Here is a 57,671-nt window from a genome sequence, read left to right as displayed (position 1 = left end):
CGATAAAGGTACGTGAATCGGGGCGGTGTCGGCTGGCCGTGAGCAATGTAGCAGGCTCTGCACCGGCAGAACGTACGAGTTCTAAAAACTCACCCGGGTCTTCGCGTGCTTGTTCATCCTGAAAATCAACGTGAACAAGCACTGCCGTTTCGCCGGCTTCAGGGCGTTCAAAAAACAATCAATACCTCATGGACTGTTTTGCTGATCTCACCGTGTTACTCATCTTCGTCCGGAGCGGCCGGATCTTGTGCAGGCAACCGCACATTTCGCGATGGTACGACGGTTGAGATCGCATGTTTATAAACCATCTGGCTGACGGTATTGCGCAACAAGATGACAAACTGGTCAAACGATTCAATCTGGCCCTGCAGCTTAATGCCGTTGACCAGGAAGATAGAGACCGGAATACGCTCCTTGCGCAAAATATTCAGGTACGGGTCTTGAAGGGACTGCCCTTTGGACATGTTGCTCTCCCTAAAACTGTCGTTGGGGGTTAATTATGGATGGCGTGCCCAACTGGTGCTACGCCGATATCTTGTTGGCCAAAGGCCTGCTCGCTCGGCCACTCGAAATCATGACTTACGAACCTCATATCTTACGCTAAGCACCGCTTCCGCGCACGATTTTCAGCACCTTGTCCAATGAGTTAGGCTGCAAAGTATCGATCCAATGCAGTGACGGCCAACGCCTCAGCCAAGTAATCTGCCGCTTGGCGAGCTGTCGAGTGGCGATAATACCGCGCTCGCGCAGCATTGCATCATCATAACGGCCTTCCAGATATTCCCAAACCTGCCGGTATCCAACGCTTTTAATCGCGGGCAAATCACCATGCAGGTCATAACGTTGTTTGAGGGCGGCGACCTCATCTATCAAGCCCTCTGCCAACATCATTTCAAACCGTTGCGCGATGCGCTGGTGCAATATCGCCCGATCTGCTGGCAATAGCCCTATCGACAACACCCGCCATGGAAAGGTTTCCGGTTGCTGTTCAGCCCACAATGCGCTCATCGGACGCCCACTTGCGTAATACACTTCCAGAGCGCGCATGAGGCGCTGCGGATCGTTGGGATGGATACGCTGCGCCGAAGGCGGGTCAACCTGCGCCAATGTTTGATGCAGGGCTGAAAGCCCTTCTGCCTGCCACCTCGCCCCTAGTTCTTTTCGAATGGAAGCATCTGCCGGGGGCAGATTGGCGACACCTTCGAGCAAGTGCTTGTAGTAAAGCATGGTACCGCCTACCAGCAACGGCACCTGGCCCGCCGCGCTGATTTGTCGCATCTCATCAAGCGCATCGCAGCGAAAATCGGCGGCTGAATAAGGCTCGGCCGGGTCACGAATATCGATTAATCGGTGAGGCGCGCGAGCAAGCTCATCCGCACTGGGCTTGGCACTGCCGATATCGAGGCCACGATACACCATCGCCGAATCAACACTGATCAACTGATGACCCAGCCGCTCATGCAACGCGATTGCCGTATCCGTTTTTCCGGCGGCGGTCGGACCCATTAAAAAAATTGCCCAAGGGCGTGTATCAGCCATTCGCTGGTAAAACTCCGCTGACCCTACCTGATTCCAACATAACCGTTACTGACCGCGCATGAATAGCCTATCGAGGGCTTTCATATCCATTTGCGTCCAGGTCGGGCGACCATGATTGCACTGGTCGCTGCGCTCGGTGCGTTCCATATCGCGCAACAGTGCATTCATTTCATCCAGCGTCAGACGCCGATTGGCGCGTACGCTCCCATGGCATGCCATGGTCGATAACAGTTCGTGTATGCGCGCTTCGACCTGGTGCGTGCGCCCGAAGCGAGCCAGTTCTTCCAGCATTTCACGAACCAGTGTCTCGGGATCTGCCTGCGCAAGCATGGCCGGAAGCTGGCGTACCAGCAGGGTTTCAGGACCCGCCACATCCAGCTCTACGCCCAGTTTAACGATCGCATCACGTTCACTTTCCACGGTAGCCACTTCGCTGCGGCTGGCGGCCAGTGACACGGGCACGAGTAATGGCTGCGTGTCGACCCCCTGTGACGCCGCCAACTGATTTTTCATTCGCTCGTAGACGATGCGCTCGTGAGCGGCATGCATGTCCACCAACACCAGGCCATGGACATTCTGGGCCAGAATATAAACCCCATGAAGCTGACCCAGAGCAAACCCCAGCGGCGGTGCGCTGGTGGGGTCACTCTGCGGCATCACCAGCGGCGCTTCGCGCACGTCGCCCTGCGTCTCGCCAAATGGGCCTTCATGGGCAGTCGACTGGGGCGTCAGCAGTGTCTCTTCATGGTCGGGGTGCAATGCCTGATAACCCTGCATGAAACGGCGCACTCGTTCGCCACCCGGGTGACGATCAGCTGACGGTGCGGCTGAAGGTGAAAGCGCCATACCCTGCTGTTGCCAGCGGGCAGGCTCGCCCGGGGTCTCCACAGGGGCCGTGGGCTGTGACGGCGACACAGCATTGACATCCTCGGCGTTGGGCCGGGCATCTGCCAGGCTGTGATGCAGGCTTGAATAAAGAAAGTCGTGCACCATGCGACCATCGCGAAAACGTACCTCGTGCTTGGTAGGATGCACATTGACATCCACCACATCTGGATCAAGCGTCAAGTAAAGGACGAAGACCGGATGGCGCCCATTGTAAAGAACATCGCGGTAGGCTTGGCGAACGGCATGGGCGACCAACCGGTCGCGCACCACACGGCCGTTAACAAAAAAGTATTGTTGATCTGCCTGGGCGCGTGAATGGGTGGGCAAGCCCACCCAACCACTCAGACGAAGCGCACCGGCTTCGCGCTCAATGTAACGCGCATGCTCAATAAAATTATTGCCGAGCAGCGAGGCAATACGCCGCTCACGGGCCGCTTCCGTATCGCCTGGTGGTAGTTGATGGACCACTTTTTGATTATGCCGCAGGGTCCAGGCAATGTCGTAGCGCGATAAAGCCTGGCGGCGGAAGGCTTCCTCAACGTGAGCAAATTCGGTTTTTTCGGTACGCAGAAATTTACGCCGCGCGGGGGTATTAAAAAACAGGTCGCGCACCGACACGCTAGTGCCTCGAGGATGAGGCGCTGGCGTCACGCGTGTTTCCATGCCGCGCCCCTCAGCCACCACGCGCCACCCCTGTCGCGGGTCGTCCAGCGCATTGGACACCAGTTCCAGGCGCGATACCGAACTGATTGACGCCAGTGCTTCACCGCGAAAACCCAGTGAGCTGACGCCTTCCAGATCTTCCAGACTATCGATCTTGCTGGTGGCATGGCGGGCGAGCGCCAGCGGCAAATCCTGCTCACCAATGCCAATACCGTCGTCGCGGATCTTGATAAGCCGCGCACCGCCCGCTTCAATATCGACTTCGATACGCTGGCTGCCTGCGTCGATGGCATTTTCGATCAGTTCCTTGGTCACCGAAGCCGGTCGCTCGACCACTTCCCCCGCGGCAATCTGGTTCGCCAACCGCGGGTCCAGTACGTGTATACGTGGCATAGCGGACGTCGTTTCAGTCAATACAACACCTCATGAACTGGGAATACGCAATACTTGGCCCACCCGGATAACATCTCCGTTGAGGTCGTTCGCCTGCTTTAACTGGTTCACGGGCACACCGTGGCGCACTGCAATCGCCGACAGCGTATCGCCGGACTGAATACGGTATTCATCGCCACCAGGGCGGCGTTGATTATCCCGCTGCCAAGCCAGCAGGCTGGCGGGCGGTGGATAACGCTCAAAATGGCTCTTCAGGCCGCCAAAAATAGCCTCGGCAACCCCCTGCTGGTGTACAGGATCGCGTAAGCGTCGCTCTTCTTCCGGGTTGGATATAAAGCCCGTTTCAATCAGCAATGACGGTATATCGGGCGACTTGAGCACCATGAAGCCAGCCTGCTCAACCCGGGACTTATGCAACCGGTTCACCCGGCCCAGTTGGTCAAGCACCTGACCGCCGACTGACAGGGAATCGTTGAGCGTCGCTGTCATGGTTAAATCCAGCAATACGCCCCGCAACACCTGATCTTTATCGCGTAGAGACAGGTTGCCATCCACCCCACCAATCAGGTCGGAGCGGTTTTCGCTGTCGGCCAGCCACTGCGCCGTTTCTGATGTTGCCCCGCGCTGGGAAAGCGCATATACCGAGCTTCCCTGTGGGCGTGGGCTGGTGAAGGCATCGGCGTGAATCGAGACAAAAAAGTCGGCTTTCTGTTCACGGGCAAGCTGGGTTCGCTGGCGCAGCCCAAGGTAATAGTCGCCGTCGCGAATCAACACCGCTTTAAAACCTTCAGTCGCATTGATGATATTGGCCAAGCGTTGACTAATATCGAGTACGACGTCTTTTTCACGGGTACCTGATGGACCGATTGCCCCTGGGTCTTCACCGCCATGGCCTGCATCCACGGCGATAATAATATCGCGCCTCGGGTGAGGCTTGGCCTGCTCGGACGAACGCGATGTCGGCTCAGTTGCCTGCTGATCACTGCCTGCTCGCACCTGGACACCCGCTCGTTGCGCTTGAATCTCCTGCTCGCGAATCATTGCCTCGATAGGGTCGATAGGGTTTTCCACGGCACTTTCGCCAGGATATTCCAGATCGACCACAAGCCGGTGCCCGTACTGGTCGTTGGGTGTCAGGGTAAAGTGGCGCGGCTCGACTTCACGATTGAGCTCAAGGACGACGCGTAATCCATTACCTTCTCGCGTACCGGTGCGCAACGCGCTGATGGCGCTGTCTTCAAGCGACAGGCTATCAGGGTCGGCTTCTAGCTGGCTGTTTTCCAGATCAATCACCAGACGTGCAGGGTCATCCAGAGAAAATACGTCAGCCGATGTTGCGCCCGAAAGGTCAAAAACCAGGCGCGCATGATCGGGCGCCGCCCAGAGCCTCATGCCCTCGACGGTGGCCGCCTGAAGCGACGTCCATAGACCCGCCGATATGACCGCTACAATACTCAGCGCCAACTGGCGCAATGCCAATACTTTCATCACCTTTGCATGGATACCCATCGCGCTTATGACCATTGAAATACACCGCCCTGCTGGGGACAGACAGACAAACGATCACCTAACTTGGCCAACACCTTTTCGCCGAAGTCGCTACCGGCACTTAGCCGGGCTCTACGCCCAGGCTCGTCAACTGCCAACTGCAGGCAAATATCCGCCGCTGGCAGCCAGCCCTCGCCACGGCTCGGCCATTCAATCAAGCACAGCGCGTCATCTGCCAATACGTCACGTCCGCCGATAAATTCGAGTTCCTCAGGGTCGGACAAGCGATATAGATCCAGATGATAAAGCCGCATGCTGGCCAATTCATAAGGTTCGATTAGCGTGTATGTAGGGCTTTTAACCGCCCCCTGATAGCCGTAAGCCCGCAATACACCGCGGGTCAGTGTCGTTTTCCCCGCTCCCAAGTCGCCTTCCAGATAAATACGCCCGCGTCCTTGCAATACGCTACCCAGGGCTTCACCGAAGGCTACCTGAGCTTGTTCATTATCCAGTTGCACCTGCATTTGGGCTGCCTTCACGGGTTAATTAATTCTCGCGCATAGGATGCCAGATCGCTCGCCAGCAAGCCACGCTCGCCGAACGCTGCCGCCGCTCGATCTGCCGCCAAGGCATGCACCAGGGTACCTAGCCAGGCACTGGTTTCGACATCGCCCCGCTGGGCAATTAGCGCGCCGAGCATCCCACTGAGCGCATCGCCCATGCCGCCACTGGCCATGCCAGGATTGCCGTAGGGACATACCATCAAGCCACCAGGGCCTGCCACCAGACTGCCCGCGCCTTTGAGTATCACCACGCCCCCCCGCGCACGCTGAAGCGCCTGAGCGGCGGCGGGCCGGTCAGCCTGAACGTCCTCCACCGAGCAGCCCAGTAAACGGGCTGCCTCACCCGGATGGGGGGTGAGCACCCAATCATCACGGCGTAAATCAGGCCAGTGACTGGCCAGCAAGGTTAACCCATCGGCATCCACGACCAGCGGCACAGTTGCCTGCAAGGCACTTTGCAGGATGGCCTGCCCCCATGCGGCCTGGCCAAGCCCGGGCCCAACCACCACGGCATCCGCCTGCTGAGGCAGCTCAATGGCCTCGGCACCACCCCGTACCGCATGTGCCATGACTTCCGGGCAGCGCACCAAACTGGCGGTAATATGCTCAGCAGCCGTTGCCAGACTGACTTTGCCTGCCCCCAGACGCGCCGCGGCCTGGGACGCCAGCAACGCGGCACCGCCAAAGCCAGGCGCGCCCCCCATGACCAATACATGACCCATACGACCTTTGTGACTGGTCCGCGAGCGCGGTCTGAACGCTTCGCTGAGCATGTCGTCGTCAAGGCGCCAGGCGGTGGGGGGAATATCAAAAAATGCCTGGGCCTTGACACTCAGCGGACGGAAGTCGATTTCGCCCGTGTAAGCAGGGGCTTCACCGGTGTGCAGGCCGATCTTGTCGCCGATAAATGTTACGGTGCAAGCGGCTTCCACCGCCACACCAAGTACCGCACCCGTATCGGCTGCCAGCCCTGACGGAATATCAATCGATAACACCGGCTGGGAGGCCGCGTTGATCAGCTCGATAGCTCGCTGATAGCGACCCGACACCTCGCCGTTCAAACCAGTCCCCAGCAGCGCATCGACAATCACTTCACCCGACAACACCGTCGCGGGGTGCCACTCCTCGCAACTCACTCCGGCTTGACTGGCGAGTTGCGCGGCACGAAAGGCATCGTCCTTCAGCTCATTCAACGGCTTCAGCGAAATGCGTTGGACCTTAAGCCCCGACTGCATCGCCAGGGCCGCCAGCACGTGGCCATCACCGCCATTATTACCGCTGCCACATAGCACCGTGACGCTACGTGCCTGGGGCCAACGGGAGCGGAAACTGTGCCAAGCACTCGATGCCGCGCGCTGCATCAAGGCAAACCCATCGATTCCTCCGGCAATGGTACGCCGATCCAGCTCGCGTACTTGAGCGGCTTTATAAAGAGGGCGTAACGTAGACGTTGTTAAGCGAGACACGATCTCTCCTTTCACATGTTGTGACGGCCAGCAATGCGTTAGCATAGCGCGGCTGACGCCTGACCGTTGAGTATCAACGCCCAATTTTCTCTGGCTTTTCTTTTTTTTGCGACGAAGCGGCGTTCCCCATGCTTTCAGACGATACCCTTGCCGATCTTGCAGAACTCATCAAAACCTGGGGGCGTGAGCTCGGCTTCCAGCAGGTAGGCATTACCGACACCCACCTGGAGGCCCATGAAGCGCACCTCAACACCTGGCTGGACAAAGGGTACCACGGTGAAATGGGCTTCATGGCCAAGCACGGCACTAAACGCACCCGCCCGGCGGAGCTAGAGCCCGGCACGCAGCGGGTCATCAGCGTGCGCATGGATTACCTGCCTGCCGAGGTAGAAAGCACCAAGGTCCTCGGCCAACCCCGTCGTGCCTATGTGTCGCGCTATGCCCTAGGCCGGGACTATCACAAACTGATGCGTAAGCGCCTGGCACAGTTAGCGAAGCAGATTGAGCACAAGGTCGGTGCGTTTGGCTACCGGGCCTTTGTCGATTCTGCACCGGTCATGGAACGGGCGCTGGCTCAGAAAGCCGGCCTGGGCTGGTTCGGCAAGAACGCCATGCTGCTCAACCCCAAGGCCGGCTCGCTGTTTTTCCTGGGCGAGCTGTACACTGACCTGCCACTACCTGTCGACGCCCCCTTTGAAGAAGAACACTGCGGCAGTTGCAACGCCTGTCGCACCGCCTGCCCAACAGGGGCCATCGTCGATGATAAAGTCGTCGATTCACGCAAGTGCATTTCGTATCTGACCATTGAACTCCACGGCGCCATTCCGGTGGAATATCGCCGCGCCATGGGCAACCGCATTTATGGCTGCGACGACTGCCAACTGGTATGCCCCTTCACACGCTTTACCCGCGCGACCCAGGAAGACGATTTCGCACCGCGCCATGATCTTGACCGCGCGTCGCTTGTTCGCCTTTTCACCTGGGGGGAAGAAGAATTTCTCGCCAAGACAGCCGGCAGTCCCATTCGGCGCATTGGCTACGAGCGCTGGCTACGCAATATCGCCGTGGGCCTGGGCAACGCGCCCTGGAGCGAAGCCGTCGAGGCCGCACTTTGGGCACGCAGAGCCTTTCCAAGCGAACTGGTACGTGAACACGTTGCCTGGGCACTCGAGGAGCAGCGTTTCAAGCGCGAAACGCGCATTGCCACCGCCGCTTCTTAGTTGTTACGTATATCTATTCCTCTTCGTCGCTCTGGGTCTCAAGACGCAAAAACGTGTTGCGATAATGGGAAAGTTCGGCAATCGACTCTTTAATATCGTCCATTGCCAGGTGGACATTTTGCTTCTTGAACCCGACAAGTGCGCCAGGGTTCCAGCGTTTGGCGAGCTCCTTCACGGTGGATACATCCAGGTTGCGGTAGTGGAAAAACGCCCATAGCGCGGGCATTTCACGCTCCAGAAAACGCCGGTCCTGGTGGATGCTGTTGCCGCACATGGGCGAGGAACCCGGGGTAACGTACTTGCTCAGGAAGTCCAGAGTCTGCTGCTCGGCGTCAGCCGTTTCCACCGTGCTGGCTTTCACGCGAGCGACCAACCCCGAATCACCGTGGGTCTTTTGATTCCAGTCATCCATCTGCGCCAGCAGGCTATCGGGCTGCTTGACGGCGATCACCGGCCCTTCCGCCACGACGTTCAAGTAGGCATCTGTCACCAGGGTGGCCACTTCGATAATGCGCTCCTTGTCAGGGTCCAGACCGGTCATCTCCAGATCAATCCAGACCAGCCGGTCATCACGCGGTGCATTATGTTCGCTCATCGTGCTCTCCAAAATGGTGGGTCATTCAAGTTACCCTGCGCCAGTTAACAGGTACAATAAACCCATTGTACCGAGCATCGGGTGGTCATGAACAAACGTAAATTAAGCCGTCAACAGCGTTGGCGGGTCGAGAAGGTTCAGGCAGAGCGTGCCCAGCGCGCTGAAAAACGCGATACACAGGATGCCGAGAAGCTTGCCGCTGGCGAATACGGTGCCGAACAGCCGGGTCGCGTGATGGCGCATTTTGGGCGCACGCTAGAAGTGCGTAATGCCGATGGTGTGCCTGTGCGTTGCCACTTGCGTGCCAACCTGGACGGATTGGTAACCGGTGACCGGGTCATCTGGCGGGCAGGCCAGGAAGGCTCCGGGGTGGTGGTGGCCCGCGACGAACGTGCAAGCGTCCTCAAGCGCCCTGATGCGCGCGGCCAGCTCAAACCAGTGGCCGCTAATATTGACCAGATACTCATCGTGTTTGCCGCCGAACCCGCCCCTCACCCCAATTTGATCGACCGTTACCTGGTCGCTGCCGAAGCCACTGGTATTGCACCGGTACTGGTGCTCAATAAAACCGATCTACTGCCGAACGATGGTGGCGAGTTGGGTCAGTTATTGGAACGCTACCGCGATTTGGGTTACACCGTGGTGCGCACGACCACCGCGACAGATTCAGGATGGGATGCGTTGCGCCGCCAGCTTGAAGGACGCACATCCGTATTCGTCGGCCAGAGCGGCGTAGGCAAGTCATCGCTCATTGATCTGCTGCTACCCGATGAAACCCTGCGCATCGGAGCGCTGTCCGAGGATTCACGTAAAGGCACCCATACGACGACAACGGCACGGCTTTATGCCATGCGCACGGATGAAGTCATTGACGGTGAATTGATCGACTCGCCCGGGATTCGTGAATTTGGCCTGATTCATCTTGATGAACAGGCGGTTACCGACGGTTTCATTGAGTTCCGGCCGTTTATCGGCCACTGCCGGTTTCGCGACTGCCGCCATCGTGCTGAGCCCGGTTGTGCTTTACTTGAAGCGGTCGAGGCAGGCAACATCCATCCAGAACGATTTGCCAGCTACAGGCGGATTGTTGATAGCCTGAACGCTGAACCCATAAGGAGTCGCTCATGAGCACCGAGAGTCATTCGTCTGAAACCAATGTGCTACCGCTGATTGTTGAGCCCGAGCAGCTTCAGGCGAACCTGGACGACCCTCAGCTGCTCATCATCGATGTGCCGGTAAACCCCGACAGTTATCGTCAGGGCCATGTGCCCGGCGCTATTTTCCTCGATTTTCGCTATTTGATGCGCGGTGAAGGGCCTGTTCCCAGTGACGTTCCCAGCGTTGAGGCGCTTTCGCGGCTGTTCAGCGCGCTCGGCCTTACCCGCGATACCCATGTCGTTGCCTACGACGACGAGGGCGGCGGCTGGGCGGCCCGACTACTTTGGACGCTGGAGCTGATCGGGCATACCCGATATTCCTATCTAAACGGCGGCATACACGCCTGGCGCGATGAAGGGCTTGAAGAAAGCACCGAGCCCTCGGCACCGACACCCAGCGATTATCGGGCCGAAATCCTTAACCCCCAGGCACTGATTACCTGCGACGAGATCAAACAGAAGCTCGACGATAAACAGTTTGCCATCTGGGATGCACGGTCGACCGCCGAATACGACGGCGAGAAGGGTAACAATAAGCACCTGGGACATATTCCGGGGGCAGTCAACATGGATTGGCTGAACGTCATGGATCGCCACCGGGCACTGCGCATTCGCGATTACGCCGAACTGGTTACCGAGCTGGATGCCCTCGGCCTGACCCCTGAAATGGAAATCGCCACCCACTGCCAGAGCCACCACCGCAGCAGCTTTACCTGGCTGGTCGGCAAGGCGCTGGGCTTCAATATGCGCGGCTATGCGGGCTCCTGGGGCGAATGGGGCAACCGCGACGACACGCCGATCGAGAAGTGAAGATATTATCGTGACCCTTTACCAAAAAGCCTTTTCGCTGATTCAGTACCCATTGCCCCACCACGCACTTTCGCGCCTGACCGGCCTGTTTGCCCAGTGTGATAACCCCTGGGTGAAAAACACTCTGATCAACGCCTTTATCAAGCGCTTTAACGTGGATATGAGCCAGGCACTGGAACCTGAACCAACGGCCTACGCCACTTTCAACGACTTTTTTACTCGGGCGCTCAAGGCCGATGCCCGTCCGATTCACGAGGGTATCATCAGCCCTGCCGACGGCACCGTATCCCAGTATGGCCGCCTCCAGGCCGGCCAACTGGTGCAGGCCAAGGGGCATACCTACTCTGCGCAAACCCTGCTCGGCGGCGATACGGAACTGGCAGAAGAATTTCTCGGCGGCAGCTTTGCGACGGTGTATCTTTCGCCAAAGGACTACCACCGGGTGCATATGCCGGTCACCGGCACACTGCGGGAAATGATCTACGTCCCCGGGAGGCTGTTCTCTGTCAACCAGGCCACGGCCAACTATGTGCCGGGGCTATTCGCCCGTAACGAGCGCCTGGTGTGCATCTTTGATACCGAGCAGGGGCCGATGGCCATGGTGCTGGTGGGCGCCATGATCGTCGCGGCGATCGAAACCGTCTGGTCGGGACAGGTTACGCCACTTTCCGGCTATCCTCAGCGCATGCAGTTTGGCCAACCGATCACCCTGGAAAAAGGCGCTGAAATGGGGCGCTTCAAGCTCGGCTCCACGGTGGTGATGTGCTTTGCCAAACCGGTTAGTTTCACAGAGCGGCCCCTCGCCTCGATGGTCAGCATGGGAGAGTCGCTTGGATGTTATTGATGGTTCATCCCGGTGATAGTTAGCAATTGGGCGTCGAAAACGTCAGCACGTCTTCCAGGCGTGCTTTTCCAAGCGCCAGTTGAACCAGACGGTCAATGCCCAGCGCCACCCCTGCCCCATCCGGCATGCCATGCTCAAGGGCGTCCAGCAGCCGTTCATCCACGTCCACTTCGGGCAACCCCAAGCGGCGGCGCTCGGCGTTATCTTCAATAAAGCGGGCACGCTGCTCAGCCGCATCGGTCAGTTCATCGTAACCGTTGGCCAATTCCGTGCCGTTTAGATAAAGCTCAAAGCGTGAGGCAACCCACTCACCGTCCGTGTCTTGATGGCGGCGTGCCAGCGCCGCCTGGCTTGCCGGGTAATCCACCACCACACTTAGTTCGTTGCGCCCTAATTGCGGTTCGATCACCAGCCCCATCAACAAATCGAGGCACGTATCGCGCCCCTCGTTTGCCATCGCCCCGGCTGGCATCTGACCGCGCTCAGCCGCAAGCCTGCGCAATGCCTCAAGCGACGTCGTGAACGGGTCGACCGCTAAATAGGTATGAAACAGCTGACGATAGCGGTAATGCACCACCGGCCCATGAAAACTGGGCAGAATATTGGCGACCAGGGTGGTCGTTTCGTCGATCAGATCTGCCAAGGTGAATCCTGGGCGGTACCATTCCAGCATGGTGAATTCGAGGTTGTGACGAGCGCCCACTTCACCATCGCGGAAGCTTCTTGCCAGCTGAAAAATGGGTCCGCTACCCGCTGCAAGCAGTCGCTTCATATGAAATTCCGGCGAGGTTTGCAGCCACAGCTTACGCTGGCCTTTATCCGTACGCGCCATCGTTGAAAGCGAAACCAGGTGGACATCGGTACTCCCCCCCTGACCCAACACTGGCGTTTCCACCTCCAGCACATCGCGCGCAGCAAAAAAACGTCGCACGCTCGCCAGTAAACGGGCTCGCTCACGCAGCGTCTCGATGGTGGCCGTCGGTCGCCAACTTTCTGTCATTGGCCTTACTCCCAAAAGACAAAGCCACGCCCTGTGGCGTGGCTGTCAATATATCGCGTTCCTGGCGCCTTTTAGCAGCCTGTCGGGCTTGACCGATCGTCGCGAGAATCACGGATTTTGAGCCAAATTTATCGATCGATTGAGGCGAGTAGCGCGCTATTTAACGAAATCGATCGAATACAGTTGGCCAAAATACCGGGATTCGCAGTAGATCAGTGTTAAGTCCGACAGGCTGCTAGGCCCGCGAGACGTATTCTCCACTGCGCGTATCAATCTTGAGGACTTCCCCTTCATTGATAAACAGCGGCACACGCACTACGGCACCGGAAGACAAGGTGGCAGGCTTGGAACCGCCCTGGGCAGTATCGCCTTTCAACCCCGGGTCGGTTTCGACCACCTCAAGCTCGATGAAATTCGGCGGTGCTACGTGAATGGCGTTATCGTTCCACAAGGTAACGGTATAAGGCACCTGCTCCTTCAACCACTTTTCGGTCTCGCCGAGCGCTTTCTTTTCCACCGCATACTGTTCAAAGGAGCCGTCGGTTTTCATGAAGTACCACATTTCGCTATCGTTATAGAGATACTCCATCTCCAGTTCCATGACGTCGGCACCCTCTAACGAATCACCCGACTTAAAGGTCCGCTCCCCCACGCGACCGGTCATCAGGTTACGTAGCTTGACGCGGTTAAAGGCTTGGCCCTTGCCCGGCTTGACCAGCTCGTTCTCTATGATCGAGCAAGGATCACCGTCGAGCATTACTTTCAAACCGCCCTTGAATTCGTTGGTAGAATAGTTCGCCATATTGCCTCTCAATGATGCATGTCAGTAACGTGATGAGCGAAGGACCGCTTCGACTCTAATGATATTGGTTCAATAAGTGCGCGCATGATAACCCGAAGGAGGGCTTTTTTGCAGGAGAACATCATTATCGCCGACAAGTGCCCCACGACCCAAATAGCGTCTTGGCAGCAGCAGCTCTCGCAGGCGATTCGCGACCCCGCCGTTCTTTGTCAACAGCTTGCGTTGAGCGATGAATGGTTGCCAGGTGCTCGAACGGGGCATCAACTCTTTGATATCTGTGTGCCCGCCGCCTATTTGTCGCGCATTACCCCCGGCGACCCTCATGATCCACTGCTGCGTCAGGTGCTACCGCTGGACGACGAGGCCCTGACACCGCCAAACTACGTCACGGATCCCCTCGAAGAGGCGGATCATCAGCCCGTCAAAGGGCTGATTCACAAGTATGCGGGCCGCGTGTTGCTGATCGCCAGCCCTAACTGTGCCATCAACTGCCGCTACTGCTTTCGCCGCCATTTCCCCTACAGCGAGAATTCGCCCTCCAGGGCTCAGTGGCAGGAAGCCCTCGACTACCTGCGCGCCGACACCTCCATTCACGAGGCGATTCTCTCAGGCGGTGATCCGCTTGCGGCCAATGACCGCCAACTGGCCTGGCTGGTCAAGCAGCTTGAAGGCATTTCACACCTGAAGCGGCTACGTATTCACACACGTCTGCCCGTGGTAATTCCCGACCGTGTTGATGATGCTCTGATTGGCTGGCTAGCCTCAACTCGCCTGCAAAAAGTCGTGGTGCTGCATATCAACCACGCCAACGAGATCGACCAGGCAGTGGTCGACGCCTGCGCGCGGCTTAAACAAGCCGGAGTAACGCTACTCAACCAGAGTGTCCTGCTACAGGGTATTAACGACGGCGTAACAACCCTAGCCACACTGTCGGAACGGCTATTTGAAGCAGGCATTCTGCCCTACTACTTGCACGTACTGGATCCCGTGCAGGGCGCTGCACATTTTGATGTCCCGGATGAAGAAGCCCGCAAGCTTGTAGCTTCACTTCGCGACCTGTTGCCGGGGTTCTTGATGCCACGCCTGGTGCGGGAAATTCCCGGCAAAGGGAGCAAAACGCCACTTTAAAAAGTTCATCCCGGCTAGATACTCATGCACCTCATTTCTAAAACAGTATACAAAGGTCTAAAAAACAATTTTCTGCTAAAGTTATAGGGCTAACGACTTCCGACATTGACTTAGCCTCAATGTTGGCTACCTCACTCATTAGGAGGCCAGCACATTATGTCGTCATCCCTCTCATCAAAATCGGGCGCTATCGTCCTTCTGATAGCCTCACTCGCCGGTCTTGCCGTCGCTCTGTATGCCTACTTCACCCCACTGACCGGGGTCACGGGAACACTCGGGGCACTGGTTGCCATCGTGGCCTGTATCGCGCTGGCAATATTGGCCCTACTTCTTGCTGCTGCAAGAGGGCGTGGTGCGTCCGTTATCCTGCGGGTACTTATTCTGATAGGCCTCGGCGGGACATTTTTCGCCGCAATGCTGCTCCATCAGTGGTGGATCGGCGTTGCGATGGTCGTGGGCCTGATAGGCCTGGTTCTTGATCTTTTCCGCCCGGCGCGGCCTTCACGCCTCACCCATTCTTAAGGAGCTGCTCATGACGACTTTTTTATCCGCCACAAGCACTCCATTTAAACCCATTACATCTGGTTTAGGCGCGGTTACCGCTCTGACAATTTGCCTAACGCCAATGCCGCTAATGGCTCAGGAACCGTCAGTAGAGACGGAGCAGCCAACGGCTCAAGAGGCGCCAGGGGAGCAAGCATCAGCAGAGCAAGAGAACGCCTCACCGGAAGAAACGACTAACGCCGCCCCTATCCCCTTGGTACCCGGAGAGCCGATCTGGGATAGTTTCCACGGCCAGCTTAATGCCCAGAAATATAGCCCGCTTGATCAAATCAACGCTGATAACGTCGGCGAGTTGGAGAAAGCATGGGAAGTGCATACCGGCGATGTAGCAGATGGTACAGGCGATTTACCCGCGACGGTCTGGTCTGCCACCCCGGTGTTTGCCAACGATACGCTGTATATCGGCACTCCGTTCTACCGGATCCTGGCACTTGACCCCGCAAGCGGCGAAGAGAAATGGAGCTTCGATACTCAATCCTCCCTTGAAGCACTGACCCAGCCCGCCCTTAAGAACCGCGGTGTGGCTTATTGGGAAGCAGATGACCCCGAAGCGGGCGAGCCCTGCCAGAAAATCATTTACATGGGCACCATGGATGCGCAGCTCTTCGCGGTCGACGCCGATAGCGGCGAACAGTGCACCAACTTTGCCGATAACGGCGTGCTCGACGTCAATCAGTGGAACGATACCAATGACCGCTGGCCGTTATCCCTACTTCAGCCGCCGACCGTGGTGGGCGACCATCTGATTCTCGGCTGGGCAGGAAAGGACTGGGCCTACGAACAAGCCCCTCCCGGCACCGTCTACTCAATCAATGCCCGCACCGGCGAGCGCGAATGGACCTTTCAGGCGCTCAGCGATGAGACGCGCGAACAGAGCGGTACCGCCAACGTCTGGACGCATATGTCCGCCGATGAAGAGCTTGGTTTGGTTTATTTACCCGTCTCTTCACCATCGCCTAACTACTGGGGCGGTAACCGCACCGAAGAAGTACCTCTGGGCACATCGACCACCGCGTTGGATATTGAGACTGGCGAGGTGGTCTGGTCGCGGCAGTGGGTTCACCATGACATCTGGGATTACGATATTAACGCCGCCCCCACGTTGATGGACATTACCGTTGATGGCGAGGAGATCCCGGCGCTGATTCAGGCGACCAAAATGGGCTTTCTGTTTGTGGTCAACCGAGAAACCGGTGAAGACGTATGGCCGATTGAGGAGCGCCCAGTGCCCAGCGGCGACGGCAACGTCGAGGGTGAAGTCTACGCACCGACTCAACCTTTCCCGACCAAACCCGCTCCACTGTTAGATCAGTCCGAGAAACCCGACGTCTGGGCGCTGGCCGATGCGGTCAGCTTCGGGGAGTGCTCGGCGCTGTGGGACGATCTTAGTTATGAAGGCATGTACACCCCGCCCACTACCCAGGGCGAAGGCACGCTTGGCTACCCCATCAGTGCGGGTGGTGTTCAGTGGGGCGGCGTCGCTTTTGACCCGGAAAGCCAGACCGCGATCGTCAATACCTCGCATATTGTGCAGTACATCAAGCTTTATAATCGCGAGGATTATGAGGCAGCCAATAGGACATCGGGCAACGAGAGCGGCTTTGCCCCGCAGGAAGGTGCGCCCTACGGCATGCGGCTTGAGGTGGCGCTCAACCGGTTCGGCATGCCCTGCTGGGAGCCGCCTTTCGGTGAACTGGTCGCTCTCGATATGACGACCGGCGACGTGAAGTGGCGGACCCCGGTAGGTGCTTCACAGCAATATGGCTTCTTTATGCCCGAAAGCTGGGGCTCGCCCACCATTGGTGGACCAGCCGTTACGGCGGGCGACGTTATCTTTATCGGTGCCTCCATGGATGCCAAGGTGCGTGCCTACTCCCTGGAAACCGGCGAAGAGCTGTGGTCGTCTCAGACCGAAGCGCCTTCAGTCTCAAACCCGGCGGTGTATGAATACAAGGGGCGCGAATATGTCGCCTTTGTTTCAGGCGGTAACACCATCCTGAAAGATCAGGTGGGCGACCAAATTACGGTCTACGCGTTGCCGGAATAACGCTTGCGATTGACCCATTAAAAACTAACGGGGCGGCCTTAAGGCCGCCCCGCTTATGTTAAACCCCATCTCCTTAGTCAGTCTCCTCGGCTTGCCGTTGAGTCCGCTTGGCTAACGCATGGTTAGCTGTTCTAAAACATAACCGCATCAACGGCACTAACAGCCACAGCATAGGTGTAAGCAGCCAGCGATAAGCAAATCGCACCACTATCAGTACCGGTAGCAGCACGATTAGCCAGACAAGAAACTGCCCCAACCATACCGGCCAGCCAAGCCAGGTAGACAGGTTGGCACCGAGTGCGCTGACGAGGCTTGGGTGGCGAACCACCACATAGGCGGTACCTGCGACCGCGACAACCTTGGCCATACGCGGTAGGCTCGCAAAACGCCTGCCTGAAGCAACCATCCCCTGGCGCAAGCCAGCCCGAGCGCCCTGGGCTTCCACGCTGCCCACCTGGGCAGCACGAGCGGCCTTGCCTGCCCGCAGCACCTTAACGGTGCTGGCCATGACCAGTAGATCGATACCCGCCCAGCCTAGATCGGCGGCGCCAATGGCGTCGCCCCGCCGCCACTGGCTTTCAAGATCACGCAGACCGCTGGTAAAGAAATCGCCAACCCCCGAGACCAGCCGCTCGCCTTGCAGCCACTCAACGTCTCCCTCGTCACCCACCACGAATTGATTGAGTAGCCCGTGACCATTGGTGTCGAGTAGCGCAATACCCATTTGCCCGCGGCGGTAGGGGGTAAGCTCGCTGGACACTGCCTCGGTTTCGTCGTTCCACAAGCGGCTAACTTGTTGGTAGCGCTCGTCAAACCAGTGTTGGGCACTTAACGTAGCAATATCGTTATCATGAAAGTAGTTGATAGGGAGAACCACGTCTGCCCCGTAACGGACTAATACGCTCTGGAATTTCGGCAAATGACCATAGTCGATGAGCACCCCTCGGGCCACATCACCATGGCGCATCAGCGCAAGATAGGCGCTCATCCAGAGCGCCTGATCATGTGAGTAGCTTAAGAAAGTCGCGTTGAGCGCCGGCGTTTCCTGCCGAAGTATTGACCCAATTGCAGGCAGCGCCCGCTGAGCTTCCAGGCGGACCAATTTGGACTCAAACGGCTCATGGGAAGCCACGGCTGATGCGACCCCGGCCACCACAGTGGCGGCGAACACGATAAGCTGCCAGGGCCGCAACATTGCCTGTCTCATTCAATTGGACATCGGTGGATTAGGCCAACGACGCCGCCGTCACGTTTGCCGCTGCGGGTTGGGTCGAATGGTGGCGATTGATCGCGCTAAGCACGCCTTTCATCGAGGCGCTGGTAATGCTTTCGTCGTTACCGACACCGAATACCGCCTTGCCGTCGATGCGGACTTCCACATAGGCAATGGCCTCTGCATCGGCGCCCTGGCCACGGGAGTGCTCATGGTAGTCGATAATTTCCACATCATGCCCGGCAGCAGCCAGCGCTTTTACAAACGCTGCGAGCGGCCCGTTACCCTCGCCATTGAGCGTTTGACGCTCGCCATCCTGCTCGACCACGGCGTCCAGCGTTACTTTGGGGCTATCTGGCTCCGACGATAAACGATGGTTGACCAGCGCAAAGGGTGAACGTTGCTCCAGATACTCATCGGCAAAAGCCTGGTAAATCATCTGAGAGGTAATCTCTTTACCGGTCCGGTCGGCCACTTCCTGCACCACCTGGCTGAACTCGATGGAAAGCCGACGCGGCAGCTCGATACCGTGCTCCTGCTCCAGCAGGTACGACACCCCACCTTTACCGGACTGGCTGTTAACCCGAATCACCGCCTCGTAACTACGACCTACATCAAGCGGGTCGATAGGCAGATAGGGCACATCCCAAACCGCCTCGGGATTGGCGCGACGGTCAAGCATGCCTTTCTTGATCGCATCCTGGTGGGAACCGGAGAAAGCGGTAAACACCAAATCACCCACGTAAGGATGGCGTGGATGCACCGGCAACTGGTTGCAGTACTCCACTTCGCGCATGACCGGGGTGATATTGGAGAAATCGAGCTGCGGATGAACCCCTTGGGTGTACATGTTCATGGCGAGGGTGACGATATCGACGTTACCCGTGCGCTCACCATTGCCGAACAAGGTGCCTTCAACGCGGTCAGCTCCCGCCATCAGCGTCAACTCAGCGGCAGCCACACCGGTACCCCGGTCATTATGGGGATGCACGCTGACAATCAAATGGTCACGATTTTTGACGTTGCGGCAGAACCACTCGATCTGGTCCGCGTAGTTATTCGGCGTGGCGACTTCAACCGTTGCCGGCAGGTTGACGATCATCCGGTTGTCGGCGCTGGGCCCGAAGGTTTCCATGACCGCTTCGACAATTTCGACGGCAAAATCCATCTCTGTCGTGGTAAAGAGCTCGGGCGAGTACTGGAAGGTCCAGTTGGTTTCAGGCGCTGCCTTCATTTGGTCGCGAATTTGCGCCGTGGCCTCGGTGGCAATATTCACGCATTCGGCTTTATCCACGTTGAACACCACACGGCGGAACATCGGATCGGTGGCGTTGTAAACGTGCACGATCGCGTTTTTGGCGCCTTTCAAGGCTTCGAAGGTGCGCTCAATCAAGTGCGGGCGCGCCTGGGTCAGCACTTGAATGGTCACATCTTCCGGGATCTTGTCTTGTTCGATCAGCGTGCGGACAAAGTCAAAATCGGTTTGCGAAGCTGAGGGAAAGCCGACTTCGATCTGTTTGAAGCCGACCTTCAGCAGCATGTCGAACAAGCGCTGTTTGCGCTCATGATCCATCGGGTCAATCAGCGACTGATTGCCATCCCGCAGGTCAACACTGCACCAGATCGGCGGTGTTTCAATCCGCTGGCTGGGCCATTGGCGGTCAGGCAGGTCCACCGCAACAAACTGGCGGTATTTTTTGGCGGGATCAGACAACATCATGACGGTTCTCCTGGGCAAGTAGGGTGAAAGTATTCGATTGGATGGACGGCGGGCGTGCCAACGAAAAACGCCCCATCGCCAGTAAAGGCCATGGGGCGCAGATCATAAGGATTTGTCGGGCGCACGATTATAAAAGAGCGGCACCCTACAAATTGAATTGATTCAATAATTCCAGTGTTTGTAACCATGTCTACCTCACCACTAAGAAAACCAACGACAATGCCAGCAGCACTGCCCGACCCTGATATTCAGAGACGGGCGCTTAGTAGTCGTAGGTCTAGTGCAAAGGTGTTCATGGATGTATTCATACGTCTAGAAAATCAGTCTTGGCGGTTTTTGTCAATATCCGTGCGCGCATTGTCAGCCCTCTGCCCTGATAGGGCTGCCTCCATTCGGTCTAGCTGGCTGCGCATTTCACTGACTTCGTTGCGCAGCGCGTGCGTCTCATCGACATCTTCTCCATTGGTCAAAACATCGAGCGCGGCGCTCTCTTTCTGCATGACGTCCAGTACGATGCCAATCATCATGTTGAGGAAAATAAACGCGGTCAGAAAGATAAACGTCAGGTAGTAAATCCAGCTCCAGGCATAAACCTCCTGGGTGGCATAAAGAATATCCGTCCAGTCTTCAAAGGTGGCGATACGAAACAACGTCAGAATCGAAATGGATATATTGCCCCACAAGAAGCTGTCGACGTCGGCAAACAGGAAGCTGCCAATGGCGGCGTAGATGTAGAAGATAATGAACATTAACAACACCACGTAGCCCATACGCGGAATAGACTTCACCAGGGCTGAAAGCAGCATCTGCAGCTCGGGAATCATCGAGACAAGGCGCAGCACGCGGAAAATACGCAGCAGTCGCGCCAGCAGGACCATCTCGGAGTCGTCCATGGGGATCAGGCTGGCGGTCACGATAACGAAATCAAAGACGTTCCATCCTCGTCTGAAAAAGCGTATCAGGCTTCCTTCAGCCGCTATCCTGATGAGGATCTCTACCAGGAAAAAAACCGTGATGGCCAGGTCGAGATAGAGAAGCCATTGTTCAAAGCGCGACGTCTCCTCTTCGTAGGTTTTAGCGCCGATCACCAGCGCGGAGATGACGATAATCGCGATCACAAAGGCTTCAAAAAATTTGTTCGAACGCAGGGTTTCGAAACGCTGCTGCCATGTGTCGAAAGGTTGATTCATAGGGTCAATTGGCTCGCTTGGGTGGACGGCGTCACTTTATACTAAAACTTCACAATGCCACTACAAGTGATATCCTCTTGTTTAATTTGCGGTCTCCGATGCCTCAGCCGACACGTTTACGATGGCGGGCCGTGGGCTTTTTTTGATTTTTGCGCTGGATGACTCCCATGACACTGCTGTGGATAGCCTTACTACCGTTACTAGGCGTCTTGGTGCCGGCCCTCAACGCTCAACGCAGCCGCATGGTCTGCTCGTTGGCAACCGCCCTGCTGCCGGCTATTGCCCTGCTGCTAACCTTGATGCAGATACCCGCACTACTGGAAGGCGAAGCACTACGCTTCGCCGTTGGCTGGCTGCCAGAACTCAACCTGGAACTGGCACTACGCCTGGACGGCCTGTCGCTGCTGTTTAATATTTTAATCATGGGCATCGGGCTGTTGATACTGCTCTACGCTCACTTTTATCTGGCAAGTGACGAACCCGTCGGTCGTTTTTACGCCTTCCTGATGCTGTTCATGGCCTCCATGGTCGGTATTTCAATGTCCGACAACCTCATCCTGCTGTGGCTATTCTGGGAGCTCACCAGCCTTTCATCGTTTTTATTGATCGGCTTCTGGTCGCACCAATCGGATGCGCGTAAAGGCGCAAGAATGGCACTCACCGTGACGGGCGCTGGCGGCTTGGCGCTGTTGGCAGGGCTTCTGTTGCTGGGGGATATGGCAGGCAGTTTCAGCATGGGAGACGTTCTGGCCAGTAGCGACAGGATCATCGCCGACTCGCGTTATCCGCTGATGCTCGGCCTGGTTTTACTCGGTGCTTTTACCAAGTCAGCTCAGTTTCCGTTTCATTTTTGGCTCCCTCATGCGATGGCCGCTCCTACACCGGTTTCGGCCTACCTGCATTCGGCCACGATGGTGAAGGCCGGCATTTTCCTCATGGCAAGGCTACACCCGGCAATTGCCGACAGTGAGCTGTGGACCGTCGTTGTATCGCTCGTGGGCACCGCCACGCTGCTTTACGGGGCCTGGTTTGCGCTATTCAAAACCGACTTGAAAGGCATTCTGGCCTTTTCCACGGTCAGCCATTTGGGGCTGATCACGGTACTGTTGGGCATCGGCAGTCCAATGGCTGTCCTGGCGGCTCTTTTTCACATTCTCAATCATGCCACCTTCAAAGCGGCGCTGTTCATGAGCGCTGGCATTATTGACCACGAGACAGGAACACGTGAACTCAAGCAACTGGGTGGCCTGAAAAAAGCCATGCCGGTAACCGCACTGTTGACCACACTTGCCGCCGCCGCCATGGCGGGTGTGCCGCTGTTCAACGGCTTTCTTTCAAAAGAGATGTTCTTTACTGAAACCCTGAAAACCCCGGTACTGGGTGGCTTGAGCTGGTTACTGCCTGCCCTTGCCACGCTGGGGGGCATTCTCTCTGTGGCTTACTCGCTGCGCCTTGTACATGCGGTTTTCTTCAAGCCAGCCCGCGAGGCACCGCCTAAATCGCCCCACGAACCGCCACACCTGATGCGTTTACCCGTGGAAATTCTTGTAGTGCTGTGCGTCGTGATCGGTCTGCTGCCCGCCCTCACTGCCACACACCTGCTCGACCTTGCCACCCAAGCGGTACTCCAGCGTCCGCTGGATTTCAAACTGGCGATCTGGCATGGCGTCAACCTGCCACTGTTGATGAGTGTTGCGGCATTGTTGATCGGCACCGTCCTCTATTGGCGCCACAGAGACATGCGCCTGTTCACCCGACAGTTCGAAAGCGTTGATGCCCGGCGGGTGTTTGAGCGCTTTGTGGTAACGATGGGCTATCGTGCTGAACAACTCCTCACTGCATTCGAGGGTAATTCATTACAGCGCTACATGACGCTGTTGCTATCCGCTGCCTTTGTGATGGGGCTAATCGGCCTGGTCCAGGTCACCGATTTAACGGGGGCAGCGGGCAACCAGCCGATCGACGGCGTGGTCATTCTAGGCGCGGTAATGCTTATCTTTGGCGGCATCGCAACCGCGGCTACCCACCGGTACCGTTTGATTTCATTGCTCATGCTATCGATTGTTGGTTTATTTGTGGCCCTCACCTTTGCACGTTTTTCTGCGCCGGACTTAGCACTGACCCAGCTATCCGTGGAAGTGGTGACCATGATTCTGCTGATGCTGGCGTTGTTCTTCCTGCCGCAGAAAACACCTCAGGAATCAAGCCCGCTGCGCAACGTCCGCGATATTCTGCTGGCTGGGTCGCTGGGGCTGGTGATTGCCAGCCTCAACTATGCGGTATTGACCCGGGAAACGCTGTCGATCTCCAATTTTTTTGTCGAAAACAGCAAACCCGGCGGTGGAGGCTACAAAGTGGTCAACGTCATCCTCGTCGACTTCCGGGGCTTCGATACGCTAGGCGAAATTACCGTGCTTGCCCTTGCAGGCCTTGCGATATTCAAGCTACTCAACCGCTTGCGCCTGTTTATGCCGCACAGTGATGGCGAAGGCCGGGTATGGTCACCGGACCGCTATCCGGCCATTTTGACCTCTGTTTCCATGACGATACTACCGCTGGCATTGCTGGTATCAGCGTTTATCTTCCTGCGTGGTCACAACCAGCCTGGCGGTGGCTTCATCGCCGGCTTGATTACTGCTGTTGCGTTGATTCTGCTGTATATGGCCCGAGGCGTGGAATGGGCGCAGGAACGCCTCGACTTCCCCTTCCAGCCCGTGGCCATCATGGGCGTCGCGGTCGCGACGCTGACAGGGCTTGGCAGTTGGCTATTCGGCTATCCGTTCCTGACATCGTCGTTTGGCTACTTCACCCTACCCGTTGTCGGTGAATTTGAGTTGGCGACGGCGCTACTTTTCGACCTGGGCGTTTATCTGGCAGTGGTCGGTGCCACGCTCATGATCCTCGCCAACCTGGGCAAAGTGACCACTGCCCATCGCCCAGTGACCGAAAAAACCGAAAAAAATGCTGAGACGTCCGCCACCCCCACCAGCAAGGAGCCTCGCTAATGGAACTGCTCTACGCGATGACCACTGGCGTGCTCACCGCCTCCGGACTTTACCTGACTCTGCGTGGGCGAACCTTCCCTGTGGTGGTCGGCCTGACTCTGCTCTCCTACGCCGTCAATTTATTTCTATTTTCGATGGGCGGGCTGACCACTGATGGCGCCGCACTGGTCAATGAAGGCAATGGCTTCGCTGACCCGCTTCCCCAGGCGCTGGTGTTAACGGCCATCGTGATCGGGTTTGCGATGACCGCCTTTGTGGTCATTCTGGCGATGCGCGCGCGAAGTGAAGTAGGGAATGACCACGTAGACGGCAAAAAGGAAGACCGCGAATGACCCAGCATTTGATTGTTTTACCTGTCGTTGTGCCATTAATCGCGGGTATCTTGTTACTCTACCAACGCCAGGGAATGGTTCGTTACAAACGCGTCGTCAGTGTGGTCGCAACGTTTGCGCTGCTCTTCGTTGCCATTGGACTGCTGAACCAAGCCGCCAGTGGAGAGGTTACCTATTACGCCCTCGGCGATTGGCAGCCTCCGTTTGGCATTGCGCTGGTGCTCGATCGTCTGTCGGCGCTCATGTTGCTGGTGACCGCCCTCCTGGCCGTCGGGGCTGTCGTCTTTGCCTGCGGCGGTGATGATGAAAAAGGCAGCAACTTTCATGGTCTCTTCCAATGGCAGTTGATGGGCATCAACGGTGCTTTTTTAACCGGAGACCTGTTTAACCTCTTCGTCTTCTTTGAAGTGCTGCTGCTGGCCTCCTATGCCCTGCTGCTCCACGGCGGCGGCAAGGCGCGCATTCAGTCCAGTGTTCATTACGTGGTACTCAATCTGGCGGGGTCTTCGCTGTTCCTGATTGGCGTGGGCATTCTCTACGGGGCAACCGGCACGCTGAACATGGCGGATATGGCCTCGCGTATGGCCGAACTGCCCGCTGAACGCGAAGGGTTGGTGGTGGCTGGTGCCTTGATGTTACTGGTGGTCTTTGGCCTCAAGGCAGCCATTTTACCGCTGTATTTCTGGTTGCCCCGTGCCTATGCGGCGGCCCCTGCACCGGTGGCCGCCCTGTTTGCGGTAATGACCAAGGTCGGCATCTATTCCATTTTGCGTGTCTACAGTCTCATCTTTGGCGACCAGGCAGGTAATCTGCAAGCCCTCGAGCAACCCTGGGTCTGGTGGCTCTCATTAGCGACGCTGGCCGCCGCGGGCATAGGCGTGCTGGCCGCTCGGGATTTGCGCCTACTCATTGCCTATCTAGTGTTGATTTCCGTCGGCACACTGCTTGCGGGTGTCGGGATGCGCACGCCTGAAGCCACCTCGGCACTGCTTTACTACTTGATTCACACAACGCTGATTACCGGCGGCCTGTTCTTGTTGGCTGAGATGATCGGCCTGCAACGTGGCAAACCGGGTACGCGACTCGTCAAGGGTCGCCCCATGGTACAAGGCTCGGCTCTGGCGTTGGCGTTCTTCATCGGGGCGATAGCAGTGGCTGGCTTACCCCCTCTCTCGGGCGCTTTCGGCAAAGCGCTAATGCTCAACGCCGCGGAAGGCAGCCAACGACTTTGGCTTTGGACGCTCGTCCTGCTGGCAGGTCTGGCATCGCTCATTGCGCTCTCGCGGGCAGGTTCAACCCTGTTCTGGCGCAGCCATCGTGGTCATCTGAGTGGTCGCCCACTGCCCCGTTGCCAGTGGTTTGGCATGGCGTGGCTGTTGAGTAGCTCGCTGCTATTGGTCGTGTTTGCCGGTCCCGTTAGCAACTATACCCAGGCCGCCGCTGAACAATTGGCCAACCCAAGCCTGGTAATTGATACGTTGATCAATGACGCTGGAGGCCCCCAATGATTCGATCCCGCGCCTGGTTGCCGACCCCGGTTTTTTCATTGTTGCTGCTTTTCGTATGGCTGCTCCTGGTGCGCAGTGTGGCGCCCGGGCATATCGTCTTGGGTGGCGCACTGGCCATTATCATCCCCTTACTCACCAACCGCTTTTGGGATGCCCGACCGCGTATCAAAAAGCCGCTGTTGCTGCTGCGATTTGTGCTGCGCGTGCTTGGTGACATCATCACTGCCAACTTTGAAGTGGCTTATCTGATCGCCAACCCATGGCGAAAATTAAATCCCCATTTTGTCGAATACCCTCTGATGCTGGAAGAGCGTTTCACCATCACGCTGCTTGCCAGCACCATCAGCCTGACGCCGGGCACGGTCTCCGCCAACCTGCGTATGGACGGTAAATCGCTGCTTATTCATGCCCTTAACGAAACAGACGAAGAGGCCCTGATTGAGCAGATTCGGGAGCGCTACGAACGCCCGCTCAAGGAGATTTACGAATGCTAAGCATCGCACTTTATATCACCCTGGCGTTGGTGGTGATGGCACTGCTGATGAACCTCTATCGGCTGACCATTGGCCCCGATTTACCGGATCGAGTACTGGCGCTGGACACCATGTACGTCAACTCCATCGCGCTGATTGTACTACTCGGCCTGTGGCTGAACAGCAAGACCTATTTCGAGTCGGCGCTGCTCATCGCCATGCTGGGCTTTATCAGCACGGTAGCGGTGTGCAAATACATATTAAGCGGGGACATTATCGAATGAACCCGGTCACCCTCTTGGCTATTATACAGGTACGCTTATGTCGCTTTGGGTAGAGGCGCTTATTTCATTATTGCTGATCACAGGCGGCGCTTTTGTATTCGTCGGTTCTCTGGGGATGGCGCATCTCCGCGATTTCTACATGCGCTTACACGGCCCCACCAAGGCAACGACTCTGGGTATCGGCTGCATGCTGGTGGCCTCCATGGCATACTTCTGGAGCGTTGACGGCAGACCCGATATTCAGGAGTTATTGATCACTCTGTTTTTATTTATTACTGCACCGGTCAGCGCTCACTTGCTCGCCAAAACGGGCCTGCACTTACGCCTGAAGCACATCGATATCACCCAGGGTAAACCCGTAGAGCTCCGCCCCGAGGAAGTCGGTAAAAAGCCGGTCCCTCACCCCGACAAAGGCCATGGCTGATCGATTTTGCCTTCTAAACCAAGCGCTGGCACCCTTCCCGGGTTGACGATATTGAGGTGAGGTAACTGTATGTGGAGCCTGTTAAGGCTATCGACATTATCGTTCGCAATGATAATGCTTGCGGGGTGTTCAGAGCCCAGAATTGATACCAGTTCAATGCCCGCCGCTGTTATATCCGTCGAAAAGGTGCGCGACTCACTGCCCCCTTACAAGCGCGACGAATTTGATCAAGCGCTGACCATTATGGCGATGTCATCGTTTAACGGTATCGATATTCTTAACCCAAGGCCGATGAACGCCGCGGAAATCGCCGAGTCGGCCAATGCTTACATGCATGGGCTGACGGGTGATGAAGCGATAGAGAAAGCCAATGAGTTATTGCGTAACCGCCGGGCACGGGAACGAAGTCAGGCGCTGGGCATTCTCTCCCGACTTGAAGAAAAGCAGGCTAATGCGGAGCATGACCGCGAACAACGGGCTCAGGTGACCCTCGACAGCGCCGATTTTTACATGAGCACAAGCCCCTATGGAGCGCTAGAGCCGGTTATTGAACTGGAGGTCACCAACGGCTCTGACCAACGTATCTCGGAACTGTCACTCAGAGGCGTTGTCAGCAGTCCTGGTCTCGAGACGCCCTGGGTCGATGAAGCGTTTTATTACGTGATTCCCGGCGGTTTAGCCCCTGGCGAAAGCGCCCAATGGAGTTTGGCGCCCAACCGTTTTGGCCCCTGGGGTAACCGCGAGATTCCCGATAATGCCCAGTTTGATGTCACCATCGAAGGCCTGCACGACGCCGAGGGCGACCCGCTTTGGGATACGCCCCCGCTTAGCGAGCAACAGCGAGAGAGACTCGATGAGTTGCGTGAGGAGTATGGCGACATGACTGCTCATTCCGGCGAGCAGTAAGGGCCCTCTCAAGGGCCTTGACTTTATATCAGTCGATCAAATCTACGTCTGGGTAGCCTATAAGGTACAACACCGCATCAATATCGAGATGTGAAATGGCTTGGCGCGCCTGTGCCCGCACCATGGGTTTGGCGCGGTAAGCAATGCCCAGGCCGGCTTTAGCGAGCATTTTGAGATCATTCGCGCCATCGCCCACCGCAATCGTCTGGTCGAGTGTCAAACCTTCACGCAGAGCAATGGTTTCCAGCAGTTCAGCCTTGCGGTCTGCGTCGACAATCGGCTCGCGCACCTCGCCGGTGACCTTGCCATTCTCGATCACCAGCTCGTTGGCATGGACCTCATCGAAGCCGAGTTTATGCTGTAGGTAGTCAGCAAAGTAAGTGAAACCACCGGAAAGGATGGCAGTGCGATACCCCAGGCGCTTCAGGTTGGCCATCAGCCGTTCGACGCCTTCCATCAAGGGTAGCTCGGCGGCGATCTCAGCCAACACGGACTCGTCCAGACCAGCCAGCTTGCTCATCCGCTCGCGGAAGCTTTGCTGAAAATCGAGCTCACCACGCATCGCCCGCTCGGTTACGTCGGCAACTTCACTGCCCACGCCATGACGATAGGCCAGCTCGTCAATCACTTCAGCCTTGATCAGCGTGGAGTCCATATCGAAGCACACCAGCCGAGGCTTAACCTGTTGTCGCAGGTTTTGCTGAACCGCAATATCCACGTTCAAGGTCTCGCTCAAAACCAGCGCGGCATGACGCAGGGCTTCAAGATCAACATCGGTACCACTCAAGTACAGCTCAAGGCAGTCGATGCGTTCGCCCTGCGCCACATCTGACAGCCGTCGGATGCTGTTTTCCTGCAGGTCAAACTGTACCCTCAAAGCGTCCACCTGGGACTGAATATCCGCGCTTAAACGCGGCGCTAACACGGTTAAAATTAAATCGCCGCTTGCCATCACTTAGTTCCTGTCATTGTTTAGTCCCCTGCCCCTATCCAATCAACCTTTTGGAAACCGCGTGGCAACTTGCTGCCCCGCCGACCTCGCTCGCCGCGATAATAGGCCAAATCATCGGTTTTCAGCGTGAGTTTTCGCTTACCGGCGTGCAGCTCCAGGACGTCGCTGTCTTTAATTACCGCGATGCTGCGCACGAATTCCTCGCGGCGTGCGGCACGCGGACCGGGGATATCCAGCATCTTGTTGCCTTTGCCCTTGGCCATTTCAGGCAACTGATCCAAGGGGAACAGCAATAGCCGACCTTCGTTGGAGACCGAAGCCACCCAAAGTTCTTCGCCCTCAGGCACTTCAACCGGTGCCATCACACTGCAGCCTTTAGGCAGGCTAAGCACCGCCTTACCTGCTTTATTTTTACCGGTGAGCGCTTCCAAACGGGCAATAAAGCCGTAGCCGCCGTCGCTTGCCAGGACAAAACGCCGCTCGGCAGGTGCCAGCATCAAACCGGCCATACGGGCCCCGGCCGACACATTCGCGCGCCCGGTGACTGGCTCTCCCTGCCCCCTCGCACTGGGCAGGTTATGGGCACTGAGCGTATAGGCACGCCCGGTATCATCCAGCAGCACCAAGGGTTGGTTGGTTTTGCCTCGTGCAGCCAACTGGAAACGGTCGCCCGCTTTATAGGAAAGCCCTTCGGGGTCGATATCATGGCCCTTGGCAGACCGAATCCAGCCCTTCTCTGACAGCACGACGGTGATCGGATCAGCCCCGAGAAGTTCGACTTCGGACAACGCCTTGGCGTCGGCCCTGGCGACCAGTGGCGAGCGGCGTTCATCGCCATGCTCTTTACCCGCCGCGCGAATCTCTTTTTCGATCAGCGTGGTCAGCTTGGCTTCACTGCCCAGCAGGCCCTGTAGGTATTTGCGTTCTTTTTCCAGATCATCCTGCTCGCCGCGGATTTTCATCTCTTCAAGCTTGGCAAGATGACGCAGGCGCAATTCCAGAATTGCTTCCGCCTGTCGTTCAGAGAGGCCAAAGGCCGCTACCAATGCAGGCTTGGGCTCATCTTCCTCTCGAATAATGCGAATCACCTCATCGATATTCAGGTAGGCGGTGAGCAGGCCTTCCAGAATATGCAGGCGGTCTTCCACCTTGCCCAGGCGGTGCTCAAGTCGGCGGCGCACCGTCCCACGACGAAAGCGCAGCCATTCGCCCAGCATCTCGGGCAGCGGCATCACCCTTGGGCGGCCATCCAGACCGATCACGTTCATGTTAACCCGCACGTTCTTTTCCAGGTCCGTGGTGGCAAACAGGTGGTCCATCAACGACTCAACGTCAATGCGATTGGAGCGCGGCTCAATCACCAGACGAGTGGGTTCTTCGTGGGTCGATTCATCGCGCAGATCGGCCACCATGGGCAGCTTTTTGGCCTGCATCTGGGCAGCAATCTGTTCCAGCACCTTGGCGCCGCTGACCTGATACGGCAAGGAGGTAATTACAATGTTGGGGCCTTCCCGCTCGTAGCGAGCGCGCAACTTGACCGAACCACGACCGGATTCGTAGAGCTTCCGCAGGTCTTCTTTGGGCGTAATAATTTCCGCATCAGTCGGGAAGTCCGGCGCGGGAATGAAGTCCATCAGATCTGTCGTCGTGGCCTGCGGATTGCGTAACAGGTGACAGGTGGCATCCACGACCTCAGACACGTTGTGCGGCGGAATATCGGTCGCCATACCCACCGCAATCCCGGTGCCGCCATTGAGCAGCACATGCGGCAAGCGCGCGGGCAGCACCAGCGGCTCCTGCATGGTACCGTCAAAGTTGGGCACCCAGTCGACAGTTCCCTGGCCCAGCTCGCTGAGCAGCACTTCGGCAAACTTGGATAGCTTGGCTTCGGTGTAGCGCATGGCGGCAAACGATTTCGGATCGTCAGGACTCCCCCAGTTGCCCTGACCGTCCACCAGCGGATAGCGATAGCTGAAAGGCTGTGCCATCAGCACCATGGCTTCATAGCAGGCACTGTCACCGTGGGGGTGAAACTTACCCAACACGTCGCCGACGGTGCGCGCCGACTTCTTGTACTTGGCGTTGGCATGCAGCGCCAGCTCGCGCATGGCATAGATAATCCGCCGCTGCACGGGTTTCATGCCATCACCAATGTTGGGCAGTGCACGGTCTAGAATCACGTACATCGAGTAGTCGAGGTACGCTTTTTCGGTGTAATCGCGCAAGGACAAGCGCTCGACGTCGCCTTCCGCTACCTGAATATCCATGGGGTATTCATCCTTTCCTGACAAGCAAAGCCGCCCCGACGGGAGCGGCTATTCCTGCTACACATTGATACTCAATGCGTTAGTAGTTGCTTACGTCATATCAATAACGTCACTGAGGCCCCGAAAGCGGTACCGCTTCCGGGGAGCGTTGATTATCGCGCTGAAAATCATCAAGTAAACTCTTCAGGCGCTGTGCCTGAACAGAAAGTTCGTTGGCCGCTCCTGACGCTTGGCTCACAAGCCCTGCGTTCTGCTGGGTAACCGTGTCCATTTGCGAGACAGCACGATTGATTTCATCAATGCCGTTCGTCTGTTCGCTGGACGCTTGACTGATTTCTGCGATGCGTTCGGCGATTTCTTCAATCGCCGAAACAATTTCCTGCATTGCACCTTCTGCATCACGAGCATAACCGCTACCGGTTTCAATTTGTTGGGACGTGGTCTTGATCAACTCATTGATGTCGCGAGCGGATGTAGCGCTTCTGGAAGCCAGTTCGCGAACTTCACTGGCGACGACCGCAAAACCTCGCCCGTGCTCACCCGCCCGGGCAGCTTCAACGGAGGCATTGAGTGCCAAAATATTGGTTTGAAACGCAATATTTTCAATGACATCGACAATTGAAGAAACCTCTCCCGAGCTTTCATTGATCGCCTCCATCGACTGAGCTAAACGTGCGACCTGTTCGCCACCCCGCCTGACTTTTTCAGTCGCGTCAGTGACGCGCTGATCGGCTTCGTTGGCATTATCAGCGTTGCGCTTAACGGTTGTCGCCATTTCCTCCATTGTGGAAGAAGTTTCCTGAAGCGATGCGGCCTGTTGCTCGGTCCGACTGGACAATTCTGTGTTGCCGGAGGCAATTTCCGTCGCTTCACTGGCAATCACGTCGGATACCTGGCTCACGTCCTCAAACAGGTGTCGTAATTTTTCAGCATAACGGTTCACCGCACTGCGCAACTCGCCAATTTCATCATTACGATAAATCGTCAGTTCTCGACTTGAGCCGCCTTGGCCGAGTTGGTCAATCTGCTCGGTGGTGCTGTGGATTTGACGCAAAAGTATACGTCCACCCCACCAGCCTAACGCCAGCAGCAGGGCCAAAAGGGGAAGGATTACCACCATCAGATCACGCGTCAATGTCTGTGCCAGTGCCGTCACTTTTTCTTGAGGCGTCATGAGACCCAATGTCCAGCCCGTGTCCTGCATATCGAACAAACGAACCGAGGCAGGCTTATCCAGAACGCCTGCTGTTTCCACCTGGACATTTTGACTGCCTGATTCGACAGCCTCGACCACTGGTGAAAGCCAGGGCATATCGCTGGTCAGATCGTCTAACCCTTGCATATCAGCCGTCGCCAGATCCGCACCAGGAAAGTGAATGACCTTGCCTGCTCTATCAAGCACGAAGGCATAGCCCCCGGTTGTGCCACCATTCTCGGCCAGAAATTCGGCGATGCCTTCCAGTTGCATATCGATGGTCGCGACCCCGGCGAACTCATCGTCAAGGTAGTAGGGCACGCTACAGGTTACCATCGCCACCCCGGTAGTTGCGTCGCGATAAGCCGTTGACCAGATACACTGACCTGGCTCGGCATCGCGGGCATTCTGATACCAGGCCTCCTCATGGTAAGGCGCCATATCATCAGCGTTATAATCATCCAGGAACTCAATCTCACCTTCAGCATTTCTCGCCCAGAAGAAGCTGAATCGCTCGACCCCGTCTTCAAACGCACCCGGCTCCGGCCAGATACCACCCCCGGCAATGGCTGTATTGCCGCTGTCGTCGACAACCCGTGGGAAGGCTTGACGAAACAACGATTCCTCGCGAGGTAATGACTCTGCGAGCGAGGCAAGACTCGCTGTATTACCTTCCACGCGGGCTAGCTGTGCATTCATTGCGTTGACAATGGATTCACCTGTTCGGTCAACAAGCAATTGGCTTGCCTCTATAACCTGCGGTTGGCCGCGCCATGCCATGACGGCGTAAATACTTGCTGCCATGAGTAGCATGAGAGCAAACGCCGCCAGTGTTAACTGCCTCGAAATGGTATTAAACAAGGACATTCCCCTTTAGTGATGTAAGTGATACTGACTGGCGTACTTTTTTTCAGGTACGCTCTTTATTCACTATCGGCTAATTAATGCCCAACCTTAGCTATTTAATACCAATGCAGGGTTGACACCGTCACTAGACCTCGACGTCAGCAAGGTTGCCGTAATCTTCCAGCCATTTCTTGCGATCGCCGGCACGCTTTTTGGCCAGCAGCATATCCATCATTTCCAGCGTGCCATCCCCTTCATCGAGGGTAAGCTGAACCAGACGGCGGGTTTCCACCGCCATGGTGGTTTCGCGCAGTTGCAGCGGGCTCATTTCGCCCAAGCCTTTAAAACGCTGAACGTTCGGAGTACCACGCTTTTGTGCCAGCTGTTTTAGGATCGCGGCTTTTTCGCTTTCGTCGAGGGCGTAGTGAACCTCTTTTCCCAAGTCAATACGGTAAAGCGGCGGCATGGCCACATAGACGTGGCCCGCGTCCACCAGACTGGGGAAGTGCTTGACGAACAGCGCGCAAAGCAGCGTGGCAATATGCAGGCCGTCGGAGTCGGCGTCGGCGAGAATACAGATTTTGTGGTAGCGCAATTTTTCCAGGTCAGCGCTGCCCGGGTCGGCGCCAATCGCCACCGCGATATCGTGAACTTCCTGCGAGCCGAAAATATCGTGGGTCTCGACCTCCCAGGTGTTAAGGATTTTGCCACGCAGCGGCATTATGGCCTGGGTCTCGCGGTTACGCGCCTGCTTGGCGCTGCCCCCGGCGGAGTCACCCTCGACCAGGAACAGCTCGCTCTGAGCGGGGTCCTGCCCCGAGCAGTCTGCCAGCTTGCCGGGCAGGGCCGGGCCCGATGTCACTTTCTTGCGCGCCACCTTCTTGGCTTTTTTCTGGCGGCGCTGGGCGGCGCTAATCACCAGCTCGGCAAGGGCTTCGCCCTGGTCGACATGGTGGTTGAGCCATAGCGAAAAGGCGTCCTTGAGCACCCCTGACACAAAGCCCGCGATGGTTCGCGACGAAAGCCGCTCTTTGGTTTGCCCGGCAAACTGGGGATCCAGCATCTTGACCGAAAGCACAAAGGAGGCGCGCTCCCACAAGTCATCAGCGGTGAGCTTGATGCCACGGGGTAGTAGGCTACGGTACTCACAGAACTCGCGCAGTGCTTCGAGCAAACCCGAGCGAAACCCGTTCACGTGGGTGCCGCCTTGCGGGGTGGGGATCAAGTTAACATAGCTTTCCAATAGCGCGTCGCCGCCCTCGGGCAACCATTGGATAGCCCAGTCCACGCCGTTTTCATCGTCGTTGAAGTGACCGATAAAGGGCTCGGCTGGCACCACTTCATAACCATCGGTGGCTTCTGCCAGGTAGTCGCGAAGCCCATCGGCGTAGGCCCACTCGGTTTTGGTGCCGTCGGGCTCAATCAGGGTAACGGCAAGCCCTGGGCAAAGTACCGCCTTGGCCCGCAACAGGTGTTTCAGTTTGCCCAATGCCAGTTTAGGGCTATCGAAGTAGCTTTCATCCGGCCAGAAACGCACAAGGGTACCGCTGGCACGCTTGGCCGCTTTGCCAATTTCGCGCAGTTCTTCGACCTTTTCCCCGAACTCGAACGCCATGGCATGGCGCGCACCGTTGCGCGTGACTTCGACATCCAGGCGCCGCGACAGCGCATTAACGACCGACACGCCGACGCCGTGCAGGCCACCGGAAAAACGGTAGCTGTCCGATGAGAACTTGCCGCCTGAGTGCAGTTTGGTAAAGATCAGCTCGACGCCCGACACGCCGTGCTCGGGGTGCATATCGATCGGCATTCCGCGGCCGTTATCCTGCACCTCGATCGCACCGTCGCTATGCAGCACGACGCTGATAGCCGAGGCGTGGCCCGCCAGCGCTTCATCGACGCTGTTATCGATGACTTCCTGAGCAAGGTGGTTGGGCCGCGAGGTGTCGGTATACATACCGGGACGCTTTCGTACCGGCTCGAGCCCCGAGAGGACTTCGATGGAACTCGCGCCGTACTGGGAGGCATCAAACTGGGTCATGTAACGTCGATTCCTGAAGGGTCATGCACGTATGAATGCTTTCAAAGGGATACAGGATAGCCGAAAAGCAAAATGCTGTATATCCAGCCATATTTATTACCAGGGAAGAGCGCCGGGGATAGGTCGTAGAGGAGGTCATTTGCCATGGCCGGAAAAATGATCCCTTCAATTCCGGCATTTCCGCCATCCATGGCGGTCAGATGGCAAATGTAGCGCCCAAGGATGGGTTCACAGCACTTCCTCGTAGACCTGTCACCGGCGCTAGCACCGGCTTAATTATCACTCCTGCTCAGCCGCCCAAAAGGCTTCAATCAAGCCGCGGCTGGATGCATCCAGTCGCGACAGGTCACCCTGATGGTCGATAATTTTCCGGGTATCGGTGGCAATCTGCTTGCCCAGCTCCACGCCCCACTGGTCAAACGGATTGATATCCCAGATGACCGCCTGGACAAATACCTTATGCTCGTAGAGCGCAATCAGCGAACCCAGGGTTGCCGGGGTCAGCTTGTCCAGCAGCACCGTGGTCGACGGCTGATTTCCCCGATAGCGTTTATGCGCCGGGCGCGGGCCATCGTCATCAATCGCGTCGTCACCGAGCATCAGTACCCGCGATTGGGCAAAGCAATTGGCCAATGCCAGCCGGTGCTGGGATTTCAGGTGGCGGCGGGTATCCGGGTCTTCCACCTCATCGTAACGCTTAAGCGGCGCGATAAAGTCGCATACAACCGGTTGGGTCCCCTGATGGAGCAGTTGATAGAACGCATGCTGGGCATTGGGCCCCAACTGCCCCCAAAGCACCGGACAGGTGGAATAATTGACCGCCTGCCCCTGACCGGTCACTGACTTACCGTTGGACTCCATCTCCAACTGCTCAAGGTAGGCAGCAAAATACTCCAGACGACCGTCATAAGGCAAAATCGAGTGAGCGCGAATATCCAGGAAGTTGACGTTCCAGATACCCGCCAGCCCGAGCAGAACCGGCACATTTTCAGCCAAAGGCGCCTCCTGAAAGTGACGGTCCATGGCATGGGCGCCGGCTAACAGCTCGCGGAAATTCTCCATGCCCACCACCAGCGCAATTGGCAGACCAATGGTCCCCCAAAGCGAATAACGTCCACCGACCCACTCCCAGAACATCAGTTGATGGTCGGGGGTGATACCCCATTCGCTCATTTTATCAGGGCTTGCCGACACACCGATAAAGTGCTGACGAATGATCAATTCGTCACTGACCGGATTGGCGCTGGGTAGCTCACCGTGCTTCGACAGCCGCCCTATCAGCCAGTCGCGGGCGGTATTGGCGTTGGACAGCGTATCAATGGTGGTAAACGACTTCGACGACAACACAAATAGCGTGGTTTCGGGGTTAAAGCGCGTCAGGTAATCGGCAAGCTGTGAGCCATCCATGGTCGAGGCGAAATGAACCTCCACTGGGTGAATATCATCAGGACGGTAGTCGGCCAGCGCGTGGGTGACCATCAGTGGCCCTAGATCGGACCCGCCGACCCCCAGATTCACCACGTGGCGGATCGGCTTGCCGGTGGCACCACGCCACTGGCCCGCATGTAGACGCTCTACCAAGCGCTCCATTTGCGACAGGCTTTCATGTACTGCCGTCGCTACGTCTTCCCCTTCCACGTCCAGGCTCGCCCCCGGCGGCAACCGCAGGGCCGTGTGCAAGGCCGGGCGGTTTTCGCTGATGTTGACACGCTTGCCGCTCAGCAGCGCCTCGATCGCCCCAGGCACCCCCGCCTCATCCGCCAGCGCCAGCAGATGCTCAAGGGTATCGTCGTCCCAACGCTGCTTGGAAAGATCCAGGGTCAAGCCTGCCACCTCGCGTGTAAAGTGCGTCCAGCGGCCAGGGTCGTTGCCAAACAGGTTTTTCAGATGCACATGTTCCAGCGACTGGGCGTGCTGTTTCAGCGTTTGCCATGCGGGTAGCGAATCAGGGGTTGTGCGTGATGATGCAGCCATTTGCCCTCTCCTGTGGCATCGTTCCGTGCTGGGTCTGTTCTGGCTTACCAAGGGCGCGTAAACTACGCAACCTCATTAATAATCCTGGCTTGACCATGAGTGATGCATCTTACCGCGACGCTATCTTTTCGACACCCTTGGATAAAGTGGCAAGGTTCTCCTTTGACGAACAGGTGGTCGCGTGCTTTCCCGACATGATCCGCCGTTCGGTGCCCGGCTACGGGCAAATCCTCGGCATGCTGAGCCTGATCGCCCAGCGACATCTCCGCCACGGCGCCCACGTCTACGATCTGGGCTGTTCGCTGGGTGCTTCGGGGCTGGCACTTGCCGGCGCGCTGCCTGCCGACGCCTTTCGCTATACCGGAATCGATCTTTCCCCTGCCATGGTAAAACAGGCTCGGCAAACGTTTGCCGATGAGTGCGCCGACTATGTCATGCAGGTGGAAGAAGCTGATATTCGTACGCTTGAGTATGCGCCTTCGGGGATGATCATTCTCAACTTTACGCTGCAGTTTTTGCCGCCCGATGACCGCGATGCCCTCTTGAGGAGGCTGTTCGATGCGCTCGAGCCCGGAGGCGTGCTGATTCTATCGGAAAAGACTGTCGACGCCGACGAACGCGACAACGCCTGGCGGGTCGAGCGCTACCACGATTTCAAGCGCGCCAATGGCTACAGCGATTTGGAAATCAGCCAAAAGCGTACTGCCCTCGAGAACGTGCTGGTGCCGGACACCCTTGAAGTTCTTCATGACCGCCTGAAGCAAGCCGGCTTTCCGCGCTCGATGACCTGGTTCCAATACCTCAACTTCGCCTCCTTGATCGCCTTCAAGCCATGACTACCTGGATCGTCCTGACCGGGGCCGCACTGGCGCTCTACGCTGCCACCCTTTGGTGGCACTCGCGCAAGTCCTTGCCATCCGGCCTGAGCGTCGAGGGCAAGTGGCGGTCGCCTGTTGCATCGCAGTTGCTTCTCGACGAAACCTTTATCGATGCTGACGGCCAACGCCACTGCCGACAGCAGATTTTCGACGAGATGTTGCGCCTGATTGGCCAGGCCAAAAAGCTGGTGGTATTGGATATGTTCCAGTTCAACGACCCTGCCGACGACCGCCACGACTGCCATCGCCAGATTTCCGTGGCAATGCGTGACGCCCTGCTGAACCGCAAGCACCAGCGCCCTGATATCGAGATAGTGGTAATCACCGATCCTATCAACGCCGTCTACGGCGGGCTCGAGCCTAGCCACCATCAAGCACTTGAAGCGGCTGGCATCCGGGTCGCCACCACCGACCTAACGATCGGGCGTGACCCCAACCCAAGCTGGACCGCGCTTTGGCGGCTGAGCTTTCGCTGGCTGCGCCACTCGCCCCGGGCCGGCTGGCTACCCAACCCTATCGGCCAGGGCAAGGTCGGTCTTCGCAGCTACCTGACCCTGCTTAACCTCAACGCCAACCATCGTAAGACCCTGGTAGTGGACGAAGGTGATCGCTGGACCGCCGTGGTCAGCTCGGCCAACGCCGATGACGGCAGCAGCGACTACCGGGACGTGGCGCTGCGAGTCGCCGGTGATACCGCCCTCGACCTGCTTGCCTCCGAGCGCGAAATTGCCGCCCACAGCGGCGTCCCCATCGCCCACGTCCAGCCGACGGCAGCCACTAGCGACAAAAGTGGCAACACTCCGCGCCTACGCCTGCTTAGCGAAGGCGCCATCAAACGCGCTTTGCTGGCGATCATCGACGACGCCCACGCAGACGAGAGGCTCGATATAGAGATACTCTACCTCTCTCACCGTCGCGTGATCGCGGCCGTGGTCAGAGCCGCGGCAAGGGGCGTTAAGGTACGCGTGCTTCTCGACCCCAACCACCATGCCTTTGGCGTCTCCGGCAGCGGTATTCCCAACCGCCAGGCGGCCAACGACCTGATCAACGCCGACATCCAGCTACGCTGGAGTGATACCCACGGCGAGCAGGCGCATGGCAAAGTATTGCTGCGCCATGCTGGCAAGCGCCCCGCCCACCTGCTGCTGGGTTCGGCCAACTATACCCGGCGTAGCCTTAACGACCTCAACTTCGAAGCCAATCTCGAGTGGGTCGCCGACAGCGATGATGCGATTATCCACGAGGCCCGCGCAGCCTTCGAACGCCACTGGCATAATACCGACACCGAGCATTACAGCACCGGCCCCGAGGCTTACCTGGACGCCTCTCGTTGGCGCTACTGGCAGTATCGACTGATGGAAGCCAGCGGCTGGTGCACTTTTTAAGACAGCGAGACACCCATGCCCCACCCCCACCGCGAGCTCTACCACGCCTTTATTGACCAGGGTCTGGACACCTGGCTGGCACGTCTGCCCGAGCAATTGGCGCGCGGCCTCGACCGCAACCGCCACGGCGACTTGCCCGCCTGGGAAAAAGCCGTGGCCAAACTGCCCGCGCTGCCAAGCGAGCGGCGCGTCGACCTGAACAGCGACACCGTGACTGTCGACATTGACCTCACCGACAGCCAAAAGCGCCAGTGTTTCAACCTGCTGAGAAAGCTTGCACCCTGGCGGAAAGGCCCTTTTCAATTGGGTGGCCTCCATATCGACACCGAGTGGCGCTCCGACTGGAAGTGGCAGCGCGTGGCCCCCCACCTGGCACCGCTCGAATACCGCAAAGTGCTCGATGTGGGCGGAGGTAGCGGTTACCACGCCTGGCGGATGGCCGGGGCAGGTGCAGCTTTTGTGCTGGTCATTGACCCTTCACCGCGCTTTTACTGGCAGTTCCAGGCGGTACGCCATTTCGTGGGCGATGCAGACGGCGGCAGAACGCAGTTCTTACCGGTGGGCATCGAAGACGTACCGGAAAACCTGGGCTTTTTCGATACGGTCTTTTCCATGGGCGTGCTCTACCACCGCCCTGCGCCGCTGGAGCACATTCAGCAGCTAAAGGCCGCCTTGGCGCCTGGCGGCGAGTTGGTGCTGGAGACCCTGGTGGTGGAAGGCGATGAGCAGACGGTGTTTATGCCCGGCGAACGCTACGCCGCCATGCCCAACGTTTACTTCCTGCCCTCCTCCATGGCGCTATGCCACTGGCTTTCGCGCTGCGGCTTTACCAACGTTCGCGTGGTGGATGAAGCAGCCACCACCCTTGACGAGCAGCGCTCCACCGACTGGATGACCTACCAGTCGCTGGCCGATTTCCTCGATCCAGACGACCGTACCCGCACCATCGAAGGCTACCCTGCTCCGCGCCGGGCGGTGATATTGGCGAATAAGCCGAGCTGTTTAGCCGTTTAGCCGATTGTGCGAAGAAGGGTCAAAACTGCGGCTTACGCCAAGTCGCTGCATAACAGTCATTTAATTAAAATGTGGTGGCGATGTGTAATCGCTTACTACTTCAGGGCGATAAGCCGACAAGGAGAGCGTGCATTTAAAATCACAAGCCCAAGCATTGACTTATACTTAAATTCATAGTAGTGGTGAATTTTCCGAGGGGTGTCTGTTCTTCAGGCTGAGATGGAGTTATCCAAACCCTTTGAACCTGATCCGGCTTATACCGGCGTAGGAACGGAACGGGCATAAACCATATATGGATCTGTTTTGACACCTGCGCCTGTATTATTCGAACCTCAATACAGGAGTTCATCGTGTCGCAAAATAACTCAACGCCCGCTAACGTATCTACGCTCAGCAGCGCCCCTCCTTTTAACATGTCTGATAAAAACCGCATGAACTCCGTACCTGCCAAGCCACGTTTGGCAGCAATCGCCGTAACTCTGCGTGATAATGAAGTTCTCCTAGTCCAACGCAGTAAAGAGCCTCAACGGGGCACTTGGGGCTTCCCAGGAGGATCAGTGGAACCAGGAGAGAGCCTACATTGTGCAGCAGAGCGCGAATTGCTGGAAGAAACAGGTATCACAGCAACCGCAGGGCCGTTGATTGATGTAGTAGAAGTGATTGGATATGACCCTGAGGGAAATCACCACCACTTCGCCTTGGTTGCCCTACTTTGTCACTACGTTGATGGCGAGCTACAGCCCGGTGATGATGCTGCAGACTGCCGATGGGCGAAAGTTGTAAACGGAGAACTCAATTTCAATGAAGTCTTGGCAGATCACGTAGCAGATACTGTCATGAAAGCCTTTAATTTGCATAGTTCAATGGTCAACGAAAAATCACATGAGACCCACGCCCCCAACTCAGCTTTATAAACCACCCCTCATCAGTTAAAGATACCTCTTTGTCCATCGGAAGAGATTAATATAATGATGCATAAACATTATACGAATTTCACCAGCCTCTATAGGGACACACTGCATAAAATCTGCTTTGAATACGAACATATTAACGCACCTCGAGGAAACAAAGAGCGAGAACTCATTGGATTCAATGTCCGACTCGACAACCCCCGAGATCGTTTTTGTCTAAGCAAAATACGCAAACAAAATATTGTCTTTAATTATGCAGAAGCGTTGTGGTATTTATCCGGTAAAAACGACTTGGCATTTATTTCCTGGTACGCACCGTCGATGCAACGCTACAGCCCAGATGGTATAAGCCTACCAGGCACTGGTTACGGAGCTCGTCTTAAAAACTTTGGTGTAGACACATTCGATCAAATCGAACGAGCGATTGATATCCTTAAAAATGACGACCCCGACAGCAAGCGTACCGTCCTGCAAATATTCAGTGCGGAAGAAAATCTTTATCGACGTAATATTGACGTTTCATGTACCTTGGGTCTTCAGCTGCTACTTCGCGAAGAAAAGCTGCACATGGTTAGCTATATGCGTGCCAATGATGCTTACGTTGGTATGCTGAACGATATTTTCTCTTTTACTTTCTTGCAGGAATATATTGCTACCCGCATAGGTTGCAATATCGGGCACTACACTCATCAAGTTGGTTCTATTCACGTCTATGAAAGCACACATGAGCGTGCGCTTGAGCTTTTGAATAGTAATGAAACAGTGCCCCAGTCAGGCACCATACCTTTAATGCCAGTTGGTACATCCCCTGCCACTATACGCGAACTACTGGAATATGAGTCAGAAATCCGTAGCGGCTTGTTGTCATTTAATGACATGGCTAAGCTTAACCTAACGGCTTATTGGCGAGATGTACTGATGCTATTCTGGATTTATCGCCAAATCAAAATAGGAAATGCACTGCCTCAAAAGGCATTGGAGATAATCAACCCCTACTATGGACCGTTTCTTATTAATCGCTGGGGTAGTTAAAGCATTCATACATGAGCGCACACTAGGAGATTTATTTCCATGAATACTAATTGGACTGAACACAATATCGCCGAACTCTTTGACGCCTATGATGACTGGGTGGAGAACACTTTTGGCTATCAACCACTAATCGCAGACTTAACATGCTCCCATGGTAAGGAAATTAATGTATTGGACTACGGCTGCGGCAGCGGAAAAGTGGCCAGAAGATTAAGAGACGACGGATTCGATTATGTCACCGGTGTTGACATCTCTCCAACAATGATTGAAAAAGCCATATCCGCAGGCGGCAACCATCTTCATTTTGAGCAAATTCATAGTTCAAACTTGCCATTTTCTGATAACAGTTTTGAAGCTGCCATTAGTTGTTTTCTGTTTATTAATATTCCCGAAAGACGTGAACTAGTACGCATCGCTACGGAAGTAATGCGCGTGCTCAAACCTGGCGGCTCCTATTACATTCTCGACACTCATCCTCAAACCACCGGGGTCGATTATCCGACCTACCGCAATGGAGAGCATGGCATTTCCTATCAAGACGGAGATAACCGCCCAGTCTACCTCACGATACCGGGAAGAAAGCAACCATTAGAGATTGTCGATAAGCAATGGGATTTATCCACATATCGACATACATTTGCTGCGGCAGGGCTTACACTAACCACAGAACGTAGTCTTCCATTTGACAATTCAAAATTGCCAGCTCACACGAATGAGTTCCTTTCTCTACAGGACACAACCCCCTATATTCTACTGCGGGCCACAAAATCAAAGTAGATCTAGCTTGGTGCCTCAGGCCTAACACTCGTAGGCACGTTCGCAGCTAACACGTTCAGCTAACCGGTATTGATCTCACGCAAGCTATAGCGGCACGAGCAAAGCATACCTTCAACACTGATGCCCGGAGAACGTACAACGCCATGTCTAACATCTACTTCATACCTTCCTCCAAGGCGCTATGCCACTGGCTTTCGCGCTGCGGCTTTACCAATGTGCGCGTGGTGGATGAAGCAGTCACCACCCTTGACGAGCAGCGCTCCACCGACTGGATGACGTACCAGTCGCTGGCCGATTTCCTCGATCCAGACGACCGTACCCGCACCATCGAAGGCTACCCTGCTCCGCGCCGGGCGGTGATATTGGCGAATAAGCCGGGGTAACACCATTTACCTGCGCAAAATCACCAGCCAGCGGCCCAGGTTCATCACGCTGGCAAGCGACGCCGCTACATAGGTGAAGGCGCAGGCCGTCAGCACATGCCGGGCGCCGTGCATATCGTTGGGGGGCACATATTCCTTCAGTAGCGGCAGGGCCCGGTTGAAGCTGGCATCAAACTCGACGGGCAAGGTGACCAGATGCACCAGTGCCGCGGTGCCGAAGCTGATCACGGCCATGACGATGATCACCGCCAGCCCGCCCGGCAACCGAGTGAGTAGAAACAGAAACGGCGCCGCCATCATCAATATCGCGCCCAGTTTTTCAGCTTTTTGCGCCACTTTCACCAGACGACTGCGCGCCAATAGCGGTGCGTAACCTTGGTGATGCTGAATGGCGTGCCCAACTTCATGGGCGGCCACCGTGACGGCGGTCAGTGAACGTCCATCGTAATTATCCGGAGAAAGACGGACGCAGCGTGTTTCAGGGTCATAATGGTCACCGAATTCAGTGCGCTCGACACTCGCTCCCTCTATGCCCAGTCGGCGCAGCAAATGATCGGCAAGCTCGGCGCCGGTACCGGGATAGTCGTCACGTCCCCGAGTGTGGCGCTTGAGTACCCATTTGGCCCACAGGTTAGGCAGCACAAAAATCGCCAGGGCGAAGATAATCAGCACAACGAACATCATGGTTCCCAGCCCCCCAAAACGAATTGACATGACCTATTAAACATCTTTTCTACAGGACGTGACGACCGGGAAGGATGAAAGTGCCTATTTTATTCGCTGGCAGCCTCCTGATAGCTTGCGGCCACGTCACGCTTGACCGCCTGAAGTCCTCGCGCCGATATATAATCTTCCGCATGAGCATGCTCGGCGATCAGCACGCTATCGGCGGCCAGTACCAGCTGGCAGTCGGTGTCGGCCAGTTCGTTGCGTAAATGCTGGATAGCTTCTTCTCGAGCGGGGTCTTGATCAACACGGCGAATATAAATGGCCTTTATACGCCCAGGGTAATCGCGGACAACCTCACTATACACCTCAGGGTCATGCTGACCGCTGTCGCCTATCAAAATACAAGGCATGTCATCGAATAGCGCCAGCATATGATCGATCAGATCCCGCTTGTGTGCCTCCCCTCGCCTCGGCCAGGGATGGCGCCACGAAATACCCCATTCCCGCAAAAAAAGAATAGGGCCTACCGGAATGCGGTTGAGTTGAAAAAATGCTTCCAGCATTTCATAGATAGCCCAAGGCCCGCGGGAAACATACAGAATAGGCCGTTCGGCTTTATCGCTGGCACCGCGATGCAGCGCCTGATAGAGGGAAGCAACTCCAGGAAATGCAGTACGGCGGTGCGGCTTGCGCACAAACAGGCGGTACAGCATCTTGAGCTTTTCAGCCACGCCGGTGAACATCACGGTGTCATCAATATCACTGATCACCACCAGGTCTGCCTCGGGCGGCGGTACGTAAATTTCTACCTGGGTGTTAACGGGCCGCTGGCCTTCAGCCTGAACCTTTATGTCTGCAACATGCCAGGAAACATCGATAGGAAGAGGATGACTGATCGGCAGGTGGACATTGAAGTAGCCATCGCGGTCGGTCGTCACACACAGCTGATTTTCACCTAGGGAAAGTTCGATAGCCGCGCCGGAAAATCCGCGACGAAAGACACGCCTGGCGACGTCAGCTGTGTCGCGCAGCATGCCCCGCCTGGGAATGGCGCGGCCCAGGGCGGCCTGACGGAACACCCTGCCCATGACGAAGATTTCTCGTTGAGACCCGTAGCCACGATAGGGGTGAACCATCATGCCGCCGCGGCCAAGATCGCGTTTCATGGGCTTGGCAATCACATGGGTAAGCCGCTTAACGAAGCTTGACCACTGGCGAAACACCTTCATCAAGCGTGCTGGCCTGAATGACGTCCTTCTTGAAGTTCTTCCAGAAGCTTCGCATTAAAGTCATCAAGGTCTTTGGGCGTGCGACTGGTGACCAGACCGCTATCGACCACGACAGGCTCATCTACCCAGTTGGCACCCGCATTACGCAGATCCTGGGCGACGCTCGCCACCGAGGTCATGCGACGCCCTTCTACGACACCCGCATTAATCAGAATCCAGGGGGCATGGCAAATAGCCGCTACCGGCTTACCTGCCTGAAAGAACGCTTTCGCAAAATTCAGCGCATCATCATTGAGGCGTAGCGCATCAGGATTAAACAGACCGCCCGGCAGGACTAAGGCGTGATAGTCAGATTCGTTGACGTCAGCAAGGGCCACATCGGCATCATAGGTGTCTCCCCAATCAGTCTCGGCCCAGGCACGAATACCTTTCCCTTCAGGCGTGACTACATGCACCTCAACGCCATTTTTCTGAAGTGCCGCACGGGGAACGCTTAATTCGGATTCTTCAAAGCCATCGGTCGCCAGAATAGCAACGCGTTTTCCATTTAGTGCTTGACTCATCATGCTCTCCTTTTCGTGATGATTAGACGTTAACAACACCTAACCAGTGTGGCATCTGTTGTATAATCGTCAAGCCAAATACCCAATGCGCGGGGCGCTAGGCGTTGTACAGCACCTCGCCCATCTGACGAATGTCGTAGCCCCCAAGTGCCTTAGCACGCTGAGCAAACCGGGGCTGACGGGTAAACGCCAATAGCGCCTGCATGCTCGGCTCGAAGTAGCTGCGGCGATGCATCATTAAATCGAACTGCTCATCGTAAAGCGGGATAAAACCCAGTTGCTGACGCCGCGCCGCTGCTTCAACGCCGAGCCCGACATCCGCCTCCCCTTGCAGAACGCTCAGCGCCAAATCGTCTTCGTTCAGACTCGGGTGAGCCGCCCAATCAACCGACGTTGTCATGATGCCCGCTTTGCCGAGCAGGTAAGTTAACAACCGAGCGGCACCGGCACCGGGTTGGCGGTGAGCAACGCGTATCTTGGGGCGCGTCAGGTCGGCCACACTGTTAATCCCTAATGGATTCCCAGCGGGAATCAATAACCCCTGGCGCCGGATTGCCCAGCGCAACACAACCAAATCTTTTACGCCGCCCAACCCCAATAAATGCGGCTGGTTGTATTGACCGCTGTCAGGATCGAGCAAGTGCACCCCGGCAACCATGGCGCGACCCTCCAGCAGGCGACGAACGCCGTCGCCGCTGCCATGAAACAAGCTGGCCAAGTCGGAGCGACTTTCGCGGATGGCCCATTCCAGTAACGGATCCTGGCTACCGGCTACCACTGCAGGCGGCGGTTGGCGTTGGGCCTGATCCCCTTCCAGATGGTTGAGCACCCATAAATCAATCTGTTGGCGAGGAAAGAGCAATTTCCCCGTCACACGGCTACAAGGTATCTGACCCTGGCGCACCAGGTCGTAGACCTTGCGCTCCTTAAGCCGTAAATAGTCGGCCACTTCGCTGGTGGTTAAATAATTGACGCTCAACGGCAGACCCTCAGTGTTTTATGCTGCATATAGCTGCACCAATTTCAGCATAGGGTGCATCTTTGCATATTAACGATCATGCTGCCTACCTACACCACATCCTGACTATTGATTATGCCCGCTAGCGATAATGCTTTTTTAACCGCGCTGCAGCTTATTCTGCACATGGATAGCGACCTGTTCGCGATTGTGTCGTTGTCGCTGCAGGTATCGCTCGTGGCCGTTGCGCTCGCCGCGCTTGTGGGCTTACCGCTGGGTGCCGCTCTGGCGCTTTGGCGCTTTCCCGGTCGCAACGGTGTGATTATCGTGTTGAACGCCTTGATGGGCCTCCCCCCCGTTGTCGCCGGGCTGTGTGTTTATCTGCTGCTCTCGCGCGCCGGACCACTGGGCGAATGGGGGCTACTGTTCAGCCCCACCGCCATGGTGGTGGCCCAATGGGTGTTAGTGCTACCGATTATTGCCTCGTTGACGCGCCAACAAATCGAGGCATTACACGGCGAATACGCCGAACAGCTCCAGTCACTGGGCTTATCCACCGCGAGAATGATGCCCACCCTGCTCTGGGACGCCCGCGTTGGGCTGGTCACCGTCATGCTGGCGGGGTTTGGGCGTGCCAGCGCTGAAGTCGGTGCGGTAATGATTGTGGGCGGCAATATCGAGGGTGTGACGCGGGTCATGACCACCAGCATCGTGCTGGAAACCAGCAAGGGCAATCTGCCTCTGGCACTCGGGCTGGGTATTATTCTACTGGCATTGGTGACACTGATTAATGCGATGGCCCACCTGATGGGCGAAACGGCCAAGAGGCGCTTGGGATGAATGCACCAACGTCCATACTCGCGCCTATCGCCGACCTGCAGCTCGATAGCGTCAGCTTTGAACACCGCGGCCAATCGCTTTTGGCCCCCACCTCGCTGACACTGTCGGGGTGTCGTCGTACGGTCATCATGGGCCCAAACGGCGCGGGCAAGAGCCTGCTGATGCGCTTGGCTCACGGACTACTTACCCCAACGACTGGACGTATCTACTGGCAAGGCCCTACCCCGGTACAGGCGATGGTGTTCCAACGGCCGGTGCTGCTTCGCCGCTCAGCGATTGATAACCTCACCTACGTACTGGGTATCCATAAAGTGCCCCGTGCCCAGCGTAAAGCGCGTGCCTATCAAGCGCTCGACACCTTCGGTTTAACCTCCCTCGCCCATCGTCCGGCCCGAGTACTCTCGGGTGGCGAGCAGCAGCGGCTTGCCCTGGCCCGCGCCTGGCTGCTCAACCCCGATGTGCTGTTTCTGGATGAAGCCACCTCGGCCCTGGACCCGGCAGCAATCAAAGCCGTGGAAGATGCCGTTATGGCGTTTCACGCAAGCGGCACCCGCATTGTGATGACGACTCATGACTTGCATCAGGCCAAACGCCTGGCCGATGACGTGGTGTTTTTACATAACGGTCAATTGAGGGAACACACCTCCAACGAGACATTTTTCTCCGCGCCTCGCTCGTCAGAGGGTCGCGCATTTATCCAGGGTGAGCTGGTTTGGTAACCCTGAGCATCTCGCAAAAAGAAGGAATCGTGACATGAAAAAGACAGCGATCATCACCAGCGCAAGCCTGCTAAGCCTGGCCTGGGGAGGTCTGGCGCTGGCCGATGACGACTACATCACACTGGCCTCCACCACCTCGACGGAAAATTCGGGGCTATTTGATGCCATCATTCCCCAGTTTACCGACAAGACCGATATTGATGTCCGGGTGGTGGCCGTAGGCACCGGCCAGGCGTTTGAAACCGCCCGGCGCGGCGACGCCGACAGCCTGCTGGTTCACGACACGGCAGGCGAGGAGCAGTTTGTCGCAGAGGGTTATGCCACCGAGCGCCTGAATGTCATGTACAACGACTTCGTGATCGTCGGCCCAAGCGATGATCCCGCCGACATTCAAAGCAGCGAGACCGTCGAAGAAGCCATGCAGCGCATTGCCGAAAGCGAGTCGGCCTTTGCCTCGCGGGGTGATGACAGCGGCACCAACCGTGCCGAGCTGCGTTTATGGGAAGACGCCGACGTTAACCCGCAAGGCGAGTGGTACCGCGAGCTGGGCAGCGGTATGGGGCCGACACTCAATACGGCAGCGGGCATGAACGCCTACACCCTCACTGACCGCGCTACCTGGGTGTCTTTTGAAAACCCGCAGGACTTGACCTTACTGTTTGAAGGCGATGAGGCGCTTTTTAATCAGTATGGCAGCTTGCTGATCTCGGAAGAGCGCCACCCTCACTTGAAGCATGACCTTGCCGCCCAGTGGCATGAATGGCTGGTCTCAGAAGAGGGCCAAGCCGCCATCGCTGATTACGAGGTCGATGGCCAACAGCTGTTTTTCCCCAACGCGGAATAACCTACCGACAAGTCATCGATAAAAAAGCCCCTCAGGCATGCTGCCTGAGGGGCTTCTATATAACCACATTGCTTATCTTACCCAGTTGATGCCAGGTAAAAACCTACAGCAGCTGGCGAATATCCTTGGCTTCCCAATGCGGAAAATGCTTACGCACCAGGGCGTTGAGATCGCGCTCAAACGCCGCCCAATCGGTTTTCTCTGGACCACTGCCTGACGCCTTGGCGACGCCACGGATCATCCCCGCACCGACGGTCACGTTGGTCAGCCGATCGACAATGATAAAGCTGCCGGTACCAGGGCTGCTGCGATAACTGTCAACAGGGATCGCCGCCGTCAATTCGACTTCGCAGCGGGCAATGGCATTCAAGCTCAGCGAATCCGCGGCGTGCTTTTCAAGGGTGTTCACGTCGATCTGGTAGTCAACCGCGCTGACTTGCCCTGACAGGTCCCGCGTGGCGAGCTTGAAGTCATACAGTTTGCCCGGCGCCAGCGCATCTTCATGCATCCAGACAATATCCGCTTCAAAAGCATTTGACAGCGGCAACTCTTCCTCGGCGCTGACGAGCCAGTCGCCCCGGGAAATATCGATTTCATCGTCCAGCGTAACGGTAATGGCCTGCCCCGGATACGCCGCCGTCAAGTCCCCCTCAAAGGTCACGATCCGCTCGACGCGCGAGGTTTTCCCCGAAGGCAGCACCTTCACGGCTTGGCCAGGGCGCAACACGCCCGCTGCCAAGGTGCCGCAATAGCCGCGAAAATCAAGGTTGGGCCGGTTAACATACTGCACCGGCAAACGCAGATCGGTAAGGTTCTGGTCATACGTGACCTCGACGCTTTCCAGCAGCTCAATCAGCGTTTTGCCTTCGTAGCCCGCGGTGTAATACCAGGGTGTCTGCTCGCTGGGATTGACGACGTTGTCGCCGTTGAGCGCCGACATCGGCACAAAGCGAATATCGGGGGCGTTCAGATTGGTGGCGAAAGCACGATATTCTTCGACGATTTCGTTAAAGCGCTGCTCGGAGAAATCGACCAGATCCATCTTGTTGACTGCAATGACCAGATGCTGGATACCCAGCAAATCGGCAATGAAGCTGTGGCGGCGGGTTTGCGTCTGCACGCCGTAGCGCGCGTCAATCAGGATCACCGCCAGGCTCGCGGTAGAGGCGCCGGTGGCCATGTTGCGGGTGTACTGCTCGTGTCCCGGGGTATCGGCGATAATGAACTTGCGCTTATCGGTGGAGAAAAACCGATACGCCACATCGATGGTAATGCCCTGCTCGCGCTCCGACTGCAGGCCATCGACCAGCAGCGCCAGATCAACGGTATCACCGGTGGTACCGCTGGTTTTGGACGCCTGGGTGATCGCCGCCAGTTGATCCTCAAAAATCATTTTGGAATCGTGCAGCATTCGGCCAATCAGCGTGGACTTGCCGTCATCGACACTGCCGCAGGTGATGAAGCGCAGCAGGTCCTTGTTTTCGTGTTCGTGCAGATATTGCTCGATGTTGTCGGCAATCAAGTTGGATTGGTGTGACATTAAAAGTACCCCTCACGCTTTTTCTTTTCCATCGAGCCGGCCTGGTCGTGGTCGATGGCGCGGCCGCTGCGTTCGCTGGTTTTGGTCAGCAGCATTTCCTGGATGACCTCGGGCAAGGTGGCGGCTTTGGATTCCACCGCGCCGGTGAGCGGGTAGCAGCCCAGGGTTCTGAAACGCACCCACTTTTCTTCCGGCACTTCGCCAGGCTCCAGCGGCATGCGGTCGTCGTCGACCATGATCTGCATGCCGTCACGCTCGACCACCGGGCGTGGGGCTGACAGGTACAACGGCACAATGGGGATCGATTCCAGATAGATGTACTGCCAGATATCCAACTCGGTCCAGTTGGAAAGCGGGAACACGCGAATCGATTCGCCCTTGTTGACCTTGGCGTTGTAGATATTCCACAGCTCAGGGCGCTGTTTTTTCGGGTCCCAGCGGTGGTATCTATCGCGGAAGGAGTAGACACGTTCCTTGGCACGGGACGCTTCTTCATCACGCCGGGCACCGCCAAAGGCGGCGTCAAACCCATGCTTGTCCAGCGCCTGCTTGAGCGCCTGGGTTTTCATGATGTCGGTGTACTTGGCACTGCCGTGGTCAAACGGGTTGATGTTCGCCGCCCGACCTTCTTCGTTGGTGTGGACGATAAGCTCCATGCCCGCCTCTGCCGCCATGCGGTTGCGGAACTCGATCATCTCGCGGAATTTCCAGGTGGTGTCTATATGCATCAGCGGGAACGGGGGCGTGCCGGGGTAAAACGCCTTGCGCGCCAGGTGCAGCATCACTGAGGAATCTTTGCCGATGGAGTACATCATCACCGGATTGGAAAACTCGGCGGCGACTTCGCGAATGATATGGATCGATTCCGCTTCGAGCTGCTTCAAGTGCGTCATGCGCGCAGCACTAGGCGCACCGGGCATTTCAGGCCGCGACGCGGCTGAAAGATTGGAAAACTGGGACATGGCCGACTACCTCACAAAAACAAACCTGTGCACTGCGCAAAAGCTGAGCGCTAAGATGTAGGTAGGGTAACGTCTTGTCGATAATAACCCAAAAGAATTAATAACTATCTTTTTATTCTTTTACTGCCTATAAGATCAAAAAGCCGTTTTGACGGCTAAACCGTGACACGCTCGACCCGGGTTTCCCACTGCTGGTCGTGGAAATCAACGATGCGATAACCGGGGCGTGATGCCTCATCAATCATAAAGTGTTCTGCCCCAGGCATGAATTGATCGGCAATCGCCGGGCAGCCATAAACGGCAACATCATGTGTACCGGCTACATGGCGCTGGGTATATGGCTGATGGGCGTGACCAAACAGGATGACCTTGACCTGGGGAAACGCGCTGATGACCTCCCAGAACGCATCGCGGTCCTGCAAACCAATGGCATCCATCCAGGTCGCTCCCACCTCAACGGGAGGATGATGCATCGCGATCAAGGTCGGTCGGCGATCTCCTTCAAGCTTTGACGATAGCGTCGCCAAGGCGTCACGGCCCAGTTCACCATAGGGCTCCCCCTCAACCGGGGTGTGCAGCAGCAGTAGGCGCCAGGGCGGCAACGACACCTCATCGACCAGCGGATGTTCTGCTTGCATCAGCGCGGGCTGGTCGTGATTACCCGCCATCCAGGCCCACGGACAGGGCAACTGCGACATCGCCTCACTGGCCAGTGCATAAGAGGTCGCTGTTTCGTCCTGACTGACATCACCGGTCAACACCACGAAGTCGGGTCGCTCAGCGATGGCCGCCTGCAGCACCCGCTGTAGGTGATGCCAGGGCACTCCCGCGCGGGAACGCGCTTGTTTATCCGCGTACAGGTGGGCATCGGTGATTTGCACCAGGCGCATCAGGGAAGCTCCGGTACATCAACGGTGTGTCCATGTGCCAGGGCATGAGCCAGCCATTCGCCGAGAAAGCGATTCAACTGAAGCTTTTCATCCGGCTGGTGCATCCGCGCATTAGGGTAGCGGTAACGCCCTCTAAAGTGGCGCTCGCGCTGAAAATCGGTGACTTCTGCCATGCGGACGTCGTGGTAAAGATGCACACGCATGCGAGGCCCTTCCCACAAGGTATCCATCGGACTGCTTTGCGACACTTCCAACATGGTGGTGTAAGGGGCGTTTTGCAAAATCTTGAGTTGTAAAACACCGAAATCCTGGTCATCGCCGCGCAAGGCAATGTTGCGTTGCTGGTCGCCTTCCAGGTCACCCACCAGGCGAACCAGTCGCAAATAGTTGGCGCTGCACTCGGCTTGGAGCGTCTTCAAATCGGTGACATAAGCCATTTTCGCCATGCTCACTCCTCGTCGGTTTCGCCCTGCGGGGGTATTGGGCGGGAAGCGGCGCGTAAAGACGCCCGCTGGCCTGCCAGCCAATGCAGTGCAATCAAGCACATGGCGTTGTCGAGTCTTCCCTGGCCCAAGAGTTCCCATGCAGTGGGAAAAGACACCACATGGACGCGAATATCTTCATGTTCTTCAGCCAGGCCATGAACCCCGCCCACCCCCTGCGTATTGATCAAGCCGCAGAACAGTGTCACGCGTTCGTTACAGGCGCCTGGACTGGGGTAATAGGAGTGCAGTTTAGTCAATTGGCCCACATGACACCCGGCCTCTTCCAGAGATTCACGACGGGCAACATCTTCCAGTGACTCGTCCTGCTCGACGAGGCCGGCCACGAGCTCAAGCTTCCATGGCGTGTGCGGATCGTCAACGGCACCGGCACGGAACTGTTCAACCAACACCAGGTTATCGCGCGCGGGGTCGTAAAGCAGCACCCCCACGGCATCAAAGCGTTGATGGACCTCGCGACGCATGACGTCGCTCCACCCGCCTTCAAACAGGCGATGACGAAGCTCTAACGCCTCCAGGCGGAAAAAGCCCTGGTGCAGGGTTTCACGTTTATGCAGTTCAACATCTTCGCGGCCTAGCGGCGTGTTGAGCAGAGACGTGCTGGCGCTGGATGCCATAAGGCGCTCCCGGTGATAACAATTGTCCTATTATCAATGCTTGCCACCGGGAATGCCAATTTGTGGAAGGAGTTATAGTTCACCAAGCAACGCTTCGGCGTCACGGCGCAACGCTTCATCGGACTGTTGGCGACCCTCGCGGGCGGTGCCATTCAAGGCGCGCTGGGCATGCTCCCGAGCCGCCTGGGTATTGCCTTCTTCCTGGAGGAAGGTCGCGTAGTAATAGTTGACATCGATGCCGTCAGGACGAATCTGCAAGGCCCGCTGAAACATCTTGTCTGCCGTATCACTATCGCCAAAACCAATCAGCCCACCGGGTACGCGGTCGTATAGCGCCCCCAACGTCACATAGGCAGAGCCATTATTGCCTTGCGGATCGATCTCGACAGCACGTTCGAGGGTATTCCGGGCGTCTTTGGCAACGCCCAAAGCACCAAGACCACCTCGTTCACGGGCATAAGCGGCCAATACCACCCCTTTCCAGACCAACACGTCGGCTTCGTCGCTATGCTGCTCAGCAAGCTGTGTCACTTCGTCGGCCAGGCCACTGAGCGCTTCTTCCCGCTCACTTTGAGGCATCTCCGTTACCGTATGCTCCCAGCGGTTCTTAAGCGAGAACAGCTCGCTTTCATAAGCCACCGCGTTAAACGACGCGAGCGCCAGCGAACTGCTGAGCGCGGTCATTGCGAAATAGCGTATCAGGTTTGAATGAACCATTATCAATTCCTTAGCTTGTTGTTGTCGGATAACTGCCAGTCGGCAAAATAAGCCACCCGGACAATGTAACGAACGTTTGAATTAATCGCCAGTCGCAAATCATTCGACGCGACGTTTGGCCGTCCTGAGGCAAATCGCGTTAAAGTGGGGATCGCCTAACCAGAAGGGAGTTGGCAATGAAAGGCCGCAACATGACACGTTGGCGCGATCCGGCAAAAGACCCGCGCCAGGAACCTAAAAGCAACCTGATTACCGCTGAGGGTGCAGCACGCCTGAGAGGCATTCTGGACCATCTCTCGCGGGTAAAACGCCCGCAAATTTCGGCGAAAGTGGGCGAAGCGGCCGCCCAGGGTGATCGCAGTGAAAACGCCGATTACACCTACAACAAGAAGGAACTCAATCGCGTCATCGCCCGTATTCGATACCTCACCAAGCGTCTGGATGAGCTCCAGGTGGTCGACCGCCTGCCCGCCAACACGCAAAAAATATTTTTTGGCGCCTTTGTCAGCCTGGAAGACGAAGAAGGTGAAACGCTGTCTCTACGCATTGTTGGACACGATGAAACCGATACGCAAAAACGCTGGATCAGTATCGATGCTCCCATGGCCAAGGCCTTGCTGGGCAAGGAAGTGGGCGAGGATATAACAGTGCTCACGCCCAACGGCGAGACGTTCTACACCGTGACAGCCATTGACTATGCCCCCGAACGGTAATTAATACTGCTGGGCGCGATAGACCCTGAAACGGCGATTATCCGCCAGGGTCTGGAACTGCCCAAATGCGTTCTGGAGCCGGTCCGGATAGGGCAAGAACGCATTGGCAACCAGCAATAATTGGCCCGCTGACGTCAAGTGGGTCGGCGCCTGACTGATCAGGCGCTGGCTTGGCCCATAGCTGACATCACGCTCCTGGTGAAAAGGCGGATTGCTGACGATAAGATCAAAGTGTTCGCCCTGCAAAGCACTGAATACATCACTTTGCAATACGCGGCCTTCGAGCCCGTTGACCCTCAGCGTTCGCTGGGTCGACTCAACCGCAAACGCACTGACATCCACCGCGGTGACCTGATGCCCGCGACGGGCTAGCCACGCGCTGATAATCCCGTCACCGCAGCCCATATCCAGCACGTGCAGAGGGTTGCTGAGTGGTGTGCTGGGAAGTTCGCTCTCCAGGACGTTCAGGAGTAGCCGGGTGCCTTCGTCGACCTTGCCATGCCCGAATACGCCCGGGTGGCTGATCAGTGCCAGACCCAGCGCGTCGAAACGCGCCCACACATCGTCCTTGGAAGCGAGCTTTACCGTGCGGGTGGCAAATAGCGAGCAGCGTCGGGCGTTATCCAGCTTGTCGCACTCCATGCCCCGCTCAGCGAGCAACTTGGGGACGCGCTTGATGCCTCCATTATGCTCACCGACAACCTCTACCGGCGTGTCACCTGGCAATACCTCACATAGCCACTCCAGCCACCAGATACCCAACTGATGGGCTTTGGGCCAGAACAGCACCACCTCGCCTGCCAGGTACTCAACATGCTCATCCACAAACGGGCTAAACGCCGATTTACCCCGAGCGCGCCAAGCGTCAAGCACAGCCAAGTCAGCGCTGACAACACCCGTTGATTGCTCAACCAACCAGGGATCCAACGGCGGACCGACTCCCCAGAGCGGCTCATCGCGCGCTGGCTGTCGTTCAAGCAGTTGGCAGGCAGGCGTTTGGGCACTCATTCGACGGTCTCCGGTTTGCTGAGGGTATAAAGCAAGTAGCGACCCAGGCGCCAGTGGGGGTCCTGTCGGCAGTAGCATTTTTCCAGCGCCAGCAGCGTGTCGCGCTCGCGTGGCGCTAACGCGGGCTGGCGTAAATAGTCCTGAAAGACTCGAATACCGGCTACCGACTCAACAACCAAGCCATTTTCCCCGCTCCACTGCACAACCTGGTCGTGGGTGATGGGCGAAATGGGCGTCAGTCGCTGGCCCCTGCCCTGACCCTCAAGCTGGTCGCTTAAGGCTTTTTGTAAGTTACCTTTCATGGCATTGGAAAAACGCAGCGCATCACGGTTAAACACCATGAGACTCAGTTGACCGCCTGGGGCGAGCAGGCTCGCCAGCGTTTGCATGGCCAAACGCGGCTCGCCGAGCCATTCCAGTACCGCGTGGCAGGCAATGAGTGGCCAGGGACCTGGGGCGTGCTGCCGAATCGTTTGCAGAGGCGCCTGCAGGTACTCAATCGCATCGCTGGGCAGCTCATTGGCATCACGATGCCAGTTTTTTGCATGGTCCAGCATTTCGCCAGAGGGCTCTGCCATCGTGACCTTATGCCCTCGCTCTGCAAACCACGCAGTTTGCTGGCCCAGGCCACCGCCGATATCCAATACTGCCTGCTGCTGTAAATTCAGCATCTGCGGTAATAAATAGTCGAGCATAGCCAGACGCAACTCGCCTCTGGGCGCCTGGTAGAGCGAGCGGGAAAACTTGTCGACCAGGCCGTCGAAGTAACGATCGCCCGCTTGGGTCAATTCATAATGTGGATGCATTCAATGGGCCGAGCGTTGTATCAAAGCCATGTAGTTTACCTTTCTGAAGAATATAACGCTTGTCACTCTAGCCCGGATTTCTCACAGGGTATAAAAGAAAGCGGCTGAAAGTGCTATGATTTCAAGAACCTAACCAATCCATCAAGCACCAACAGCCGCTTCCAAAATGGTACCTGAAAAACTGACCTTCTCGCCACTCTCACGCCGCCAAATTGA

54 protein-coding genes, 1 pseudogene and 1 riboswitch (1 of these 56 running past the window's edge) are annotated in these 57,671 nt (G+C 56.8%); of the genes and pseudogenes, 25 read left to right on the top strand and 30 right to left on the bottom strand.

Annotated features, from left to right (window positions below):
• The 7 genes from hflX to B7L15_RS05195 all read right to left on the bottom strand — a co-directional run.
• On the bottom strand, positions 1–178 hold the 5' portion of the coding sequence (hflX, locus tag B7L15_RS05225) for a ribosome rescue GTPase HflX (protein WP_085917952.1). 1,133 nt of this gene lie to the left of the window's left edge; 178 of the gene's 1,311 nt are visible here — the first part of the coding sequence; its start codon is at positions 176–178; its stop codon lies beyond the left edge, outside the window.
• A 37-nt stretch (positions 179–215) separates the two neighbouring features.
• Positions 216–464: an RNA chaperone Hfq gene (gene hfq, locus B7L15_RS05220; protein ID WP_066321194.1), complete on the bottom strand. Its 249-nt coding sequence runs from the start codon at positions 462–464 to the stop codon at positions 216–218.
• Positions 465–600: 136 nt separating this feature from the next.
• Positions 601–1,539, bottom strand: coding sequence for a tRNA (adenosine(37)-N6)-dimethylallyltransferase MiaA (gene miaA, locus B7L15_RS05215; RefSeq protein WP_085917951.1), 939 nt, complete (start codon positions 1,537–1,539; stop codon positions 601–603).
• 45 nt (positions 1,540–1,584) lie between these two features.
• Positions 1,585–3,483: a DNA mismatch repair endonuclease MutL gene (mutL, locus tag B7L15_RS05210; RefSeq protein ID WP_085917950.1), complete on the bottom strand. Its 1,899-nt coding sequence runs from the start codon at positions 3,481–3,483 to the stop codon at positions 1,585–1,587.
• 30 nt (positions 3,484–3,513) lie between these two features.
• Positions 3,514–4,992 carry an N-acetylmuramoyl-L-alanine amidase gene (locus tag B7L15_RS05205; protein ID WP_441316947.1) on the bottom strand — a complete coding sequence of 493 codons (1,479 nt, stop codon included), beginning with the start codon at positions 4,990–4,992 and terminating at the stop codon, positions 3,514–3,516.
• A 5-nt stretch (positions 4,993–4,997) separates the two neighbouring features.
• Positions 4,998–5,495 carry a tRNA (adenosine(37)-N6)-threonylcarbamoyltransferase complex ATPase subunit type 1 TsaE gene (tsaE, locus tag B7L15_RS05200; RefSeq protein ID WP_085917949.1) on the bottom strand — a complete coding sequence of 166 codons (498 nt, stop codon included), beginning with the start codon at positions 5,493–5,495 and terminating at the stop codon, positions 4,998–5,000.
• A gap of 11 nt (positions 5,496–5,506) precedes the next feature.
• Complete coding sequence (locus tag B7L15_RS05195; RefSeq protein WP_085917948.1) at positions 5,507–7,000, bottom strand: NAD(P)H-hydrate dehydratase; 1,494 nt, start codon at positions 6,998–7,000, stop codon at positions 5,507–5,509.
• 128 nt (positions 7,001–7,128) lie between these two features.
• Here B7L15_RS05195 and queG point away from each other — a divergent pair, with 128 nt between their 5' ends.
• Positions 7,129–8,220, top strand: a complete 1,092-nt coding sequence (gene queG / locus B7L15_RS05190; RefSeq protein ID WP_085917947.1) for a tRNA epoxyqueuosine(34) reductase QueG — start codon at positions 7,129–7,131, stop codon at positions 8,218–8,220.
• Positions 8,221–8,233: 13 nt separating this feature from the next.
• Here the strand turns inward: queG and orn are convergent, their stop codons facing one another.
• Positions 8,234–8,815 (bottom strand): oligoribonuclease, encoded by a 582-nt coding sequence (gene orn, locus B7L15_RS05185; RefSeq protein ID WP_085917946.1) that lies wholly within the window; start codon positions 8,813–8,815, stop codon positions 8,234–8,236.
• Between the two features lie 87 nt (positions 8,816–8,902).
• Between orn and rsgA the strand changes: the two genes are divergently transcribed.
• Genes rsgA through asd form a run of 3 tightly spaced genes read left to right on the top strand, consistent with a single transcriptional unit; the run spans position 8,903 to position 11,626 of the window.
• Positions 8,903–9,943, top strand: a complete 1,041-nt coding sequence (rsgA, locus tag B7L15_RS05180) for a small ribosomal subunit biogenesis GTPase RsgA (RefSeq protein WP_085917945.1) — start codon at positions 8,903–8,905, stop codon at positions 9,941–9,943.
• A complete protein-coding gene (locus tag B7L15_RS05175; protein ID WP_085917944.1) occupies positions 9,940–10,782 on the top strand; it encodes a sulfurtransferase in 843 nt (280 codons plus the stop codon). The genes rsgA and B7L15_RS05175 overlap by 4 nt, the downstream gene beginning before the upstream one ends.
• 10 nt (positions 10,783–10,792) lie before the next feature.
• Positions 10,793–11,626, top strand: coding sequence for an archaetidylserine decarboxylase (gene asd / locus B7L15_RS05170; protein ID WP_085917943.1), 834 nt, complete (start codon positions 10,793–10,795; stop codon positions 11,624–11,626).
• A 19-nt stretch (positions 11,627–11,645) separates the two neighbouring features.
• On the opposite strand, the gene epmA is transcribed toward asd, so the two are convergent.
• Both epmA and efp read right to left on the bottom strand, forming a co-directional pair.
• Positions 11,646–12,626, bottom strand: a complete 981-nt coding sequence (gene epmA, locus B7L15_RS05165; RefSeq protein WP_085917942.1) for an EF-P lysine aminoacylase EpmA — start codon at positions 12,624–12,626, stop codon at positions 11,646–11,648.
• 235 nt (positions 12,627–12,861) lie between these two features.
• Positions 12,862–13,428 (bottom strand): elongation factor P, encoded by a 567-nt coding sequence (efp, locus tag B7L15_RS05160; RefSeq protein WP_066321208.1) that lies wholly within the window; start codon positions 13,426–13,428, stop codon positions 12,862–12,864.
• A gap of 108 nt (positions 13,429–13,536) precedes the next feature.
• Here efp and epmB point away from each other — a divergent pair, with 108 nt between their 5' ends.
• The 3 genes from epmB (at position 13,537) to B7L15_RS05145 (ending at position 17,167) form a co-directional block, all read left to right on the top strand.
• Positions 13,537–14,556, top strand: coding sequence for an EF-P beta-lysylation protein EpmB (epmB, locus tag B7L15_RS05155; RefSeq protein ID WP_254902854.1), 1,020 nt, complete (start codon positions 13,537–13,539; stop codon positions 14,554–14,556).
• Between the two features lie 156 nt (positions 14,557–14,712).
• Positions 14,713–15,078: a hypothetical protein gene (locus B7L15_RS05150; protein WP_085917940.1), complete on the top strand. Its 366-nt coding sequence runs from the start codon at positions 14,713–14,715 to the stop codon at positions 15,076–15,078.
• A gap of 10 nt (positions 15,079–15,088) precedes the next feature.
• Positions 15,089–17,167: a pyrroloquinoline quinone-dependent dehydrogenase gene (locus B7L15_RS05145; protein ID WP_085917939.1), complete on the top strand. Its 2,079-nt coding sequence runs from the start codon at positions 15,089–15,091 to the stop codon at positions 17,165–17,167.
• Between the two features lie 73 nt (positions 17,168–17,240).
• Here the strand turns inward: B7L15_RS05145 and B7L15_RS05140 are convergent, their stop codons facing one another.
• The 3 genes from B7L15_RS05140 to B7L15_RS05130 form a co-directional block, all read right to left on the bottom strand.
• Positions 17,241–18,362 (bottom strand): hypothetical protein, encoded by a 1,122-nt coding sequence (locus tag B7L15_RS05140; protein WP_369596846.1) that lies wholly within the window; start codon positions 18,360–18,362, stop codon positions 17,241–17,243.
• Between the two features lie 31 nt (positions 18,363–18,393).
• The gene (gene leuA / locus B7L15_RS05135; RefSeq protein ID WP_085917938.1) at positions 18,394–20,100 is read right to left on the bottom strand and encodes a 2-isopropylmalate synthase; all 1,707 of its coding nucleotides are present in this window, start codon (positions 20,098–20,100) and stop codon (positions 18,394–18,396) included.
• Between the two features lie 320 nt (positions 20,101–20,420).
• Entirely contained in the window at positions 20,421–21,290 is an 870-nt protein-coding gene (locus tag B7L15_RS05130; RefSeq protein WP_085917937.1) for an ion transporter, read from the bottom strand.
• Positions 21,291–21,457: 167 nt separating this feature from the next.
• Between B7L15_RS05130 and B7L15_RS05125 the strand changes: the two genes are divergently transcribed.
• From B7L15_RS05125 to B7L15_RS05095, 7 genes are all read left to right on the top strand, one after another.
• Entirely contained in the window at positions 21,458–24,295 is a 2,838-nt protein-coding gene (locus B7L15_RS05125; RefSeq protein WP_085917936.1) for a monovalent cation/H+ antiporter subunit A, read from the top strand.
• Positions 24,295–24,627 carry a Na+/H+ antiporter subunit C gene (locus tag B7L15_RS05120; RefSeq protein ID WP_085917935.1) on the top strand — a complete coding sequence of 111 codons (333 nt, stop codon included), beginning with the start codon at positions 24,295–24,297 and terminating at the stop codon, positions 24,625–24,627. The genes B7L15_RS05125 and B7L15_RS05120 overlap by 1 nt, the downstream gene beginning before the upstream one ends.
• A complete protein-coding gene (locus B7L15_RS05115) occupies positions 24,624–26,135 on the top strand; it encodes a monovalent cation/H+ antiporter subunit D (protein WP_085917934.1) in 1,512 nt (503 codons plus the stop codon). Before B7L15_RS05120 ends, B7L15_RS05115 begins: the two co-directional genes overlap by 4 nt.
• A complete protein-coding gene (locus B7L15_RS05110; RefSeq protein ID WP_066317673.1) occupies positions 26,132–26,629 on the top strand; it encodes a Na+/H+ antiporter subunit E in 498 nt (165 codons plus the stop codon). Before B7L15_RS05115 ends, B7L15_RS05110 begins: the two co-directional genes overlap by 4 nt.
• Positions 26,623–26,892: a K+/H+ antiporter subunit F gene (locus tag B7L15_RS05105; protein ID WP_085917933.1), complete on the top strand. Its 270-nt coding sequence runs from the start codon at positions 26,623–26,625 to the stop codon at positions 26,890–26,892. The genes B7L15_RS05110 and B7L15_RS05105 overlap by 7 nt, the downstream gene beginning before the upstream one ends.
• 37 nt (positions 26,893–26,929) lie before the next feature.
• Positions 26,930–27,316, top strand: coding sequence for a Na+/H+ antiporter subunit G (locus B7L15_RS05100; RefSeq protein WP_085917932.1), 387 nt, complete (start codon positions 26,930–26,932; stop codon positions 27,314–27,316).
• Positions 27,317–27,385: 69 nt separating this feature from the next.
• Positions 27,386–28,222, top strand: a complete 837-nt coding sequence (locus B7L15_RS05095) for a DUF6694 family lipoprotein (RefSeq protein WP_369596845.1) — start codon at positions 27,386–27,388, stop codon at positions 28,220–28,222.
• 28 nt (positions 28,223–28,250) lie between these two features.
• Here B7L15_RS05095 and serB read toward each other — a convergent pair whose 3' ends face one another.
• From serB to pgi, 5 genes are all read right to left on the bottom strand, one after another.
• Positions 28,251–29,174: a phosphoserine phosphatase SerB gene (serB, locus tag B7L15_RS05090; protein ID WP_085917930.1), complete on the bottom strand. Its 924-nt coding sequence runs from the start codon at positions 29,172–29,174 to the stop codon at positions 28,251–28,253.
• 20 nt (positions 29,175–29,194) lie between these two features.
• Entirely contained in the window at positions 29,195–31,441 is a 2,247-nt protein-coding gene (gene parC, locus B7L15_RS05085; RefSeq protein WP_085917929.1) for a DNA topoisomerase IV subunit A, read from the bottom strand.
• 109 nt (positions 31,442–31,550) lie between these two features.
• The gene (locus B7L15_RS05080) at positions 31,551–33,503 is read right to left on the bottom strand and encodes a methyl-accepting chemotaxis protein (RefSeq protein WP_254902853.1); all 1,953 of its coding nucleotides are present in this window, start codon (positions 33,501–33,503) and stop codon (positions 31,551–31,553) included.
• A gap of 124 nt (positions 33,504–33,627) precedes the next feature.
• Positions 33,628–35,523 (bottom strand): DNA topoisomerase IV subunit B, encoded by a 1,896-nt coding sequence (gene parE, locus B7L15_RS05075; RefSeq protein WP_085917928.1) that lies wholly within the window; start codon positions 35,521–35,523, stop codon positions 33,628–33,630.
• Between the two features lie 279 nt (positions 35,524–35,802).
• The gene (gene pgi / locus B7L15_RS05070) at positions 35,803–37,497 is read right to left on the bottom strand and encodes a glucose-6-phosphate isomerase (RefSeq protein ID WP_085917927.1); all 1,695 of its coding nucleotides are present in this window, start codon (positions 37,495–37,497) and stop codon (positions 35,803–35,805) included.
• Between the two features lie 95 nt (positions 37,498–37,592).
• On the opposite strand from pgi, the gene cmoA reads away from it, so the two are divergent.
• The 7 genes and pseudogenes from cmoA to B7L15_RS05035 form a co-directional block, all read left to right on the top strand.
• Positions 37,593–38,333 (top strand): carboxy-S-adenosyl-L-methionine synthase CmoA, encoded by a 741-nt coding sequence (gene cmoA, locus B7L15_RS05065; RefSeq protein WP_085917926.1) that lies wholly within the window; start codon positions 37,593–37,595, stop codon positions 38,331–38,333.
• A complete protein-coding gene (locus B7L15_RS05060) occupies positions 38,330–39,760 on the top strand; it encodes a phospholipase D-like domain-containing protein (protein WP_085917925.1) in 1,431 nt (476 codons plus the stop codon). Before cmoA ends, B7L15_RS05060 begins: the two co-directional genes overlap by 4 nt.
• A gap of 15 nt (positions 39,761–39,775) precedes the next feature.
• Positions 39,776–40,774, top strand: a complete 999-nt coding sequence (gene cmoB, locus B7L15_RS05055; RefSeq protein ID WP_085917924.1) for a tRNA 5-methoxyuridine(34)/uridine 5-oxyacetic acid(34) synthase CmoB — start codon at positions 39,776–39,778, stop codon at positions 40,772–40,774.
• Between the two features lie 184 nt (positions 40,775–40,958).
• Positions 40,959–41,062, top strand: a riboswitch (TPP riboswitch).
• A gap of 62 nt (positions 41,063–41,124) precedes the next feature.
• The gene (locus tag B7L15_RS05050) at positions 41,125–41,688 is read left to right on the top strand and encodes an NUDIX hydrolase (protein WP_217807978.1); all 564 of its coding nucleotides are present in this window, start codon (positions 41,125–41,127) and stop codon (positions 41,686–41,688) included.
• Positions 41,689–41,742: 54 nt separating this feature from the next.
• Positions 41,743–42,717, top strand: a complete 975-nt coding sequence (locus B7L15_RS05045; protein ID WP_254902852.1) for a thymidylate synthase — start codon at positions 41,743–41,745, stop codon at positions 42,715–42,717.
• A gap of 39 nt (positions 42,718–42,756) precedes the next feature.
• Complete coding sequence (locus tag B7L15_RS05040; RefSeq protein WP_085917922.1) at positions 42,757–43,494, top strand: class I SAM-dependent methyltransferase; 738 nt, start codon at positions 42,757–42,759, stop codon at positions 43,492–43,494.
• A gap of 134 nt (positions 43,495–43,628) precedes the next feature.
• A pseudogene (locus tag B7L15_RS05035) lies at positions 43,629–43,877 on the top strand (DUF1698 domain-containing protein); the annotation flags it as partial.
• A 6-nt stretch (positions 43,878–43,883) separates the two neighbouring features.
• On the opposite strand, the gene B7L15_RS05030 reads toward B7L15_RS05035, so the two are convergent.
• The 4 genes from B7L15_RS05030 to B7L15_RS05015 form a co-directional block, all read right to left on the bottom strand.
• The gene (locus B7L15_RS05030) at positions 43,884–44,558 is read right to left on the bottom strand and encodes a zinc metallopeptidase (protein ID WP_066317710.1); all 675 of its coding nucleotides are present in this window, start codon (positions 44,556–44,558) and stop codon (positions 43,884–43,886) included.
• 92 nt (positions 44,559–44,650) lie between these two features.
• Positions 44,651–45,775: an App1 family protein gene (locus B7L15_RS05025; RefSeq protein WP_085917920.1), complete on the bottom strand. Its 1,125-nt coding sequence runs from the start codon at positions 45,773–45,775 to the stop codon at positions 44,651–44,653.
• Complete coding sequence (locus B7L15_RS05020) at positions 45,775–46,338, bottom strand: type 1 glutamine amidotransferase domain-containing protein (protein ID WP_085917919.1); 564 nt, start codon at positions 46,336–46,338, stop codon at positions 45,775–45,777. Before B7L15_RS05020 ends, B7L15_RS05025 begins: the two co-directional genes overlap by 1 nt.
• Before the next feature lie 97 nt (positions 46,339–46,435).
• On the bottom strand, positions 46,436–47,317 hold the full coding sequence (locus B7L15_RS05015; RefSeq protein ID WP_199283507.1) for a helix-turn-helix transcriptional regulator: 882 nt from the start codon (positions 47,315–47,317) through the stop codon (positions 46,436–46,438).
• Between the two features lie 114 nt (positions 47,318–47,431).
• On the opposite strand from B7L15_RS05015, the gene B7L15_RS05010 reads away from it, so the two are divergent.
• From B7L15_RS05010 to B7L15_RS05000, 3 genes are read left to right on the top strand one after another with little or no spacing between them, the layout of a single operon-like run.
• Complete coding sequence (locus B7L15_RS05010) at positions 47,432–48,136, top strand: ABC transporter permease (protein ID WP_085917917.1); 705 nt, start codon at positions 47,432–47,434, stop codon at positions 48,134–48,136.
• On the top strand, positions 48,133–48,855 hold the full coding sequence (locus B7L15_RS05005) for an ATP-binding cassette domain-containing protein (protein ID WP_085917916.1): 723 nt from the start codon (positions 48,133–48,135) through the stop codon (positions 48,853–48,855). The genes B7L15_RS05010 and B7L15_RS05005 overlap by 4 nt, the downstream gene beginning before the upstream one ends.
• A 34-nt stretch (positions 48,856–48,889) precedes the next feature.
• A complete protein-coding gene (locus tag B7L15_RS05000) occupies positions 48,890–49,699 on the top strand; it encodes a substrate-binding domain-containing protein (protein WP_085917915.1) in 810 nt (269 codons plus the stop codon).
• 103 nt (positions 49,700–49,802) lie between these two features.
• Here B7L15_RS05000 and cysN read toward each other — a convergent pair whose 3' ends face one another.
• The 6 genes from cysN to B7L15_RS04970 form a co-directional block, all read right to left on the bottom strand.
• On the bottom strand, positions 49,803–51,239 hold the full coding sequence (gene cysN, locus B7L15_RS04995; protein ID WP_085917914.1) for a sulfate adenylyltransferase subunit CysN: 1,437 nt from the start codon (positions 51,237–51,239) through the stop codon (positions 49,803–49,805).
• Complete coding sequence (gene cysD / locus B7L15_RS04990; RefSeq protein WP_441316946.1) at positions 51,239–52,201, bottom strand: sulfate adenylyltransferase subunit CysD; 963 nt, start codon at positions 52,199–52,201, stop codon at positions 51,239–51,241. The genes cysN and cysD overlap by 1 nt, the downstream gene beginning before the upstream one ends.
• A 155-nt stretch (positions 52,202–52,356) precedes the next feature.
• A complete protein-coding gene (locus B7L15_RS04985) occupies positions 52,357–53,091 on the bottom strand; it encodes a metallophosphoesterase (RefSeq protein ID WP_085917913.1) in 735 nt (244 codons plus the stop codon).
• Entirely contained in the window at positions 53,091–53,537 is a 447-nt protein-coding gene (locus tag B7L15_RS04980; RefSeq protein WP_085917912.1) for a DUF1249 domain-containing protein, read from the bottom strand. The genes B7L15_RS04985 and B7L15_RS04980 overlap by 1 nt, the downstream gene beginning before the upstream one ends.
• 2 nt (positions 53,538–53,539) lie before the next feature.
• Entirely contained in the window at positions 53,540–54,211 is a 672-nt protein-coding gene (locus B7L15_RS04975; protein ID WP_085917911.1) for an NUDIX domain-containing protein, read from the bottom strand.
• A 72-nt stretch (positions 54,212–54,283) separates the two neighbouring features.
• On the bottom strand, positions 54,284–54,928 hold the full coding sequence (locus B7L15_RS04970; RefSeq protein WP_085917910.1) for a hypothetical protein: 645 nt from the start codon (positions 54,926–54,928) through the stop codon (positions 54,284–54,286).
• A gap of 176 nt (positions 54,929–55,104) precedes the next feature.
• Between B7L15_RS04970 and greB the strand changes: the two genes are divergently transcribed.
• Complete coding sequence (greB, locus tag B7L15_RS04965; protein WP_085917909.1) at positions 55,105–55,641, top strand: transcription elongation factor GreB; 537 nt, start codon at positions 55,105–55,107, stop codon at positions 55,639–55,641.
• On the opposite strand, the gene B7L15_RS04960 is transcribed toward greB, so the two are convergent.
• On the bottom strand, positions 55,642–56,649 hold the full coding sequence (locus tag B7L15_RS04960; protein ID WP_085917908.1) for a methyltransferase: 1,008 nt from the start codon (positions 56,647–56,649) through the stop codon (positions 55,642–55,644).
• Positions 56,646–57,455, bottom strand: coding sequence for a methyltransferase domain-containing protein (locus B7L15_RS04955; protein ID WP_085917907.1), 810 nt, complete (start codon positions 57,453–57,455; stop codon positions 56,646–56,648). Before B7L15_RS04955 ends, B7L15_RS04960 begins: the two co-directional genes overlap by 4 nt.
• Positions 57,456–57,671: the final 216 nt, after the last annotated feature.

The organism is Halomonas sp. CSM-2, assembly GCF_002119345.1.
Lineage (GTDB): Bacteria > Pseudomonadota > Gammaproteobacteria > Pseudomonadales > Halomonadaceae > Vreelandella > Vreelandella janggokensis.
The sequence above is the reverse complement of the archived record's forward strand: the minus strand, read 5'-3'. Positions and strand labels throughout refer to the sequence as shown.

Coding starts and splice junctions, on each gene's coding strand:
- B7L15_RS05145 (WP_085917939.1), top strand. CDS start 15,089: ATGACGACTTTTTTATCCGCCACAAGCACTCCATTTAAACCCATTACA.
- efp (WP_066321208.1), bottom strand. CDS start 13,428: ATGGCGAACTATTCTACCAACGAATTCAAGGGCGGTTTGAAAGTAATG.
- leuA (WP_085917938.1), bottom strand. CDS start 20,100: ATGATGTTGTCTGATCCCGCCAAAAAATACCGCCAGTTTGTTGCGGTG.
- B7L15_RS04970 (WP_085917910.1), bottom strand. CDS start 54,928: ATGGTTCATTCAAACCTGATACGCTATTTCGCAATGACCGCGCTCAGC.
- B7L15_RS05125 (WP_085917936.1), top strand. CDS start 21,458: ATGACACTGCTGTGGATAGCCTTACTACCGTTACTAGGCGTCTTGGTG.
- B7L15_RS05115 (WP_085917934.1), top strand. CDS start 24,624: ATGACCCAGCATTTGATTGTTTTACCTGTCGTTGTGCCATTAATCGCG.
- B7L15_RS05110 (WP_066317673.1), top strand. CDS start 26,132: ATGATTCGATCCCGCGCCTGGTTGCCGACCCCGGTTTTTTCATTGTTG.
- cmoA (WP_085917926.1), top strand. CDS start 37,593: ATGAGTGATGCATCTTACCGCGACGCTATCTTTTCGACACCCTTGGAT.
- B7L15_RS04960 (WP_085917908.1), bottom strand. CDS start 56,649: ATGAGTGCCCAAACGCCTGCCTGCCAACTGCTTGAACGACAGCCAGCG.
- parE (WP_085917928.1), bottom strand. CDS start 35,523: ATGACCCAGTTTGATGCCTCCCAGTACGGCGCGAGTTCCATCGAAGTC.
- greB (WP_085917909.1), top strand. CDS start 55,105: ATGAAAGGCCGCAACATGACACGTTGGCGCGATCCGGCAAAAGACCCG.
- B7L15_RS05030 (WP_066317710.1), bottom strand. CDS start 44,558: ATGTTCGTTGTGCTGATTATCTTCGCCCTGGCGATTTTTGTGCTGCCT.
- B7L15_RS05095 (WP_369596845.1), top strand. CDS start 27,386: ATGTGGAGCCTGTTAAGGCTATCGACATTATCGTTCGCAATGATAATG.
- cysN (WP_085917914.1), bottom strand. CDS start 51,239: ATGTCACACCAATCCAACTTGATTGCCGACAACATCGAGCAATATCTG.
- parC (WP_085917929.1), bottom strand. CDS start 31,441: ATGGATATTCAGGTAGCGGAAGGCGACGTCGAGCGCTTGTCCTTGCGC.
- B7L15_RS05045 (WP_254902852.1), top strand. CDS start 41,743: ATGATGCATAAACATTATACGAATTTCACCAGCCTCTATAGGGACACA.
- orn (WP_085917946.1), bottom strand. CDS start 8,815: ATGAGCGAACATAATGCACCGCGTGATGACCGGCTGGTCTGGATTGAT.
- B7L15_RS05020 (WP_085917919.1), bottom strand. CDS start 46,338: ATGAGTCAAGCACTAAATGGAAAACGCGTTGCTATTCTGGCGACCGAT.
- B7L15_RS05000 (WP_085917915.1), top strand. CDS start 48,890: ATGAAAAAGACAGCGATCATCACCAGCGCAAGCCTGCTAAGCCTGGCC.
- cysD (WP_441316946.1), bottom strand. CDS start 52,201: ATGTCCCAGTTTTCCAATCTTTCAGCCGCGTCGCGGCCTGAAATGCCC.
- B7L15_RS05100 (WP_085917932.1), top strand. CDS start 26,930: ATGTCGCTTTGGGTAGAGGCGCTTATTTCATTATTGCTGATCACAGGC.
- B7L15_RS04980 (WP_085917912.1), bottom strand. CDS start 53,537: ATGGCGAAAATGGCTTATGTCACCGATTTGAAGACGCTCCAAGCCGAG.
- B7L15_RS05120 (WP_085917935.1), top strand. CDS start 24,295: ATGGAACTGCTCTACGCGATGACCACTGGCGTGCTCACCGCCTCCGGA.
- mutL (WP_085917950.1), bottom strand. CDS start 3,483: ATGCCACGTATACACGTACTGGACCCGCGGTTGGCGAACCAGATTGCC.
- queG (WP_085917947.1), top strand. CDS start 7,129: ATGCTTTCAGACGATACCCTTGCCGATCTTGCAGAACTCATCAAAACC.
- B7L15_RS05010 (WP_085917917.1), top strand. CDS start 47,432: ATGCCCGCTAGCGATAATGCTTTTTTAACCGCGCTGCAGCTTATTCTG.
- B7L15_RS05005 (WP_085917916.1), top strand. CDS start 48,133: ATGAATGCACCAACGTCCATACTCGCGCCTATCGCCGACCTGCAGCTC.
- B7L15_RS05150 (WP_085917940.1), top strand. CDS start 14,713: ATGTCGTCATCCCTCTCATCAAAATCGGGCGCTATCGTCCTTCTGATA.
- B7L15_RS04975 (WP_085917911.1), bottom strand. CDS start 54,211: ATGGCATCCAGCGCCAGCACGTCTCTGCTCAACACGCCGCTAGGCCGC.
- miaA (WP_085917951.1), bottom strand. CDS start 1,539: ATGGCTGATACACGCCCTTGGGCAATTTTTTTAATGGGTCCGACCGCC.
- B7L15_RS05175 (WP_085917944.1), top strand. CDS start 9,940: ATGAGCACCGAGAGTCATTCGTCTGAAACCAATGTGCTACCGCTGATT.
- B7L15_RS04985 (WP_085917913.1), bottom strand. CDS start 53,091: ATGCGCCTGGTGCAAATCACCGATGCCCACCTGTACGCGGATAAACAA.
- B7L15_RS05025 (WP_085917920.1), bottom strand. CDS start 45,775: ATGAAGGTGTTTCGCCAGTGGTCAAGCTTCGTTAAGCGGCTTACCCAT.
- serB (WP_085917930.1), bottom strand. CDS start 29,174: ATGGCAAGCGGCGATTTAATTTTAACCGTGTTAGCGCCGCGTTTAAGC.
- tsaE (WP_085917949.1), bottom strand. CDS start 5,495: ATGCAGGTGCAACTGGATAATGAACAAGCTCAGGTAGCCTTCGGTGAA.
- B7L15_RS05080 (WP_254902853.1), bottom strand. CDS start 33,503: ATGTCCTTGTTTAATACCATTTCGAGGCAGTTAACACTGGCGGCGTTT.
- B7L15_RS05060 (WP_085917925.1), top strand. CDS start 38,330: ATGACTACCTGGATCGTCCTGACCGGGGCCGCACTGGCGCTCTACGCT.
- B7L15_RS05130 (WP_085917937.1), bottom strand. CDS start 21,290: ATGAATCAACCTTTCGACACATGGCAGCAGCGTTTCGAAACCCTGCGT.
- hfq (WP_066321194.1), bottom strand. CDS start 464: ATGTCCAAAGGGCAGTCCCTTCAAGACCCGTACCTGAATATTTTGCGC.
- B7L15_RS05105 (WP_085917933.1), top strand. CDS start 26,623: ATGCTAAGCATCGCACTTTATATCACCCTGGCGTTGGTGGTGATGGCA.
- pgi (WP_085917927.1), bottom strand. CDS start 37,497: ATGGCTGCATCATCACGCACAACCCCTGATTCGCTACCCGCATGGCAA.
- cmoB (WP_085917924.1), top strand. CDS start 39,776: ATGCCCCACCCCCACCGCGAGCTCTACCACGCCTTTATTGACCAGGGT.
- B7L15_RS05205 (WP_441316947.1), bottom strand. CDS start 4,992: ATGGGTATCCATGCAAAGGTGATGAAAGTATTGGCATTGCGCCAGTTG.
- epmA (WP_085917942.1), bottom strand. CDS start 12,626: ATGACAGAAAGTTGGCGACCGACGGCCACCATCGAGACGCTGCGTGAG.
- B7L15_RS05140 (WP_369596846.1), bottom strand. CDS start 18,362: ATGTTGCGGCCCTGGCAGCTTATCGTGTTCGCCGCCACTGTGGTGGCC.
- B7L15_RS05040 (WP_085917922.1), top strand. CDS start 42,757: ATGAATACTAATTGGACTGAACACAATATCGCCGAACTCTTTGACGCC.
- B7L15_RS04955 (WP_085917907.1), bottom strand. CDS start 57,455: ATGCATCCACATTATGAATTGACCCAAGCGGGCGATCGTTACTTCGAC.
- rsgA (WP_085917945.1), top strand. CDS start 8,903: ATGAACAAACGTAAATTAAGCCGTCAACAGCGTTGGCGGGTCGAGAAG.